The following is a 57,671-nucleotide window of genomic DNA, read 5'->3' as shown; positions in this document are numbered from 1 at the left end:
GAAATGCTTACCGAGAATTGTAAAAAACACGATGTTACCCTATACGGACTCGGACATCCATACCAAGGGATTGTGCACGTTATGGCTCCTGAATTGGGGATCACACAGCCGGGAATGACCATGGTTTGTGGAGATAGCCACACCTCTACCCACGGTGCTTTCGGTACGATAGCCTTCGGAATCGGAACCAGTCAGGTAGCACAGGTTTTTGCCAGTCAGTGTCTTTTGCTGTCCAAACCCAAAAGCATGCGTATTTCCGTCAACGGAAAGCTGAAGAAAGGTGTTTTGCCCAAAGACGTTATTTTGTACATCATCGCCAAACTGGGAACCAACTCCGGTACAGGTTATTTTGCAGAATATGCCGGTGATGTTTTTGAAAATATGAGTATGGAAGGTCGGATGACCGTCTGCAACATGAGCATTGAAATGGGTGCACGTGGCGGTATGATTGCTCCGGATGAAACTACTTTTGAATATGTTAAAGGAAGAGAATTTGCTCCAAAAGGAGCCGAATTTGAAAAGAAAATAGCCTATTGGAAAACCCTTCCAACGGATGCTGATGCTGTTTTTGACAAAGAATACAGCTTTGACGCAGAAGATATCGAACCTATGGTTACCTACGGAACCAACCCCGGAATGGGTATCAAAATATCGGAAAACATTCCTAGTAAAGATGACGTTTCCTTTGAAAAATCATTGGAATATATGGGATTCCAAAAAGGGGAAAAACTCCTTGGGAAAACCATCAACTATGTATTTATTGGTAGCTGTACCAACTCCCGTATTGAAGATTTCAGGATTGCAGCCGACTATATCAAAGGAAAACAAAAAGCAGCCAATGTAAATGCGCTAATCGTTCCGGGTTCGCAGCAAGTGGCAAAACAAATAAAAGAAGAAGGTATCCAAGATATATTTGAAGCTGCCGGTTTTGAGATCCGTCAAAGTGGATGTTCAGCTTGTCTTGGAATGAACGAAGATAAAATCCCTGCAGGGGAATATTGCGTTTCCACTTCCAATAGGAATTTTGAAGGAAGACAAGGACAAGGCGCCAGAACTATTTTGGCAAGTCCGTTAGTGGCCGCTGCAACCGCTATTTCTGGAAAAATAGTGGATGTAAGCGAAGAAATTGAAGAATTGGAGTTGGTTTAGTTGTTTGACAACAACTACGATTAACAAATATTAATGTCATCCTGGGCCTGTCGAAGGATTTAGGTCTATAACAAAAAACACTTCGACAAGCTCAGTGTGACAATTTACCAGAAAAAGTTGTGTAGGAATAGCATCCTAACAATAATAAAACAAAAAAGTTGCAACAGACATAAAATGGAAAAATTTGTAACATTAACATCAAGAGCAATCCCCTTGTCTATCGAAAATATAGACACCGACCAGATCATTCCGGCGCGTTTTTTAAAGGCGACCAGTAAAGCAGGTTTCGGTGAAAACCTTTTTAGGGACTGGCGTTTTAATAAAGACGGTAGTGAAAACAAGGATTTTGCATTGAATCAGGATATTTATGAAGGAAAAATTCTGGTGGCCGGTGATAATTTTGGTTGCGGAAGTAGTAGAGAACACGCCGCTTGGGCTTTGACCGACTACGGTTTTAAAGTGATTGTTTCCAGTTATTTTGCTGATATTTTTAAAGGTAATGCCCTTAACAATGGCCTACTACCTATTCAAGTGAGTCCCGAGACGCTGAAAAAATTGCTGAAGACTATCAAAAAAGACCCCGAAACTGAGCTTGTGATCAATTTGGAAAAACAATACCTCACCATTGAAGGAACAGATGTAAAGGAATCTTTCGAGATCGATGCTTACAAAAAAATGTGCATGATGAACGGATATGATGATATTGATTTTTTAGTCAGTAATAAAGACAAAATTGAAGCTTTTGAAGCTTCGAGAACATTTTAATACACAGAAAAAATGAACTTAAAAATAGCTGTATTAGCTGGAGACGGCATAGGTCCTGAAGTGACAGAACAAGCCATTAAAACCTTAAAGGCCGTAGAAGAAGCGTATAACCATAACTTTTCTTTTACTGAAGCTCCCGTGGGGGCTATTGCCATTGATAAAACCGGAGATCCCCTGCCCGACGATACACTGAAATTGTGTTTGGATTCAGATGCCGTGTTGTTTGGAGCCATCGGAGATCCAAAATATGACAACGATCCTTCAGCTAAGGTGCGTCCGGAACAAGGTTTATTAAAGTTGAGAAAATCCTTAGGATTATTCACCAATATAAGACCCATCAAGGCCTATCCTACCCTTATTGAAAGGTCTCCTTTGAGAGAAGATCGTATTCTGGGTACAGATATGGTAATTTATCGCGAACTTACAGGTGGGATTTATTTTGGGGAGAAAAAATTGAACAAAAAAGGCACGACAGCTTCTGATCTTTGTGAATATTCAGAATACGAAATAGAACGCATTGCCCATTTGGCATTCAAAGCGGCCAGAACCCGCAAGAAGAAACTTACTCTGGTCGACAAAGCCAATGTATTGGAAACTTCACGCTTGTGGCGTAAAATAGTGACCAACATCGGTAAAAGTTATGAAGATGTGGAGTTGGATTTCCTTTTTGTGGATAATGCAGCCATGCAAATGATCCTGAACCCGAGTCAGTTTGATGTGATTCTTACTGAAAACATGTTCGGGGATATTATTTCAGATGAAGGAAGTGTTATCGGTGGTTCTATCGGACTCTTGGCTTCAGCATCCGTAGGTGATGAAAATGCCATGTTTGAGCCTATCCACGGTTCGTTCCCACAAGGCGCCGGAAAAGACATTGCCAATCCGATTGCCTCTATCCTATCAGCTGCGATGTTGCTGGAACATTTCAATTTACACGAAGAAGCACAAGCCATCAACAAGGCTGTTGAAAAAGCCCTGGAGATGAAAGTGGTGACATCAGACTTGGAAGAAGACAGCAAATATGGTACTGAAAAAGTAGGGAGTTTTATTGCGGATTATATCGCCAATGCTGAAGAGATCATCAACTACAATCAGGAAAATATCGATTACGGACAATCGACGATTATATAAAATACGAAATTAGAAGTACGAAATTTTGAAATTTTATACAGACCTTCAAGGTTTTGAAAACCTTGAAGGTCTCATTATTTTAACTATCATGAACAAATCAACCACAACAGAAATCAGAGAGCGGTTTGACAAGGATGTGGAACGCTTTTCCAACCTTGACACCGGACAACAAACCACAATTGATGCAAAAATATCCTTGGAGTTGATCACTGAAGCTTCAAAAAGGATTATTCCCAATGCTGAAAACTTATTGGATGTAGGTTGTGGAGCGGGAAACTATTCCTTGATGATGCTCTCAAAACTTCAAAACCTGAATTGTACTTTGGTAGATTTGAGCAAGCCCATGCTCGACAAAGCACACGAAAGGGTGTCCAAAGCCACCAATGGCAGTGTTAAAGTCTTACAAGGTGACATCAGGGAAGTTGAACTACAGGAGCAACATTACGATATTATTTTAGCAGGAGCCGTTTTACACCATTTGCGGGACGACCAAGATTGGGAAACCACATTTGCTAAGCTTTATAAACTATTAAAACCCGGTGGCTGCTTAATGATTTCAGACTTAATCACCCAAGATACAGAACTCTTGAACGACTACATCTGGGAAAGATATGGTGACTATATCGAAGAATTAGGTGGAAAAGAATACCGTTCAAAAGTTTTGGCCTATGTTGAAAAAGAAGATTCGCCTAGGTCGATGAATTATCAGTTAGACCTCATGAAAAAAGTAGGGTTCAAAAAAGTTGAAATCCTACATAAGAATATGTGTTTTGGGGCGTTTGGGGGGATTAAGTAGTGGGGGTACAGAAGTTGGAAGTACGAAGTTTATATAACCCTTGAAGGGTTATATCAATACAATAGTTTTTTAAAATCAACTGCCTCGCGGGGCAAGCCTGTCCGACAAAAGCAGGCCTTGGTTAAAACACCAAACATTCTGTTTTTGCCAATGGTTTGGGATTTCAAAACCCTCCGTCTTCCTCCGCATAGCTCCGGAATCCACCTCCCTTCATCAGAAGAGAGGAGCCGTTCTTTGGTTTTATTATTATTTAGTACTTAAACAAAATCTTAAATTCCGCGATCAGCCTATATCAGGGACGTACAACGTACATACTTCGTATTTCTTATTTCGTACTTCAATCGTTATCCGCATAAAACCGTCCCAGATGTTCAACAATGGCTTTTTTAAGTACAGGCGGGTCAAAGGTGCCTTCTACTTTATAGAGTACTTCGCCTCCCGGAGCTATTAATGCCGTATACGGAAGTGACCCCTGCCAGTCTTTATCGACCACTTCAATGAGTTCGTAGATGTCTTTCCCACTAAAAATATAATTGATGTTTGATGCTTCTTTCTTTTGTAGCACTTCCAAAGCCTTTTCTTTTTTATTGATTTTATCTGTCGAAACAGAAACGAATTCAAAATCGCGGTCACGATACATTCTGTTGATATTGACCAATTCAGGAAATTCCATGATGCAGGGTCCACACCAGGTAGCCCAGAAATTAACCAAACGAAGTTTATCCGAATCATTTTTTATGAGACCCCCTACTTCACTCAAGCTTATTTCATTTAAAGCAACAGGCTCTTTTGCCCATTCTTCCCGTTGTTTTTTTGCCCATTCATCTTTCCATGACCATTTTATGGAACAGCCAAAAGTCTTTGTTTTAGCCATCGGGACTTCCTCTCCGCTTATCATCGCATCCAAAGCATTGATCAAATTGGTTGTTTTGGGCTCTACATACGGATTTTCGGTATCATCTATTCTTCCGCTGTATTTTAAGATTCTATCTTCATCAAAAACAAATACATGAGGCGTAGCCAAAGGTCCGTATGCCAATGAAGTTTCCTGGGTTTCTCCATCGTATAAATAAGGGAAATTATATCCTTTTTGTTCGGCTCGCAATTTCATCTCCTCCATACTGTCACTCATATCAGAATAACCTAACTCCGATAGACTAATCGCATCATCTGCATTTGGGGAAATGGCCACAAAACCGACTCCCTTGTCTTTGTAGTCATCAACTATTTTAATGAATTTGTCTTCATAGGCCTGTGCTGTCGGGCAATGATTACAGGTAAATAAAACCACTAAAGTTTCGTGATCTTTAAAATCTGCTAAAGAATAGTTTTTGCCATCTACACCCGGAAGATTGAAATCCGGTGCTTTGGTACCCGGTTCGATAGGTTTTGGAGTTTCTTTTTTGGTTTTAGCCTCAGAAGTTTGGGTTGTGACCTCAGTGGTGGTGATTTCTTTTTCGGTTTCTTTTTTCTTCTGATTGCAACTTAGCAATGATAACAAAAGAACAACTATGAATAATCGGTTTGGGTAATGGTTCATTTTTCTAATAGGTTGGTTTTCAATTATTCAATAAAGCTAAGAAAAAAATGTGAAGGGGGTCATGATCTTAAAATGTTTCCGTGTGTTTTCCTATTAATATTGCGCCCCTTCGCATAAAGCCCTTCAAGGGCTCGCTCAACTCAAAAGCTTTTGGAAGGGATCAATCCATTCCACCCTTCTCATAAAGCCCTTCAAGGTTTTCAAAACCTTGAAGGGCTCACTCAATTCAATGCCCGCGCGCCACCTGGCCCATTCGCTAAATTAGTCCACCGGACTAATTCTTAACGCTCTGTCCTCCTAAAAGATACAACCCCATTCTGATTTTCCAGTAGGGCATTTGTTCATCAAAATACTGGAAATAGGGTTTTAGGCCTTCAGCTTCATCGCCTAATTCGATTTTTGCCTTTTTAACTTTTGAAATTTCTTCTTCGGAAATAAATTGATGTAAGTCAACAGACTCCCCCTCTTGATGCATTTTTTGAAAATGTCCGTAGATGGTGTCCTTTTTCAGTCCGCGTTGTTCTGCAATTTCCGGGACTGTCAGTCCTTTTTCAAAAAGAGAAAACGAGAGTTCGTGTGTACTTTGTTTGGAGGCTACCCAAGCATTTATCACTTTTAGAAAGCGTGTAGCATACTTATCTTTTTTGGCTTCCCCTACTCCGCTTACTTCCATAAATTCAGCTTCAGTTTCGGGGAGTTTGGCTTCCATATCGCGCAGCGCGGCATCACTGAACACAATATAAGCAGGCACCTTTTCTTCCACAGCAATTTCTGTGCGAAGTGTTTTGAGCTTATCAAACAAACCTGCTTTAGTTTGTTCCGTTCGTTTGGTTTTTTTAGCTAATTTTTCTGCTTTTTGAAGGGTGGCAAGCTGCACTTTCCTGTCTTCAAACAAGATTTGCTTGGCCAAAGGAGTGAGCAATAAACGTCCGTTTTCATGAAAACGTATTTCCAGAATCCCTTGGTTGACCATCTGAATGATGTACTGCTGCATGTCCTGCCAAGACACATCTTTGACAGCACCGTAGGTTTTTATATGCTGATAGTCTTTATCAAAAACATTGGCATTCTGTGCACCGCGAAGTACATCGACCAACATAGTCAAAGCTTCCTGTTCTTTTAAACGATAAACCGCCGAGCAGACTTTCTGCGCCAAAATAGTACCGTCGAAAAATTGAGGAGGTGTTTTGCAGTTATCACAATTGCCACAACTTTCAGAAACGTGTTCGCCAAAATAGTTAAGCAAGGCAATCCGGCGACAGCTCAGGGCTTCAGCAAACTGTTGCATACGTTCCAGCTTTGCTAACTGCACTTCTTTTGTTTGTGATTCATCTATGAACTTGCGCAAAGTTATCACATCAGCAAAACTGTAAAACAACAAGGTATGTGCCGGTAATCTATCACGTCCGCTACGGCCTATTTCCTGATAATAACTCTCAATATTTTTGGGCATGTTGTAATGAATCACCCAACGAACATTACTCTTATCGATCCCCATTCCAAAGGCAATGGTCGCCACAATTATCGGGGTGCGATCATTAACGAAGTCCTCCTGTACCCGATTACGGGTTTCGGTATCTATTCCGGCATGATAGGCCTGTGCTGTGAATCCATTACTGTTTAATTTTTCAGCGAGTTTTTCAGTTCCTTTTCGGCTTAGGCAATAGATAATTCCGCTTTGATCGGTACGGGATTCCAAAAATTGAACGATTTGTGGAAAACGCTTGGTCCCAGGGCGTACTTCAAGAAATAGGTTCTTCCTGTCAAAGGAAGCAATATGTCTTTCAGCATCCTCAATATGCAATTGCTTTAGGATATCATCTTGTGTAGCGCTGTCGGCTGTTGCAGTAAAAGCCGCTATGGGAATGTTCGGAAACAAATCCTTTAACTGCCCCAACTGGGTGTATGCCGGACGGAAATCGTGTCCCCAAGCCGATATACAATGCGCCTCGTCCACTGCAAACAAGCTGACATTTTCTTCATTTAAAAAAGGCATTAAAAACGACAAGCTTTCAGGAGCCACATATAAAAGTTTCAGCTCTTGTGCTTGCAATTTTTTAAGGGTTTCGTTTTGTGTTTCCGTTGCTTGGCTACTGTTATAAAACGCTGCCGGAATTCCGTTGGCACTCAAGGCATCCACTTGATCTTTCATCAAGGCAATAAGTGGGGAAATTACAATGGCCGTACCGGAAAGCTGTAAGGCTGGTAACTGAAAACAGACCGATTTTCCGCCTCCGGTAGGCATAATCCCCAAAAGGTCCTTTCTGTCTAGAATACTGTTGATAATGGCTTCCTGATTAGGCAAAAAAGCATCGAAACCAAAATATTTTTTTAGGAGTATCAGGCTTTGTTCTTGGGATGAGATCATTAGTTGTTGGTTGTTCGTTGTTGGTTGATTGAGTTAATAGTCATTCAAAGTTCAAGGTTTAAGGTTTCGATCCCGATAGCTATCGGGATTGGAATTTGAGATTTGGGTTAATCACTTAATTCGGCAATGCCGCCCCAACAGGAATATCACAACGATGTCCGGGCTGACCGTGAGCCGGATTTAAAGTAGCATTTGCCTCCAACGGGGTATTATTGGTCGATGAACCCAAAGGAGCACCCACTGCTATATCACATCGGTGTCCCGGTTGCCCATGTGGTGGATTGACTCCTGCTTGTGCTTTTTGTTTGGGCACATCGGCATCTTTAAACGATTCTACCGGGGTTTCCTTGGCGGCAGCTTCGCTGTCATAACCATCAAGCACTTCTGTAGTAGCCCACTTCCCTCTTTGGGTAACGGTGATGGCCGTTATGATTCCTATGGCGATAACGATAATGACGCCGAAGGTAAGTTTTTTTGTTTTCTTCATTTTTACATCATGTTTAGTTTATAAAAATAAGAAAATCCGTGTTGCTTGCCATAATTCTTTTTAGAGGTATTTTTTTATATGCTCAATATTTTTTTAATCATGCACTTTTGTCTGTTTTATCAAATCCCTTCTAAATAAATTTTTATTTGTTCTTTTTTATTCACTACTTTTTTATTGTTTTTAATAGGTGTTCATGATGTGCTTCGCAATTGCATCGCCCAAAAGAGAATCAAAAAAGTCTAGGCGGACGATAAAAACATAAGAAAATTCAGTAATAATCAAAAATTGACCTAAAGCACTCCCCTTTTTGGGAATTTCTTTAACAGTTCATGGACTATCCGTGGCTTATCCTAGGCTTACCCCAGAAGTATCTATGGGGGTGTTTGCCTTTTGACCCGTCCTTGAAAAAGGCCATTTACTGCTTATTTATACCAAAACTATTGTTTTATGGACAAAACAGGTCTTTTTGTAGCTTGACGGACAGCTGACTTTTGTATATGGAAAAAATATTGGAAGTTTGTATTGGGCTAGTTGTTCATTGATACTTGTTCGTGGTGGTGTTAAGGGTAAAAACGGGGTCTGGAAAGGGAGGATCATTTTAGGTATTCGATACACATGTTAGCGAAAACAGGCTTCAAAACATAAAAAATCCGTTTGACAGTTTATGAGTTTTTGACTATGTTTACATAACCTATGTTTCTTTACTTCTGAAAAATCAATTGTAATGTGCAATATAAAAACAACAAAACCTGTGCATAGCCAACCAAATTTTCGGGATAAGCAGTAAAAATATGGGGATATAAACAAGTTGGCAAAAATTAAAAGTCATAAACAATAAAAATTCTTAAAATGGAAAAAATTTGGGTACTTCTAATAGCGATAGCAACATTTTTAATAATCAATCTGATTTACTATAAAAGTATGAGGGGTTATGTGGGAAACGCATTTGGTAAAAAGTGGTTAAAGATTTGGGGAAACAAAGTTTATTTCTGGCAAAGTTCAATATTTGTTAGCACAGGAGGTGCATTTTTAATAATGTATATTCTAAAATGGTCTGACGTTTTGAACTTTTAGAATAACCCAAATTCGCGACTGATTTTACGACCGCCAGGGAAAAGATATCGGACTGATAGAATTTCGGGTTCCGACTTCCGAGATTTATCCTTTTGATTTTTAAAGAACTTGAATAAATTTGATTCTGACGAGAGCGCCTTGATGTAAAGAAAGAACTTTTGCCAACAGCGTATAAAAACAATGCTAAAACCTGTCTCTTATCGAAACTCTGTGCTCGCTTGCTTAGCGGATTGTCCGGCGGACAATCAAGCTCACCGGCTCGCACTGTTTTTATATGGGACGTTACCCACAAGCTAGACAAAAAACTGAACTTAATGACAAAACCAACTATTTACATTTTACTATTAATTTTAATTGCTGCGTGCGGACAAAAAAAGGAGCAAAAAAATAATGTAAGAGACAATTTAGCAACAACAGATTCTTTAACTGCGCAAATCGAAGAAATTAACGACCAAGAAAAAATTGTAGGATTTTCGGTCGTGATGGTCGATACAACGAGAACCTTGTACAACAAAGGTTTTGGATTTTCAGACAAGGCATCGAAAAAAGAATACTCCAAAAATACAATTCAATATGTTGCTTCAATTTCAAAAACTTTGATTGGTATTTCACTTTTCAAAGCACAAGAACTTGGTAAATTAAATCTTGACGAACCGATAAACAAGTATCTGCCTTTTGAGGTGGTAAATCCAAACTTCCCTGAATCGCAGATTTCAATTAGGCAGCTAGCAATCCATACTTCTTCCATAATAGATTCTGACAAATTTTGGGAAAACGATTATCTACTCCTTAATAAAGACCATACGAAGGGTGCTGCCATCCCAAAGTATTTTAACGAGTCTATGGATAAAATACCCATTTCCGAGTTTATGGAAAAACTACTTTCCAAAGATGGCAAATTGAACAATGGTGAGAGTTATTCCACAAATGAGCCGAACCAAAAATTCGACTATTCAAATATTGGTTCAACCCTTTGTGCTTTAATAATTGAAAATGCTATGGGAATACCATATCAAATATTTACAAAAAAATATATTCTAGAACCCCTAAAAATGGATTCGTCTGGTTGGACAATAGAAGATGTGAATTCACAAAATCGTTCGACTTTATATGCAACAAATGAACTAGTAATGGCAGATTACACAACAGTTGATTTTCCTTCGAGCGGACTGATAACATCAAGTACCGACTTGGGCAAGTTCTTGACAGAGATTATCAAGGGCTATTCGGGTAAAGGATTTGACCAAAGCAAGCTATAAAGAACTGTTTAAGAAACAATTAAACAAAGCTCAACTTCCAGAAGGTGTGGATGCGAACGTTGGAATTTTTATGGACTACTCAAAAAGAGGAATCGGTTACAATGGCTATGATGCGGGACTTATGGCTTATATGTATTTCAACCCCAAAAACTTAATAGGCAAAGTAATCATCATAAATACCGACACGGATTTTGACAAAGAAGTACGACCGACCCTTGACAAAATTTGGGAGGTTTTAGGAGAATACGAGACAAAGTTAAACTAATGAGAAAAGCCTGTGGGCAACAATGTATAACCGCAATTACGGCGGATTCGACTACGTCCGAATCCACTCGGAATTGCTAACGTCCGTGCCAAACCGAAAATTAACGCATACTAGACCGTAACTGACGGTTATACTACCGTTAGCCTTTATTAGAAAACTCAATAAATGATTAGATACTTACCAAAACCAATAGTACGCAACCAGGAAGAACAAGTCAAATTTCGTTGGAAAACCTTTTGGTGGTTATTAATAATGTTTGTTTCCGCAGCTGTAGCTAATATTCCACATGCAAGGGCTGTTAAAGAATTGACTTCCAAAGCTCGTGATTTTGAACATCAATCCATTCTCCAATCTATTATTGGTAATGCCGGTGCCGCATTGATTTTAGGTTTTGTATTTATTTGGATTGGGTTATGGGTATCTGCCAGAGCAAATTTAGGTGCACCACTTATAGTGAAAAAACTTACAGGTAAAACATTTTCAAACACCTTCGACAGAAAGACAATTCTTACAACTGTCTTAATTGGTTCTTTTGTAGGGTTTTTATTGCTACTCCTCCTAAAGGTTCAAGAATATATTCTCCCCATGGAAACAGCTAACTTTCGCCACCCTTCAGCAATACCGAACCTTTTTGCTTCATTTTCCGCTGGAATTACTGAAGAAATAATATTTCGTTTAGGTATTATGTCGTTGATTATAACTGCAATCCTGTATTTGACTAAGGCAAAAATACCCTCCAATAAAACCACATGGATTGGGATTTTATTAACGGCATTGATTTTTGGACTAATCCACATTCCAATGTCGGGAAAGTATTATGAACTTACACCAATCGTAATCGGAACCACTGTATTGGGAAATGTAATAACAGGAACAACCTTTGGTTGGATATTTTGGAGATATGGTCTGATAATGGCTATGCTGGCACATTTTATTTTTGATGTTGTTTTTCACGTTATAGGTACACCTTTTGGTTGAAAAACAACAAAGGCTAACAAAAAATATAGTGCATTTGGCAGATAGTGCTAATAATGAAGATGAAAGTAATAAATAAGTATTATGATAAACTGAACAATTTGAGCGTTGAAATGCCAAACGCACCATATTTAAACCGTTATGTGCAAGCAGAAAAAATGTCACATTGCAATTAAACAATTGTCCTTAACAAAAACAACCGAATGAAATTAATACTGAATTTATTTATACTCCTTCTAATTGGATTTAATTCATCAAGTCAAAACAAGGAAACAGGTCACTTAACAGACTTAAATAGAGATTACAATATTCAAGATGTTCTAATCGAAACAAGAGATGGAGCGAAAATTTCCGCAATCATAGTGCGGAAAAAAGAAACCATTGAACCAAAAGCTGCAATATTACAAAGTACTATCTATGTAAGAGATAAAGGCCGTGACCTGGATGCATTAAAAGAATCTGCTGACAAAGGTTATATAGGTGTAATTGCTTATACAAGAGGAAAACGTTTTAGTCCAAACGAGATATGGCCATACGAAAATGATGCCAATGACCTTTTCGATATAATTGATTGGATAAGTAAACAAAAATGGTGCGATGGGCGTGTAGGAATGTTTGGAGGTAGTTACAACGGTTTTACACAATGGGCGGCTGCCAAAAAACTACACCCTGCACTTAAAACTATTGCTCCTTATGTTGCCAATAGACCCGGAATGGGCTTGCCAATGGAAAACAACATCTTCATTAATCCAAACTATGAGTGGGCGTTTTATGTAGGCAACAACAAATATTTAGATACGATCGCAGGAAATGACAGACAGCGATTTAGAAATATGATGTTCAAGTGGTGGGAAACTGGTGTAGCTTATAACAAAATGGACAGTATTGACGGTACGGCAAATAAGTGGTTTCAACGATGGCTAAGCCATCCTTCATTTGATGACTATTGGCAGAAAATGGCACCTTATAAAAAGGACTTTTCACAAATTGATATTCCAGTGCTTTCTATCGATGGTTATTATAATGACTCACAAAATTCAGGTTTGTATTACTTGAGGGAACATTATAAATACAATCCAAATGCAAAGCATTATTTAATTATTGGACCTTATAGTCATTTCGGAGCGCAACGCAATGGTTCAGAAGAAATCAACGGTTACAAAGTTGATGCTGATGCCTTAATAAATACAAACGAAATAACCTATAAGTGGTTTGATTTCATATTCAACAATGCTGAAAAACCAAAAATACTAAAAGACAAAATTAATTATCAAGTAATGGGCGCAAATGAATGGAGAGGCGCTCCATCCATTGAGGCGATGAGTAATGACCACTTAAAATTGTATTTTACAACCGAAAAATTTGAGGGCATTTATTCCTTAAAAGGAGAAAAACCTGTAAAAAATGATTTTCTAACCCAAAAAGTGGATTTTGCAGATAGGGAAATCAGCAACAACGATTATTATCCAGACCCAATAATCCGTGAGGAATTGGATATGAGTAACGGCTATAATTTTATCAGCGAACCTTTAAAAGAAGACATTTTGGTAAACGGCTCTTTCATTGGAGAACTAAAGGTAAGCATCAATAAAAAGGATTTTGACTATGGTGTTACACTTTACGAAGTAATGCCTAATGGAAAATATTTCCATTTGTCATACATTATCGGTCGAGCAAGTTATGCAAAAGACATAACGAAAAGAAAATTACTCAATCCAAATGAAATAGAAACAATTCCTTTTTCAAATACACATTTGGTAAGCAAGAAATTAAGTAAAGGCAGTCGTTTACTTGTGTACATTAATATCAACAAAAACCCATTTTCTGAAATAAATTATGGAACTGGAAAAGAAGTGAGCAAAGAAACAATTAATGATGCGAACGAACCATTGGAAGTGAAGTGGTATAATGATAGTTTTGTGGAAATTCCAATTTGGATAGATAAAAATAAGTAATGTCAGCACATAACAATGTATATAAAAAATAGGCGAAATAGCAGTAAACTCAAGAGTTTTGGCTCGTATCATACTTGTGCTTACCCGAAAGTTTGGTGCTTCGAAATCGCCTACTTTTCATATACTAACCGTTGGCAACAAGCTAAAAAATTATTTGAACATTTAGATGTATATATTTATAGACAAACATGATGAAGGAAATTGAGGACTTTTTTATTGCGTATAAAAATGCAGTCTGGCAAAAAAATGCAGCCGCTTTACTGAAGCTTTACGATATTGAGGTTGTTCAATTTGATATGTGGGACAAGGGTTACTATACAACCCTACAGGAATGGACACCTGAAATTGAAAACTGGTTAGACTCTTTGGGGGAGGAAAAAGTGAAAGTTGACTTTGAAATGATAAAAATCCTTAAGTCAGATACAATTGGATTTGCAAGTGGATTGATAAAATTTCAAGCTATTTCCTCTCAAGGAACAGTACTAAGGAGTATGAAAAATAGAATTACAATCGGATTCTCAAGATTTAAAGATGGGTGGAAAGTGGTTCATCAACATATATCGGCTCCCGTGACTTCTGAGAACCTTACTGCTGTTCTGGATTTATAAGAAAGTGTTGAAAAAGAAGTGCAAAATTGATATTTTAAGATAATGTGAAGAGAAAACAAAAAGCCGGTTGCCAACATTGTATAAGCGTAGTACGGGCTAAAGTGTAAAATTTAAACGAATTTAATATTAATAAACATAAGGTAAAACCGAAAGTGAAGTGTTTCTAATCCCGCACTAAGCTTATACTTGGCCGTTACCAGCAAGTAAATGACTAGACAACTCATAAATAGAATTTTAGCCTGGACAATAGACTTTGGCATTATTGTTTTGTATGCCGTCTTACTTTTCACGTTGACAAGTTTGTTCTTTGAGTTTAAACAAGCAAGCTTAAACCCATACTTTGGACAACTAATCGGTTTTTTGACATTGACATTGCCAGTAATAGCATATTCGTATTTGACAGAGAAAAGCAAATGGAAAGCAACCATTGGAAAAAGAATATTAAATTTAATGGTTTTGAATCGTGAAAATAAGACGTTTAAAAGCGTTTTGCTAAGAAATTTGTTGAAATATTTACCTTGGGAACTTGCTCATACAGGAGTTCATTGGATGATTTATTTCGAATCAGTTGGAAGAGAAACACCAATATGGACTTGGGTTATTCTAATTGTACCACAAATTATGGTGTTTATATACTTTGTTAGCATAGTTATTAGTAAGGGTCAAGGTGGTATTTATGACAGAATTTCAGGAACAAGACTGCAACTAAAAACTACATAAATAAAACAAAAACCTGCTGGTAACAATGGTAACCGTTGCACAAGCCACTAGTTTTTAAAAGTAAAGCCACTTACAAAAAAATAAAAACACTAATTGATTGAAAATAAATATTTTAGATTTTATAACATGATTGCTTTTTACTATAAATAACCGATTTTTTGGTTGTGCAACAGGCACATTGTATAAGCGTAATGCCTGCCTTTGTCGGCAGACAGGCGGGTCAGACGACTCTGACGAGTGTCAGACTCCGTCAGAGCTGAACGGCTAAAATTGAGTATTTTGGCATCTAATAAAGTTTAGCGCAAACGGGCAGTGAATCGCTCAGAATCCCGCACTACGCTTATACTTGACCGCCGTTGCAAGCTGAAAAACAACAATGAATAACTAACATTTAAAACTTACAGAACATTAAATATGAATATGAAAAACGCAATCTTCGCAATTATGATTTTAACTACAATCATATCTTGTAAAAATGAAACCAGAAAAGTAGAAGTAACTCAAGAGGAAAAAAGTATACCTAAAAAAATTGTCTCTTTATCAGGAAAAATACTTGAATACAATTATGGTGATTATGTTTATAAAGTAAATTTCAAATCAGAAAATAAACTGCATTGGAAATGTATAAAAGGAGATGAAAAAGGAAAAGAAGCTGACGAAACCTATTCCACACAGCGACTGAATAATTATACCTTTTTTATTTCGTGGGTTGAACAAGATGGATTGGGTGTAAGTGAAGTTATTAACTTAAAAGATAATACTGTGAATTGCTTTTTGAAAATCGACAAAGAAATAATACCTCTGATAGGTAAAATTCGTGAATTATAGAAATTGATTGAATAAAAGCCAGCAGGTAACATGTATAAAACATAGTTGATAAGTGATAAAAACAAAATATAAAAAATTCGGCTCTGTGTTAATCCAAATAATCAGTGTCTTTTAAACACACTACATTTCATATACAAACTGTTGTGTGACATTTAAGGAGACGGTGACATGATGAAAGTAGTTTGATAATATTGGTGATTCTTTGTTTGACAGGCTACCTAAATAACGATAAGAAGAGTAAAGCTATGACTGAAAATAAATTCTTTGACAAAAAACTGATTGTTCCTAAAGGGGGACAAATAGGTGCCATGGTTTTTGAAAATCCACATGTAAACATCCCAAGAACAATTTTATATAATATGGAGATTGAATTGGAAGACTTCGTGATTGAAGAAGGTATAGTGCAGACAATGATTGTCTTAGATTATATTAAGCTTCAAATAAAAAGTATTCGGGAACTACAAAATAAAACTTATGACTTTCCTGTAAATTCCACTGATGGATATATTGATGGCTCAATTTATTTGTTTCATGTATATAATCCCTTGGATGTTACAAGGATTGAATTTGGAGAAATCTCAAATAACCAAATACAAGCAACTATTCATTATTCAATAGATTTTGAGTTTGAAGGCACTAAGTATGCAAAAACTGACAACAGACAATTAAGTACAAAACTCCGTTTTAATGAATTATTCATTTTCCCTGATATTTTAAAAGCAGATACGGAGAATATTGAAAAATCAAAAAAACTGATTTCTAAATACTACAATGTTGAAGACTTAAGCGAACCAGCGATTAATGGAGACAAGATTGTATTTGACATGAAAATAGAATAAACACAATGGTCAAGAAAATGCGTATTCGAACAGTTTTAGCCCGCTTAAAAATTGTAACGATTTGAATCAACACTGTATGCAATTTACCACATCGCTGCAAACAGAAATTACTTCTGTCGCTAACGTAAAATTTGAAGCTTTTTTTCAAGTTTTTGAGCAGATTGATAGTTTTGAGAGTATTATGAATAAAGAGATACAGAATATAGTTGTTTAAATTTACCGTTAGTCGGAATTGAAAACTGAATAACCAAAATGAGAATTAAAGAAAAAACAGTTGGGATTTTTGGACTTTTATCTGTCTTGATTTTGGTTATTGCCTTATTGATTTTTGGCTATTTGAACAGCGAATTTAGTTTTCTTAATGATTTTATAAGTAAACTTGGAGCGAGTGGAGAGCCGAACGCTTTGTTGTTCAACTTAATTGGATTTATAACTGTGGGATTATTATTATTTATATTTGGTCTGACTTATGGAAAATTACAGAATGATAAATTATTGTCAATTCTGTTATCTCTATTCGGATTAGGATTTGCTTTCACTGCAATACCAATAGATATGCAAATATCAAACACACCCGTTTCAAAAGCCCATATTGTGTCAATTTGTCTTGGATTAGCATTTTGGTTCTTCGGACTTTCAAGACTTGGTTATAATCGACATTTAAAAAAGAAAATTAGAAACCGAGCAAATTTCACTGCTGTGATTCTCGTACTATCAATAATTGGATTTGTAATCGGACTGTGGTCTATGCCAATAACTCATCGACTAATATTTGGAATTGTTTTTGGATGGACAACCCTGACTTCGATTGAATTGATCTTAAAAAAATAGAAACTAATAATAAAACTGCATACAACATGCGATCATAAAAACATTTGGGGTGAAGTGGTTATTTGAGCATTCTGCCATGCATCAACTTTTTGCAACGGTGGGATACGAATATAACCCGCTCTCCCAAAGATTTCATACCTCAAAACCGTTGTATGTAATCAATCTCTCTAGATTGTAACCTCAAGGTGAATTTTTGCGTCATAGTTAATATAAATTTTACAAATGAAGCGAATAAAGAAAATATTTAAGTGGACAGGAATATTACTAGGGGCAGTTTTGTTGATTTTCTCCATTTTGGTGATCATACCTGAAAGTGAAACTATCCCACCGATTGAGCCAAGAGAAAATACAAAGTATTGGGAAATGAGTGAAGGTTTCAACATCGCCTACACCCATTTAAATGGAATAGATAGCCTGAATAAAGCTCCGGTAATATTCTTACATGGTGGACCTGGTGGTTATGTACATTCAAGCATTATTGAAACATTGGGAAGCTTAACTGAAACAGGACACGATGTTTACCTCTATGACCAGAGAGGCTCAGGATTATCTGATAGGCTTGACAAGTATTCCGATGTAAGCTTTAAGAAGCATTTACATGACCTACATGAAATAATAACCCAAAAAATTGGAGCTTCGAAAGTAATTTTGATTGGTCAATCCTTTGGGAGTGTTATAATAGCGCATTATTCTGCCCAACACAATGATAGAATAAAAAAAATCATTTTTAGTTCCCCAGGCACATTCAGACCTTATAGGAAAATAGCAGGAAGTTATGCTGATATAGACTCAATTTACTCAACTCCTGACTCCCTGAATTTTATAGAGCCGTATAACTTCATTAAAGATGTAGACAACATGGCAATGAAACCAAAAGCTATGGTGGCTTCGACTGGAGCCCTATTATTTGATAAAAAACTTATTTCTGATAAACAAATGGATAGGATGTTAAATACTTTGGCATCACAGTTCACTAAAGGTATGGTCTGTGACCCCGAAAATGTACTTCCAGAAGAAGGTGGCGGTGGGCTGTATGCCTATATCGCCACAAATAGTGATGACTATCCTGAAATTAGAGATAAGGTTCAAAAGGTAGAAGTACCCGTATTGGTTATGCAAGGACAATGCGAATATCATTCTTTTGCGTCAGCTTACGAGTATGTTGACTTATACCCGAACAGTCAATATGAATTCATAGAAAATGCTGGTCATGAAATTTGGTGGGAGAATGAAGTAGAGTACATCAAAACAATAACTGAATTTATAGAAAAGTGAAGATTACACACAACATCGGACCCTATAACAAATTCGGAGTAAAGTGGCAATATAAAAGTAATTACATTAAATAAACTAATCGCTAATCGGAAAATCAAAGCAGCCTATTTCTTTATCCAAGAGCCAGGAAAAAATTTGGAAGATGATGGCAAAATCATTGCAGCTGGAACAGCTTTTTTACAAACCAACGCTCCCCTAATCTGAAAAATTTGTACATTGAAACCTGCAACGAGACCATAAATAAAATCGTTAGGGGCAATTTAAGACAACATCAAATTTAGAGTAAAATGAAAAACTCAAAAAGAAAAAATATTGACTTCAACAATTTTCACTCGAATAAGATTGTAGCACTCTTTTGCTTTTTTGTAATTCTATTTATCAACAATGGTTGCAAAACCGATACCGACTTAAAAAACCAAGAAGTAAAAACCGAATATAATAAAACATCAATAGTAAAGGAAAAATGGCATTGGGGTAATGAAAAAAAACAAAATGAAAATGCAGGTTATGCACAAGTCGTAAAAGTTGGAAGTACAATCTATATATCGGGTGTTCCTACAAACGACTTAAGTCCAAATGGTATAGCGGAAGTATACAAAGCATTAGAGGAATGTTTAAATGCCTTTGGAGCATCTTCGGAAAATGTGGTGAAAGAAACACTTTATACTACTGACATAGAAACAATGAAAAAACACAATGATGTGAGAAAAGAATTTTATCAAGGCGACTTTCCAGCAGCTAGTTGGGTGCAAGTAAGTAGATTGTATGAATCCAATGCCAAGTTAGAAGTAGATTTAATTGCACAAATTACAAATGGTGATTAATAAATCATTATACCTGTTTAGAACATTTAATTATTATGAGCTTTGAAAAAATTGCCAACAAAATCATAGACTTAAAAAAAAGAAGATATAAAACTTAGAAATGAACTCATTAGGAAAGGGACGCTTTCTAATGCTTACAATAAAGAAAATGGAAGCATCACAACACAACTACCAGACCAGCGACTTCAGTGGTAGTGTCTATTTTAGAGCTTTTTACTATCTTCGGTGATCCGGATGTTTTACCGCAACAAACTTTCAATGACAAAAATTGACCCGATAATAGCTGTAAAAGATGTTGAAGTCAGTTCTAAATGGTACCAACAAGTTTTTGGGTTCAGAAGAACTCATGGTGGAAAGGAATTTGCTGTTTTAGTTTCGGAAAATGATGAAATTTCACTCTGCCTTCACCAATGGGGAGAACACGAACATCCTACAATGAAAAATCCAAACATTACACCCGGAAACGGGCTCATCCTTTATTTCAGAACTGAAAACATGGAGAAAATACGGGAAAATGCAGGAAAACTGAGTTGCGCTATTGAGGAAGATATTCACTTAAATCCAAATTCAACAAAAAAGGAATTTTCACTTAGGGATCCGGATGGTTATTATTTAACCATCACTGAATTTCACAAGTATGAGGGGTAAAAAAACAGCCCATAACATCAGCATGGAAAACATTAGCACACCTGAGAGGAAAATTACTATTGGCGCTACTATACTCAATTGTGGAAGCGACACACTTTATGGCGGGGAAGCCAACCTTAAAGAGAATCAGAAGTTGAGGGAATTTCTCGCAAAACATTGGAACACCAACAAATGTGAAGAAGGAAAATATTATTAATCCGCGCCCTTTTGATTTATTCAAGGTCTACAAACTGAGAAAACAAAATGATATTCAACGAAATTAACGATCAAAGTGTGGAACTGAGGATAACCAATTATGAGTTTCCTGAAATAACTGATTGTAAATATGACGCCAATTGGCTACTCATCCAATTAAAGATTAAAAGCAATTGTGGGAACTGGGAAACGACCGACCCTTCGCTATTCACTTGGGAGGTAGAAAGGATAATCGATTGGTTCAATGACCTTTATGCCGACCAAACAACAGAAACAAACCTCTCTTTTCTCGAGCCAAATATTGCGTTTCAATTAATTAAAAATCAAGGCAACCTTAAGACCATCCGGTTAAAATTTGATCTGGAATTACAACAAAAGGATGTGGAGAACGAAAAAGAATGTTTTGTAGATTGTGAAATGAACAATGCAGAATTGAAAAGAGCTGCAAACGGACTAAAAAAAGAATTGGAAGCCTACCCCCAACGTACCGTTTGATGAAATGAAGGCGGAATTTTCTATCTTTAAACCATTAGTGGCATACCAAAACTGAACGAAATAAAACTTGGAACAGATCCGGAAATATTATAAAGAACATTTTGATATCTCTGAACGGGATTGGAAACTCTTTTCTTCAAGATTTAAAAGAAAAGAAATTCCTAAAAAAACTAAAATCCTTGATCTTGGTGAAACTGAAAACCACCTCTCTTTTGTTGAAAAAGGAATTGTTCGCTTATACATTCCAAAAGAGGAAAACGACATCACTTTCGGCTTTGTTTTCCAAGGTGCTTTTGCCAGTGCCTATGATTCATTTTTAACCCAAAAACCTTCTCCCTATTGTGTGGAGACCATTACCAATTCGGTATTATGGCAACTCACCTACCAAAATCTTCAGCAGGTTTATACGGAAAGTGATATTGGAAATCTAATCGGCAGAAAAGCAAGCGAAGATCTATTTCTCATAAAATCATCAAGAGAACTCTCCTTGTTAAACGACACTCCTGAAGAACGTTACCTCAAGCTTTTTACAGACAGGCCAGAGCTCATTCAGCAAATTCCGTTAAAATATATCGCTTCCTATATCGGGATTACACCACAAGCCTTAAGCAGAATTCGGAAACGGATTGTAAAGCAAGTTCAATAATTATCGGAATCAAATCTCACTTAATGAGTTTCTTAACTCAGGTTCATTGTTTGATAGTCAATTTAGGTTCAACTTTGCATAAAACAAAAAAGAAACATAAAACGAACCATAAGAAATTTATTTATACAAACACACATGAGTAAAGATTGCTATGGTGAGTTCCATAGGTCAATTAATTTATTGATTATTAAAAATTTACAAATTATATACATATGAAACCACTCATTGTCTTATTAAGCGTATTTGTAATCTCCCTTGTCACCATCAAAATATTCCGCAGTAATTACAACTTTACTTTATCCGGCAGAATTGCCATGGCTGTTATGCTGTGCTTTACGGCAATGGGACATTTTATGTTTACTAAAGGAATGGCGGCTATGATCCCGGATTTTATGCCGTTAAAACAACAAATCGTTGTTCTAACAGGGGTTTTGGAGGTGATTTTTGCCATTGGATTGTTACTCCCAAATTACAGGCATCTAACTGCATGGGCATTAATCGTCTTCTTTATTCTCTTGCTTCCGGCAAACATAAAGGCTTCCATGGAAAACCTGAATTATCAAACTGGAGGGCATGATGGTCCGGGGTTGTCCTATTTGTGGTTTAGAATCCCCTTACAGCTCTTGTTTATCGTTTGGGTATATCTTTCTACTATTAAAAAATAACGTTTTTAACTCTCCCCCTCCTCTACTACTTACCTTTTAATTTTTTGTGTATCTTCGTTAACATACAAAATATAACCTCGTTTATCGACACCTATAAAACACATAAATCACCTCCCCAAGATGAAATGAAAACAATAATGATACACACCCTATTCAGCTTTCTAAGTATATTGGCAATCTCTTGTTCAGGAGGAAGCGATTTTGATCAGTTTTTTAATGGTGTGAATTTACTCAAGCACAAGTTCTCCAAAGAGTTGGGCTTCGATGTTTATTGGGCCAATTCAAAGGCGAAAGAAGTAACAGTAGAATTGGGGGAAGGATTCCGCTTATTACGCAAGGGCACTATATACGAAAGCAGAGTTTGATAGAGTAATGGAAAAATATGAATTTGTAAACCGGGTATTCCGTAATACCCCCTCATATAACCATTTGAATATAATTGATGAGATTGCGGTAATTAATAAGCCGGTTCTTGTTATACAAGGGGGAATATGATTATTCCATAGGTATTGAACAAGGAAATATGATTTACAATGGTCTAAAAGGGCTCTCCGAAGATAAAAAAGAACTAAAAATAATCCTAAACGCTTCACACAACTTAAATCTTGAAGCGAAAGAATTATATTTTGACTCTATAAAATTGTTTTTTGACAAAAAAAACAATTAATTAAAAGACTATGGTAATGCTTAAAAGTAGTGACCAACAAAGTTGATGAGTTAAAAGCAATGTCATAAATCTAAAAATAATATTATGACCCTAAAAAATCAAAAATTACCATTAAAATGGATGTATTTACCTTGGCTCAGTTTCATATTTACAATTGTGGTCTTTACTCTTTTGGGATTGGTTTCAAAGGGCAGTCCCAAAAGGTTTTTGACTGAACTAGGATTGGAAAGTGCCGTTGTGTCCTTTGGTCTAACTATAATCGGTTCTGTTTTTACTGTGCTTCTTCTTGGCCTTTTATTACACAAAAACAGTTTCAAATGGTCCGATGTTGGCATCAAAGGTAAATTGACCTTCAAGTCAGTCTTATTTGCACTATTGGGTTGGATTGTCGCGTTTTTATTGTTCTATGTTATCCAGCTCATAGTAGAAAATCTTGGGCTTGACATGTTTTGGGAAGAAAATCCTGATTTTATCAAACCTAATTCAACAATAAATGTTATTCTAATATTGCTCGGCCCAGTAATTCTTGCTTCCATAACAGAAGAGATAATTTTTAGAGGATATTTGCTAAATGCCCTGCGTTCAAAGTTTCAACTAAAGACCTCTGCTATTATAGCAGCTTTGGTATTTGCCAGTGTACATCTATTTTTAGGTCCAGGGTTTTTGATCTATATATTTTTTGGTGCCTTTATTCCAATCTTTCTGTACATAAAATTTGAAAGTCTCTATCCAGCTATGTTAATGCATTTTTTTAATAATTTAGTTTCGTATATAGCTATCCCAATTTTATTTGTGGATTAATATAAAACAGATTAAGTGATTTTAATATTATTGCCCTCAATATTGACAACAAGTAAAAAGGAGATTTTGTTAAAAAATTCAAGCTGTTTCAGTAAAACAAGTAAGATTGATTTGAGCACATTATTAAAAATACGACACGCCAATAACTCATCCTATGAAAAGCACCAGTTCAGTTCTTTAAAGTTACTATTCTTACTTTTTAGGTAGTTCATCTTCTTTCTTTTTAATGTATTGAATTAAGGATGAAGCTTTGGTCTTCTTTTCCAAAAATGGGAGATTTTGCTGGAACGGAAACACGATTTATAAAACACAAGGATGGAAAAATAACAGTAAAGGATTGGAAACAATTCTCTGGTAATACTAAAGTAAAAGCTAAACATATTTACGAGGATTAAAAACCAGGGAAATGAAAGGCAGAGGCAGAGGTGCTAACAAATTTGTTCCTGATATAATATATTTCTCCAAAGTGACAAATATATTTGACATTGAAAATAAATGGCGAATCAGAATAAAAGAAAATGGCCCTACCCCGAAAGTAGCTATTGCATAAATAGTCCCTCGCTCTAACCTGCATAACTATCAATGACATAAAACTTAAGTATACGTAGGAGAAAAAACACAAATTAAATTTGGATCTAATCCGAAAATATTACCAAGAACATTTTTACAAGCCTCTGAAAAAAATGCTTCTGAGATCAATATCGGTAAGGTGAAGACACTTAGAATACTGCATCGTGTTTTCCCCGCATTAGGTGGTGAGATCGATCCGGAATTCACAGGGTCAACTATGGAAATCAATTATGTAAGAATCTATCAATAATCATAAAATGAAAAACAAAAAGGATAAAATAACAGAGATGTCTGAAAAAGAACTGAAAGAACTGGCATCACAACTCGGAAAACCCGAGGGTGACAAAGGGATAAAGATCGCACAAATGATGAATGAATCTAATATTTCCATGACTAGGAAAACACTGGAACATTTATCGCTTGAGGATAACGACAAAATTTTGGAGCTTGGACATGGCAATGCAAATCATTTGACTGAAATTTTTAACAAAGCGAGTGATTTACAATATTTTGGATTGGATATTTCTGAATTGATGAAGCAAGAAGCTGAAAACTTCAGTATTGAACATCATTTTAACCAAAAATCTACCTTCCAGCTATACGACGGGACGAATATTCCTTTTTCAGACCATTCATTTGATAAAATATTTACCGTAAACACCCTTTATTTTTGGGAAAAACCCAACGATCTCCTCAACGAGTTAAAAAGGGTTTTAAAACCTAATGGAATTCTTTGTATAACATTTGTTGATAAAGAAACAATGAACCGATTGCCTTTTACAGATTACGGCTTTACAAAATACGATCAGAATACATTTAGCAAATTGATAGAAAAAAGTGAATTAAAGCTAACAGGCACAAAACTGTATACTGAAATCATAAAGAGCAAATCAGGCGAAGAAATGGAGCGAAAATATTGGGTGATGACGTTGTCGAAAAGTACAAAGAACTGAAAATAAGAGTTTAATTTCATTGGGATAAGGCAAAAGTACAAGACAAGAAGTTTCATCATTTTATATGATTTATAGAAAAGGCGTATCACTCGTTCGGGTGGTACGCTTTCTTTTATGGACTTACTTAATATTATTCCTCAATTAATATGAATAAGAACCAATCTAAAATCATGGGAAGATTCATGAAAGATAAAAACGCAACAATATTAGAGAAACACATCTTCGATGAAATAACAAAAGGGATCAAAGAAGTTTCCAAAACAGAAAAAGGTGAAGTCTATGCCTATTCCCTTTTAATTTATGATGTTCTTAACGATCCTATAAACTCCTCCTTAACACTGGGATACAACACCATAGAACATTTAGGCGAGGTTGATGACCCGGATATCAAATGGGAAATAGCGGGTTGGTTGAAAGAGGGAGTCGTAAAGATAGGAACAATAGATGATAGTATAGGCAGCGAATTAATTACAAACTGGATCAAAGAGATGGGTCTTTTTTATACCGAAGAAGAAGCTTGGGAACATGAAGAAGCCTGCTGGAATAAAGCTGAGGAAATATCTCTTCGTTTTATGCAAATGCTCATTCGAATAATTCAGAAAATCCATCAACAATATCGGTTGAATGTACCACTGGTCATGTATCAATTTGAAACTTTTGAGGGAGTAACAGCCTACAATATCCAAGCTAATGGGAAGGAACTGGTAAAAGAGTTTTTGGACACGCATAAAGAATATGAATTTGAATTGTACAGACATATGTCAGATGTATTAATGGAAGTGCAGGAAAACCTACCTAAAGAAGAAAGCAAGGACATTTATGCATATTCGCTGTTTATTCAAGATGACGACCCTCGATGGCCCACTGCCACCTTAGGGTATAACACATGGGGTCATTTCAATACTAAAAAAGAAAGCGCCAACACTCAACAGGAAGCAAAATGGAATTTTGATTTTTGGTTACAAAATAATCTTGTGGAACTCTGCACTAAAAACGATCGAAACGGCCGGGAAATCGTGGAAAAACACACAAAATACGATGACCTATACTATACAGATGAGGAATACAACAAAAATAAAGCAGTATGCCTTGAAAAGGGAGATAAGATAACCCAATTTTTTACACGTAAACTGATTGAAGCTGTACGATTGGTTCAAGATTTCAATTTCATTGACCACCCCATAATCATCCATAAAGCAAAATATGACAGACAAACAGCAGAACAAAACACCAAAGCTAATGGTGAGGGAAAAGTTAAAGAATTTGTGGAATGGGTTGAAGGAAAATACAGATAACATCCATTTAAAAAAGACGTACCACTCGTTCGGGTGGCACATTTTCTTTTACGGACTTGTTTAATATTGCTCGAAAATAGAGTGATCAAGAAATAATGATTACACTATTCATAATTACGATACGAAAACTTATAACAATCGCATTTTTTAATTTTTAATCCAATTACCATGGCACAAACACCAACATCATCAGGAGAAACCTCACAATTGGCTAACACAAGTCCGCAACTATCCGAATACGGATATTATATTATGGTAGACAGCACTTTTTATGCTATTGACCCATATCCCATTAAAATGGAGTTTGGTTTTAACAAACTAGGAGGCCTAAAGTACGTCCCGGCCGACAAAGATTTTAAGGTTGTAGTTTACAGACCAAAATGGCATTATGAACACACATCCTTTTTTGCCCAAGATCTGGATATTGTCAACCACGACTACACCAATCGGATCGAGCCTAAGATCGTACAGGTAGCTGAGCATGTTTTTGAGTTGGAATTCCCGGCTTTAAAAAAGGGACAGTTATTGATCATAAGGGATTATAATAATTTATACGGAATAGGGATTGGAAGCATTTCTGATACCTTAGTAGAACTTTTCAACACTACCGAAGCACCTGCCTATGCCGTTCTGGATAATATAAAGAAAGCCTTAAAGTCGTTCCCAAACAACATCATGATCGAGTCGTTGAAAGGGGTATGGGAAGAAAGAGCTTTAGAAGAAAAAACCGGAAAAGTATGGAAAACCGTACAAGAGAAACTGGCAGAATATGAAGCACGTGATGACCGAGAAGGGAAATTAGTGTTGGCAGACGACGTACTTCACGAAATTCAATACTATTTATCCTTGGATGAGAATCCGCCGAAAAAAGAGGAAGCCGAAAAAATCACAGCTGAAATAGAAGCTTTCAAAAATGACAAACCAGAGGTAGTTAAAGAACCTCTTCCGGATATGTCCTTGTTGGCAGAAAACGTTGTTACCTATTCAGGGGGTTCCGCAACATTGACGATGGTAGAAATCGGCGATGATGTATTAGTCCGTTTTAGAGGTATCCCAAATGAATATGACGGTGTGGTGTTACGCCATAAAAAAAGTATTCAAAACGAAGCCACCGGATCCTTTACTATACAAACCAATGAAATTAAGGGTCAAGAAAACTGGAACACATTCAGTTATGAAAACGATGGTTGGGGAGGTGGATCCTATTTTGCATATCCGCCATTAATTAACGATAAAGCGTATATGTATCCTAGTGCGGACAATGATAGTGACACTCCTATGAAACTATACAAGGACTATTCTAAACAAAACAATTAATAAAAGAATGTTGTGTTAATTAATTTGTGAATACCTACCTAAGGGTGCCCAGAAAGGCACCCTTAGTTGTATGTAAATTGAAAACTATAAACTTACCTTATTCTAAAAGAATATGGATGACATAAAAGAAGAGTTTTCCATTGGGGAATATGACTTTTCATTTGATAAGGAAAACTGTAGCATTCAGATAGAAGGAAATAAAATTGTCGATTTAGCAATTAAAGCGAATGAATTCGTTTTTGATAATTTGTGTGAATCAGATGAATTCGAATTTGGATATGCACTTTATCCCCCTGAATTTTATGTGGGAGAACTTGATTTAGGAAGTAAAGGACACATTGTAATCAACGACAACAATCAAGATCATTATGAAATAGCTTTATATTTTATGGAGCATAATAATGTTAATATTAATTTGAATCTTCACGGAAATTGGATTTTAATCGCTGGATGGACAAACATTAGCGGAAAAAGATACCCGATTGTAATAAAAATGAAAAAATAAGAATTATCAACAACAATGCTCCCATGAAAAGCATTAGTCCAAAAATACAATTGTCCTCATACACAAACCATCAACAGAAAATTTTATGAAAGACAAAAACACAAAAACCTTAGAAAAATATATCTTCGATGAAGTAACAAAAGAAATCGAAGAGATTATCAAAACTGAAAAAGGTGCCATTTACACCTATTCATTTTATATTTACGATGCCTTTGCCGATCCGCTAAACGCTTCCTTAACCTTGGGCTACAACACTATAGAACAATTAGGGGATAATGTCCATGATCCCCATGTGAAATGGGGGGAATATACCGACTGGGTAAATGATAATGTTATAGAGATTGGAACTTATGACGATAGTAAAGGTCATGAATTAATTGAAAATTGGGTAAAGGAAATAGGGCTTTACTATACTGAAGAGGAATACGCACAAGACTCTGATGCCTGTATGGACAAGGCAAGGGAAGTCACGCAACATTTTATCCAAATGCTTGTTCGTGTAATTCAGAAAATCCATCGGCAATACAAACTGGAAGTACCCATTATAATCCACCAACTTGAAGCTTATGAAGGGGAAACCGAATACAATATCCAAGCCAATGGCAAAGCGTTGGCAAAAGAGTTTACCGATGCAATTGGCGAATATTCACATGATCTGTACGGCTATATACTTTATGCATTATTAAAGCTGAAATATATGCCTGAAGATGAAAAAGAAGATATTTATGCCTATTCATTATTTGTTGATGATAATGACCCAAGATGGCCCAAGGCTACCCTGGGGTATAATACATTAAGCCATTTCGATTCGGTAAAAGAAAATGCCAAGACCGAACAGGAAGCCAAGTGGAACTTTGATTTTTGGTTGCAAAACAATATTAAGGAACTCTGCTCGGAAAACGAACCCGAAGGAAGGGAGATTATAGGCAATTATACAGCATACAAAGAATTGTATTATACAGATGAGGAATTTGAAAAAGATAAAGCAAAATGCCTTGAAAAAGGAAAGGAAATAACACAGTTTTTTATAGATAAACTGGTTAGCATTATTCCATTCATCCAAAGATCCTGTAAGACAGACAAGCCCATAATCATCCATAAATCGGGATACGACAAACAAATAGCGGCGCTAAACGAGAAAGCCAACGGTGAGGAAAAAGTAAAGGAATTTGTAGCGTGGATTGAAACCCTATAAACAAAACCTATCTGCAATAATTTCCTTTTTTAAATGAGTTCAATATGAAAGACCAAAACACTAAAGAGTTAGAGCGACATATCTTCGATAAAGTAACAAAAGAGATCGAAGGGATTATCAAGACTGAAAAAGATGAAATTTACGCCTATTCATTTTTTATTTACGATGCCTTTTCCGATCCCATAAACGCATCCTTAACCCTAGGATACAATACGATGGAGCATTACAGGTCGGTGCTGGAATCGGCAAATGACGGGAAAGAACCGGAAACGCTTTTCGATTACATAACAACGCCTGATGATGACATGGAAGCCAAGTGGAATTATGCTTTTTGGCTCCAAAATGAAATCGTGGAAATTGGAGCTGCAAACGATAGTAAAGGTCGAGAACTGATTAAAAATTGGATTGAAGGAATAGGATTGTACTACAATAAAGAAGAGTCGTGGAAAGACAGGGATACCTGTATGGGAAAGGCAAGGGAAATTACACAACGTTTTATCCAGATACTTGTTCGGGTAGTCCGGCAAATACATCAACAATATGAGCTGAATGTACCTATTATCATCCACGAGCTGACACCATATAAAGGAGAAACCGAATACAATATCCAAGCCAATGGTAAAGAACTGGTAAAAGAGTATACCGATGAAATTAATGAATATGGGGGCGATTTATATGCGCATATCTTTTATAAACTAACCCGTTTGTCATATATACCCGAAGCCGAAAAAGAGGACATTTATGCGTTTTCGCTTTTTGTTAACGATGATGATCCAAGACACCCCACTGCCACCTTGGGATATAATACTACAAGTCATTTTAATTCAGTAAAAGAAAATGCCAAGACTGAGCAGGAAGCCAAATGGAACCTTGAATTTTGGCTGCAAGACAATCAGTTGAAAATCTGCACAAAAAACGACATCAAAGCACGAGAACCACTAAATAAATACTCAAAATATAAAGAACTGTACTATACGAATGAGGAGTACGAAAAAAATAAAGCAGGTTGCCTTGAAAAAGGAAAGGAAATTACACGATTCTTTATAAACAAACTGGTTAGCATAATTCCGAACGTTCAAGAATTCTGTAACATAGACAAACCCATAATCATTCATAAATCGGGATATGACAAACAGGTAGTAGCGCTAAACGTGAAAGCCAATGGTGAGGAAAAAGTAAAAGAATTTGTAGTATGGATTGAAACCGTATAAACAAAAACCTACCATGAAAAAGATAGAAATACAAAAGCGTAATGAAATAACTCTAAAAACAGACGATATCATCAAGACCGCTACCCTATCAGCGCCTAATGAGTTGGTCATGTTAATGAGTTCGGGAGATGTGGTGCGTCATAAAATAAAAGAAGAGGAAACAGAAACCTTGTTTACCATAGCCAGTAAGCATGTTGTATACAGCGATGGCGGTTTTGATATAAATGCCCCTTCTACCCTATATACATTAGACGATATTGTGGTGGTGGTAAATGATTATAAGTGTCATGGTTATATTCACTATCCGGGAAAATACCACCTCATGCATATCTTCAGAAAAGATTATCATGCCAGGGCATCAAAGTTTCCCATTGCCTTATATAAAAATGAAAGCGGAATCCCCCATATGATCTATGCGGTAGGATGGAACCATCTTCAAATCATGAACCTGGACACCCGGATGCTTTTAACTGCCACAAAATCACTGATAGAAGTAGATGCAGAAGAAAAACATTGGGATGTTTATGGGGCAGAAAATTTCTCTGACATGAATCCCTGGCCGAGGACATATGATTATTTTTATGGCAGGCTGGAAATGTCACCAGACAAACAACACTTTTTAAGCGCCGGTTGGATTTGGGGTTCATTCGATCTGTACAATGTTTACAATGTACATAATTTCATAAACAACAACCGCATTTCTTATAAAGATGTATATGCGGGCGAACATTGTGACAGACCTGTTTGCTGGGTAAGCAACAATACCGTTGCTGTTGGGCATTTCGATTATGATGAAAACAAAAAAAAATGGCATGACGAAATACACTTTTACAAGATCGACGATAAGGAATCTGAATTTGTAAGAAAAATCAAGGTAGAAGGTTTTGAACTCTCTAAATCCGAAATCTATTTCTGTAAGGCATTAAATGCCATTGTCTTGGTTGGAGACGAAAAAGGCTTGGCTATATTTTCCCTTAATGGGGAAATTTGGTTTCACGATAAGGAAATAGAAATAGATACATACAATCCCGATCTGAACCTATGCCTTCAATGGGAAGATAAAACGGTTAAGGTTTATCAAATAGAAGCATTCACCTAAAAAAATGAAAACCATCAAATTACATAAAACCCACAGGCTAACATTTAATACGGACGAAACCATAAAGGCTGCAGCCCTGTCAGCCCCTAATGAATTAGTGATGCTCATGAGTTCCGGCCTTATGTTACGATATAAAATAGATGCGGATAAAACAACACCTTTATTTTCTGTAAAAAACGGCATTCAATATTCAGACGGGTGTTTTGATATAGACGACCCCGTTTCCATCTATACTATAAATGATATTGTAGTGGTTGTAAATGATTTTAAATGCCATGGCTATATACACCATCCGGGGAAATATGAAGCCCTCCACTTTGGAAGGACCGACTGTCATGCCAATATTACACAATATCCCATAGCATTATTTAAAAACAAAGAAGAAGTCCCTCATTTAATCTATTCCGAAGAATGGAACCATCTTCAAATCATAAATCTGGATACCTTACATATCTTAACCGCAGCAAAATCTTTGATAGAAGAAGGCGCAGAGCAAAGGCATTTAGAACTTCAGGAAAAGTACAAAATCAACAATACCATCAAATGGCCGAGAGCATACGATTATTTTTATGGCAGGCTGGAAATGTCGCCAGACCAACAACACTTTTTAAGTGCCGGTTGGATTTGGGGATCGAATGATTCGTATTGTGTTTATAATGTAGACGACTTTATTCATAACCACCGGATAACAGATAAACTTTTAGATATTTGGGAGCATTGCAACAGGCCAGCTTGTTGGGTTGATAATGAAACAGTAGCCGTAGTTTACAATGCATCTGAAGAAGGAGAAGAAGAAGTTAATAGTGAAACAAGGGTAAATGATGAAATACATTTTTATAAAATAAATAGTGATAAGCCAGAACTTAAAAGGAAAGTTAGCGTAGATAATTTTAATGCATTCTACGCTAAAATATATTTTAGCAAAGATTTGCATGCTTTTGTCCTTGTTCCAAACGAAAAAGGCCTGGCTGTACTTTCCCTTGATGGGGAGGTGTTGCTTCACGATAAGGAGGTGTTTATAAACACATATAATCCCGACCTGAATATGGGAATCTCATGGGAAGATCAAACCATTAATATTTATCAAATAATAAAATAATGAACAATAAAAGCTTAAAAAGAAAAGTCAATTTTCTCACATTTTATGTACTTGTAAGCAATCTTATACTGATTACATTCATTTTTATGGGGTTTAGGGACTCCGAGAAAAAAGAAAACCTTGATGAGTTAACTATAAAACGCTTAAATATTGTTGATGAAAGCGGTAAGAATTTACGGATGGTCATCAGTAATAAAACCCGGCAACACCCTGGAATGATGAACGGGAAAGAGTTTCAGGAAAGGGAGAGGCCATCGGGGATAATTTTTTTCAATTCATCCGGAGATGAGTGTGGCGGTTTGATATATGATGGCAACGAAAAAGATGCCGGAATGGTACTGTCTGTAGATAAGTTTAAAGACGACCAAATCATGCAGCTTCAGTATATGGAAAACACAAAAAACCACAAAAGAAAATACGGATTGCAAATTTGGGATTTTCCAAAAGAAAACACCTATACAGCAAGAATGAACCGATTTAAGGAAATCGAAAACCTCAAAACCGATTCAGAAAAGAAACAAGCCTATCACAAAATGGAACTGGACAGTCTGTTGATGGAAGACCGGTTGTTTATCGGGAAAAATTTCAATAAAAATGTAGGCCTCTTTATAAATGACAAAAAAGGCAGACCCAGAATTAAAATATATATTGATGAAAACGATACTCCCAAAATAGAACTTTTAAACAAAGAAGGAGAAATCATCAAATAGGTAATATTTCAAACATTCAAAAAAACAATTTAAAATGAAAATCTTTCAAAAAATATATGACTCTTTATCCGCAGATGGTAGAATACTCACCGCTTATGATAAAAACGGGGAAGAAATTTATCAAAATAATTACGGTATGGAAACCTGGTTTGTCCGTAAAAACGGCTTGCTCATCAAGGTAATAAACAGTGATGGCCTTGTGGTAAACCGTGAGCACAATGCTGAAGGAAACCCCCTTTTAGTAAAGGACAACAAAGGGTTTGAAAGGCAATGGGAATATAACCCTGAAGGAAAACCCATACATGCCAAAGACACCAAGGGTTATGAAGAATGGTGGGAATATGACCAAAATGAGCATCTAAAATCCTATAAAAACTCAAATGGGAAAGAGAAACATTATGAACATACTCCTGAAGGAAATCTTGTGTCCTTATCACTTTTAATGGATGGCGAAACCTTTGAAACATACCGCTACGACAATTGGGGAAACGAAGTCTATTGTAAATACCATACAATTGGCAAGGAAGAATGGTGGACTTATGGTCAAAAAGGGAAAAAGACATCTTACAAAAACAGCAACGGAGAACAATGGCTGTATAAATATGACGAAAAAGGACGCTTGGTGATTACTGAAAAAAATGATGGTTCTAAGGAAAACAGAAAATATGACAAAGCTGGTAGGATAATACAAATCATCACCTCTTCCGGTTCTGAAACAATATATAAATATGATGACCGGGGAAACAAAATCTATAAGAAGTCACATGTTCTCCCCGAATTTGCAGACTATTGGGAAGAGAATTTGCTCCCACCTGGTGATCCGTGGGAAATGTGGTGGGAATATAACGACCAAAACCTCTTGATCCACTCTAAGAACAATGACGGGAAAGAGGAATGGTTCACTTATGACGCTTATGGAAATGAAACCAACAAAAAATGGCTTGAAAACGGTAAAGTACAATGGACTGCAAAAACCCAATACCTCTATTACGAACAGCTTACCGAATACACCGAATGGCTTTTCCCTTTTGAACAAAAATGAATTCGTTAAAAAACAGGGTAAACGAACAGTAAAATGAAGATTTTTCAAAAAATACGTGAAGGAAAAAATGATAAAATACTTACTGCCTTTAATGAAAAGGGAGACAAAATTTATGAAAAGAGAAACGACATAGAAGAATGGTTTGTTTTTAAAAATGGCTTGTATGTCAAAACAATAAGAAGCGATGGTTATGAAAAAGCTTGTGCGTATAATTCGGAGAAAAAGCCCATACATACAATAGATACTGAAGACTATCGGCAATGGTGGGAATATGATGAAAATGGGCGCATAAAAATTTATAAAGAGTTACGAGGCTCATTTGGGTATGAAGAACATAATAAATACCATCCCAATGGGTTCCCCGCTTTGCATGTTGTAAAGGATTATGAAGGGGATACTCACACACATCATTTTGATGATCAGGGAAATCTAATCTATTACAAGAGTGAGTTTTTCGAGCTTGAAGAATGGTGGGAATACAACAGTGATGGAAAAGAGACATATCACAAGTTCAGCAGTGGAGAAAAACTATTTGAGTATGACGAAAAAGGACGATTGGTTTCCAGCAAAACAGGTGATGGCCATATAGAGACATGGGCGTATGACCAAGCTGATAGGTTAATACAGTTCAAAAACTCTTCAGGTTATGAAAAAATTTATAAATATGATGAGCGGGGAAACCAAGTTTACCTGAAAGATATTCTCCCTGATTATTTAAGTTCTGTTGAAACAAGTACAGGAGAAATCCCTACAAGTGCAATTGAAGAATGGCAAGAATTTAATGATGAAAATCTCTTGGTTCACTTTAAGGACAGCCGTGGACATGAAGAATGGTTCACCTATGACGCTTATGGAAATGAGACCTTTTATCAATATACTTTTAATGGGAAAACAAAAAAAATAACACAGACCCAAAACCTCTATTACGAACAGCTTACCGAAGACACCGAATGGCTTTTTCCTTTCAAGCAATTGTAATAATTGTACACGACGGGTTTTGGTGAAATTAATGCTATACCTAACCTGCGTTAATTAAGTAATTGAATTATTAAGTTGATTGTGAACCCTTCCAAAGTTTGAAATTTTGGAAGGGTTCTGGAGGAATTTGGCTTTTAGGATTCCCTTACCTAAAGTTGGGTACTTTCAATCCGTAGTTACTTATTTTTTCTTTTAAAGCATTACTGGCGGGTACCAACGGTAAACGCACATATGGTGAACACAAACCTTTGTTTTCAAAAACAGCTTTGATTCCAGCAGGATTTCCTTCTTCAAAAATGTATTCGATAATATCCATCATTTGAAAATGAATATGGTTGGCGTCATCCAAATTACCACGTAAAGCATGGCGCACCATTTGTGAGAATTCTTTCGGAAAACCTTGTCCGATAACCGAGATGACTCCTGCCCCACCGACAAGTACCATAGGTAAGGTGACCATATCGTCTCCGGAGATCACCAAAAAGTCTTTGGGCTTACCTTTGATCAGTTTCATGGCCTGGACAATATCACCGGCGGCTTCTTTTACCCCGATGATATTTTTATAGTCGTTTGCCAAACGGATCACGGTTTGCGGTAAAACATTAGATCCCGTTCTGCCCGGAACATTATACAATATGATCGGCAGCGGAGACGCTTCAGCTATAGCCTTAAAATGCTGATAAATTCCCTCTTGTGTGGGCTTGTTGTAGTATGGAGAAACCGATAAAATCGCATCAAAAGCAGAAAGATCGGATGTTTTTAATTCGTTCACCACCTGCTGCGTGTTGTTTCCGCCAACACCCACCACCATGGGAAGACGCCCATTATTGGCTGTAGCGACTGTTTGCTTGACCAATTCTTTTTCTTCTTTACTCAGTGTGGCCGATTCGGCAGTTGTTCCCAAAACCACCAAATACTCCACCCCACCATCAATAACATGGTTTACTATATTTTTAAGTGCGTCTACATCGACACTTAGATCTTCTTTAAACGGAGTTACCAAAGCTACTCCCGTACCTAAAAACTTAGACATTATCATATTTTTTTTAAAATGCTAAGGTATTTCACCAGTTCGTCACTGAATCGTGAAAAATCCCCTTCATTTACTTTCAACACTAAATTGTTAACTGCCTCATTTTCTTCAGAAATCCCCACCTTCATCGGGCTTTTTATCAATGCTGAAACCAAGTTCAAATAGATATTTGAGTCTGTATAATAATTGATCACAATATCGTATTCCCTATTTAAAAAGTTGTTAAGATCTTCACTTTTTACGGCCCCTCTCGTTCCAAAGGATTTCTTCGAAAAGACCGGAATCATATAATTCACATTCTTATACAACTTCTCCACATAGCCTGTTATAAACACATTTTCATTGCTGATGTTAATAGCTTTAGCAATATTCAAAAGCGGTTTATAATCAACAAGGTCATCATAATTGATAACAATAGCCAATGAACGTAAAACGCCTCCCGAACTCGGGAAAGAACTCTCCTTTGAAAGTTCTTTTTTTATCGTTTTTTCGATGGATTTTTCCTTTAGGGCTTTAAAAAACATTTACTTTTAACTTATTTTTACAAATGTAAAACTTTCAAAGCATCCTAAGATCAAAATTAACAATCTTATGCGTATTAAAATAAAACAGTTTGTTATATTCATAACAACTATTTGTTGCCTTTCATGCAACACCAATAGTTCTACATTGAAAGAAATTTCAGGAAAAGAACTTAACATTACCGATACTATTCAAGCTGTTGACAGCCTTGAAAGCTTTATAAAACCATATCGCGAACGGATTAAAGCTATTTTGGACGAACCTTTAGCCTACAACCCCAAGGGTATGGCCAAAAACGATGGTGGTCTGAATTCTGCCATCGGAAATTTTATGGCCGATATTGTTTATGAGGAATCCAATCCCGTATTTAAAAAACGTACCGGAAAAGACATCGATTTTGTTTTATTGAATCACGGTGGGATTCGCGCTGTTATGTCTAAAGGAATTGTAAATCAAAGGGTTATTTACCAAATCATGCCCTTTGAAAATACTGTAGTGGTTATAGAAATGACACACGAAAAATTGAATGACCTCATCGCTTACCTCGCCAAATATCAGGTGGCACACCCCATTAGTAAGCAACTCCAACTTGTCTTGAACCACGACAATAGTGTGAAAAGTGTGTTGATAAACGGGAAACCTATCGATAAAAACAAGACCTATTACGTAGCCACATCAAATTATCTCGCTGATGGCGGTGATCATATGGACTTTTTTGCCAATCCGGTAAGCAAAACAGAACTGGATTATTTGATTCGCAACCAAATGATCGATCATCTCGAAAAAATAGATACGATCAAAGCAACAACAGACAACCGATTCATAAAAAACCAATCTCTTTAACTTTTAATTCCATCCAAAATGAAAAGAAGACAGTTTTTAAACAATACCATAGCCAGTACCGCTTTTATCAGTGCCGGTGGACTTTCATTGGCTTCTTGTAGTACAGCAGGGAAAAAACACATTACCATTTTACACACCAACGATGTGCACAGCCATATTGATCCCTTTCCTGCCGATCATTCCAGGAATCCGAATCAGGGTGGTGTTGCCAGAAGGGCTGCACTTATAGAATCCATCAGAAATGAAAATCCGAACACATTGCTGCTCGATGCAGGCGATATTTTTCAGGGCACTCCTTACTTTAATTTCTACGGAGGGGAAATCGAGTTTAAACTGATGAGCATGTTAAAATATGATGCCGCCACTTTGGGAAATCACGATTTTGACAACGGGATCGACGGTCTCTTTGCTCAGCTCCCCAATGCCAAATTTGAAATCCTGAATGCCAACTACGATTTTACCAACACGGTTATGGATACACAGGTGAAACCTTATAAAGTCTTCAAAAAAGACGGACTTAAAATTGGTGTTTTCGGTTTGGGAATTGAATTGGATGGGCTGGTGACTCAAAAACTGTATAAGGAAACCCAATATTTAGATCCGATAGGAAAGGCACAAGATATAACCCAAAAGCTGAAAGAAGACGAGAAATGTGACCTCGTTATCTGCTTATCACATTTGGGATATCAATACAAGAGCAATAAGGTTTCTGATATTGTATTAGCAAGAAACACAGAAAACATCGACCTCATTATTGGTGGTCATACCCACACGTTTATGGACAAACCCGTTGTGGAGAAAAACAAAAAAGGCGAAAATGTATTAATCAATCAAGTGGGGTGTTACGGAATCTATTTAGGAAGAATCGATTTCTATTTTGATGCCACCAGTGACAAAACTAATACAAGCGTCCGTTTAGACGTTTAAAATCAAATGTGGTAACAAATCGCAATAAAAAATAATACCCAACCACCTTGGCGACAACCATAGTTGCACTAAAAAAGATCAAGTCGGTTATATAACTGTTGATCGCCATTATAATATCCCTTACCAAAAAGCAAAGTGCTATAATAATGGGATACAAGTTCACTTTTATTTCATTATTAAAGTAATTCACGAGGGAAAGAATCGTAAACGTACTTAAAACAACAGAATAGACAATAACAAACGAGTAAAGATCGCCCATCTGATCGCCAAAAATATCTTTGATGGAGTAATTGAAATAGACAAACCAAAGAATAATCACCGGAACCGCAGAAAAGATCAGTTTTTTAACCTTTAGGTCTTTTATAGAACGGAAACATATATAGGCAAAGATCAAATGGGAAATGGCAAAAAACACAAAGGAAATCTTAATCATATTATAGGGATATAAGGAAAATGCATCTCCCAAAAAGCAGCACCCCATAATGATAATCGGAATAAGTTCGCATTTTTTATTAAAAATATAATAGCTGAGAAACACCAAGGGCACCAACGACAATTTTGCGATATTGGTCAGAAGGCGTAAATCAAACAGCACTGCCAACAAATAGACAGCGCCAAAAACGAAGTATATTTTTAGCAGTTGTTCTTTATTCATGCAACATTTTCAAAAACTCATCTTCAGATATTATGGGGACATCCAGTTTTTCAGCTTTTGCTTTCTTACTGGGTCCCATTTTATCTCCTGCCACAACATAACTCGTTTTTGAAGATATGGACGAAGCTACTTTTCCGCTATTATCTTCTATCAGTTTTTTAAGTTCGTTTCTGGAAAATTTTTCAAAGACTCCGGACACGACAAAAGTAATTCCTTTAAATTTCTCAGTGATATTTTCAAGCTTATCTGCCAAAATTTCCAGTTGAACTCCATATTTCCGTAATCGATCGACAATTTCGATGTTCTTTTCGTTCTGGAAAAAGTCGACTACACTTTCTGCTATTTTCACTCCAATTTCATCTACGGAAACCAATTCTTCTACTGAGGCTTGCTTTAAAGCATCAATCGATTTGTATTCCTTGGCCAGTTTTTTAGCTACGGTTTCGCCCACAAAACGTATTCCGAGGGCATAAAGAACACGTTCAAACGGAATTTCCTTAGATTTTTCTACACCCTTCACCAGATTTTCAGCTGATTTTTCCGCCATGCGCTCCAAGGGGATAATATCTTCTTTTTTTAAAATGTATAGATCCGCATAATTCTCAATCAGTTTTTCTTTATGCAGTAATTCAACCGTTTCCCCGCCCAAACCTTCGATGTCCATCGCCTTTCGGGAAATAAAATGTTGAATACGTCCCGTGATTTGCGGCGGACAACCATATTGATTCGGACAATAATGTTGGGCTTCACCTTCTTTCCTTATTAATTCCGTTTCACATTCCGGACAATGTTCTAGATATTTTACAGGAGCTGCATTTACAGAGCGCTTGGTGAAATCCACCGCGATGATCTTCGGGATGATCTCCCCTCCTTTTTCAACAAAAACCGTATCCCCTACCCGGATATCCAGTTTTGCTATCTGATCGGCATTGTGTAAAGAGGCACGTTTTACTATTGTTCCGGCCAGCAACACCGGTTTTAGATTGGCTACAGGTGTAATGGCGCCCGTCCTTCCTACCTGATAAGAAATACGCTCCAAAGTGGTTGACGCCTGTTCGGACTTGAATTTATAGGCCATGGCCCAACGAGGTGCTTTGGCGGTATAGCCCAGTTCTTCTTGCTGACGGAAACTATTCACCTTGACCACCACTCCGTCTATCTCATACGGAAGGTCGTGTCGGTGCTCCTCCCAATAATTCACAAAATCCATCACCTCGGCAGTGGTTTTGCACAGTCGGGCAACTTCAGGGACCTTAAATCCCCATTCTTTGGCTTTCAACAAACCTTCGTGCTGACTTTCAATTGCCAAATTATTCCCGGTGATATTGTAAAGAAGACATTCCAAAGGACGTTTGGCCACCTCGGCGCTATCCTGCAATTTCAAACTCCCGCTGGCGGTGTTACGTGGATTCATATACGGATCCTCCCCGGCTTCTATCCGCTCTTGATTCATCTTGGCAAAACCTTCCAGAGATAAAACGATCTCGCCCCTGATATCAAACTTTTCGGGGAAATCCCCTTTCAGTTTTAAAGGTACACTGCGGATGGTTTTTACATTATTGGTCACATCATCCCCTTGAAAACCATCACCACGGGTGACCGCTCTTGCCAAAATCCCACTTTCATAGGTCAAACTCATGGAAGCCCCGTCGTATTTGAGTTCGCAAACATAATTCACCTCAACATCACCTAAAATACGCTGAAGCCGTTTTTCCCAATCTTCCAGATCTTCTATAGAGTAGGAATTGTCTAAAGAATACATGCGGTGTTCGTGTGTCACCGTCTCAAAATTCTTGGTCACCATCCCTCCCACACGTATTGTAGGCGAATTAGCATCGTAAAACTCCGGGTGTTTAGCCTCCAATTCCTGAAGTTCCTTGAGTTTTATATCAAACTCATAGTCGGAGATTTCCGGTTGATCCAATACGTAATAGTTATAATTGTGTTGTGTGAGTTCTTCGCGTAGCGATGTGATTTTTGATGCTATATCCATAAGGGTAAACTAAGGTTTTGAGAACACAAAACGATATAAAATTTTTCGTTGTAAATATAGAACTCATTTAAACTTTCTCCAATTGTCTACAAAATAATCTTTTTACCCTATTTAATTTGCCTACACGCCGGGTGGCTTTCAGGCGGGTTGACTGCAAAATGATCTTTTTATACAGGTTTCCGTCCGGATATTTTTTACATAAAAAAACACTGTTTTAGTATATGTATAGGCTTATCTAAGGCTTAACCTGGAAGTTGATAGGGGGAAATATGCTCTTAAACACAAGAATAAACAGGATTTACCCTTAGTTTTATATAAGAAAAATCTGTAAAAAATAAGCCTTGGATTTTTTACGGTGTTAAAAACCCTTATTTGTACTTAGGATATTGTGCTTGCTCCGAGACTTCGGGATGGAATTTTGCCCAAAACATACTTTCTCATTGTTTGATAAAAATCCTATATTTGAAAGGGAAATAAATGCTATAAAACTTATTTCACCCTATTTTTTGGATAAATGGTATTAATGGGGTTTATAAATTTAAGTTGGGGCACATGCAAAAAAAGACAACGGACAACATTGACAATGACGAACGTATAGAAATGCGTTAGCTGAATATGAACTCAATTGCATTCATTGATACCGAGATTGAGCCAAAGAGCCGAAAAATTCTTGACATTGGAAGTGTCAAGGGTGACGGAAGCTCATTCCACAAAACTTCGGTTGCTGAGTTCATTCACTTTCTGAACGGAACGCAATTCATTTGCGGGCACAACATTTTCAACCATGACATAAAATATATCGGCAAAGCAATTGCTGATTCAGGAGTTAATTCAGCAAACATAATTGACACCTTATTTCTCTCTCCGTTGCTGTTTCCGACCAAGCCTTATCATGCTTTACTAAAAGACGACAAGCTACAATCAGAAGACACAAACAATCCATTGAACGATTCAATCAAAGCGAGGGATTTATTCAATGATGAAATTGCTGCCTTCAAGCAAACTGACGAAACATTAAAACAGATTTTCTATTTGCTGCTGAACGACAAAAAAGAATTCCGCTCCTTTTTTCGTTTTATCGCTTTTACAAGTGCAAGTACGGAACTTGAAAAACTGATTCTCCAGAAGTTTGAAAATGAAATTTGCAAACAAGTTGACCTTACAAAAATAATATCGGAATATCCAATTGAACTTGCTTACTGTTTATCGCTCATCAACTCATTCATTCAGCACAAAAAAATACACTCCATCACACCACCTTGGATCCTGAAAAATTATCCCGAAGTTGAAAGGATTATGCTTCGCTTGCGAAACAAACCTTGCGTAAGCGGCTGTGTGTATTGCAACGCCGCTTTGGACATACACAAGGGATTGAAAAGGTTTTTCGGTTTTGATTCATTCAGAACGTACGGTGGAGAGCCGCTGCAAGAAAAAGCGGTTAAGGCGGCAGTTGACAGTAAACCAATTCTTGCGGTTTTTCCGACTGGTGGGGGAAAGTCAGTTACTTTTCAATTACCCGCATTAATGAGTGGCGAAAGTGTAAAAGGTTTGACTATAGTTATTTCTCCCTTACAATCGTTGATGAAAGACCAGGTGGATAATCTTGAAAAGATTGGAATCACAGAGGCCGTTACAATAAACGGCTTACTTGACCCAATTGAACGGGCAAAATCGTTTGAAAGAGTTGAGGACGGTTCAGCATCCATTCTTTACATCTCCCCTGAATCATTGCGTTCACGTACCATTGAACGATTGATTTTAGGAAGAAAGATTGTTCGCTTTGTTATTGACGAAGCACACTGTTTTTCTTCATGGGGACAGGATTTCAGAGTTGATTACTTATACATTGGTGATTTCATCAAGCTAATTCAGGAAAAGAAAAATCTTGAGGATGAAATTCCGGTTTCCTGCTTTACAGCAACCGCAAAGCAAAAAGTCATTGAAGATATTCGGGACTACTTCAAAGAAAAACTTTCACTTGAGCTTGAACTGTTCACTTCAAAAGCATCGAGAACAAACCTTCAATATAGGGTTTTTGAAAAGGGGGATGAAGAAGAAAAATATCAGGCAGTAAGAGATTTAATTGAAGAGAAAAATTGCCCGACAATCATTTATGTATCCAGAACGAGAAAAGCTTATCTGCTTGCTGAGCGATTAACCAATGATGGTTTTAATGCTAAACCATATCACGGAAAGATGGACAAGCAAGAAAAGTCCGAAAATCAAGATGCATTTATAAATGGTGAAACCCAAATCATGGTAGCTACTTCTGCCTTCGGAATGGGAGTTGACAAGAAAGATGTCGGCATGGTCATTCATTATGAGATTTCTGATTCATTGGAAAACTACATTCAGGAAGCAGGGAGAGCAGGACGGGATGAAAATATTGTTGCCGATTGCTTTGTCTTATTCAACGAGGAAGATCTTAGCAAACATTTTATCCTGCTGAATCAAACAAAGCTATCTATAAAAGAGATTCAACAAGTTTGGAAAGCAATAAAACAAATTACAAGGTTCCGTTCAAAGGTTTCAAACTCTGCTTTAGAGATTGCTCGAAAAGCTGGTTGGGATGATAATATTATTGAAATTGAAACAAGGGTAACGACAGCTATTGCAGCGTTAGAAGATGCCGGCTATTTGAAGCGAGGGCAAAACATGCCGAGAGTTTTTGCAAATAGTATTCTTTCAAAAAATGCACAGGAAGCTATTGACAAAATCAATGCTTCAGAAAGGTTTGAGGAAAAGCAAAAAGAAAAAGGTATCAGAATTATTAAAAAACTTTTTTCAAGCAAAAGCAGAAAACAATTAAATGAAGAGGTTGCCGAATCAAGAATAGATTATATCAGCGACCATTTGGGAATTGTAAAGGAGGAAGTGATAAACATAGTGAACCTCCTTCGTGAAGAAAAGATTTTGGCTGACGCAAAAGATTTAACAGCTTTCATCAAGAAAGGAGAAAACAAAAATCGTTCTCTCAATATAGTTGAAACATTCAGCAAAATTGAAAATTTTTTACTGTCAGAATTTGAAGAACAGGAAAAAACATATCACATCAAGGAACTGAACGAAGAAGCCGAAACTAAAGATTTAGAAGATGTAAGCACCAACAAGATTAAAACCATCATCAATTTTTGGGTAATCAAGAATTGGATTAAGCGGCAAAACATAGCATATTCTAAGAACCATGTTGCAGTGCTTTGCTTGCATCCGAAAGAAATGCTGATAGAAAAATTAGAGAAACGGCATGAGTTGGCTAGGTTTATTGTTGAGTTTCTCTATGAAAAAATCAACCTAAATTTTTCAGAGGACAATGCAGGAAAAGAAGAAGTATTGGTTGAGTTTTCTGTTCATGAATTGAAAACAGCTTACGAAAACAGCCAAAGTCTCTTTAAACTAAATATAAGCATTGATGATATTGAAGACTCTCTGTTTTACTTGTCAAGAATTGATGCAATCAAAATTGAAGGGGGCTTCCTTGTCGTGTATAACCGATTGACCATCGAACGAATTGAACAGGACAACAAAAAACGTTATACAAAAGATGATTATAAAAAACTGAATCAGTTTTACGAAAGCAAGGTTCAGCAAATACATATTGTCGGTGAGTATGCAAAGAAGATGATAGACGACTATAAGGATGCTTTGCAATTCGTGGAAGACTATTTTCAATTAAACTACGCTTCTTTTCTTAAAAAATATTTTCCGGGAAGTAAGGTTGACGACCTTAAACTCAAAATGACCCCGACCAAGTTCAGGCAACTTTTCGGGGAACTCTCACCAACGCAATTAAAAATCATTAACGACAATGAAACAAAATACATTGTTGTTGCCGCTGGACCCGGCAGCGGAAAAACAAGAGTGCTGGTACATAAACTTGCTTCGTTACTTTTGATGGAAGACATAAAGCATGAACAGTTGCTTATGGTTACTTTTTCAAGAGCAGCGGCCACAGAATTTAAAAAGCGGTTGTTAAAACTAATTGGTAATGCCTCCAATTACATCGAAATAAAAACTTTTCATTCCTACTGCTTTGACCTGTTGGGTAAGGTTGGGAATTTGGAAAAGTCAGATGCGATTTTAAAAAAGACAATTGAAAGAATCAAGAACAAAGAAGTTGAACCAAGCCGGATTACCAAAACCGTTTTGGTGATTGACGAAGCACAGGACATGGACGGAGATGAATTCAACCTGATAAATGTTTTGATGGAACAGAACGAGGAAATGCGGGTGATTGCTGTCGGTGATGACGACCAAAATATCTATGAATTCAGGGGAGCAAGCTCAAAATACCTGGAACGGTTTATTCAGGTGAACAAAGCCACCAAACATGAGCTGGTTGAGAATTACAGGAGTAAAAGCAATCTTGTTGATTTTACAAATCAATTTGTGAAACGAATTAGCCACCGATTGAAGGACATTCCAATAATTCCAATGCAAACCGACAACGGAAAGATTAAGTTGGTTCGTTATCAAAGCGGTAATCTCATCACTCCGCTTGTTCATGACATGCTCACGACCGGACTTGCAGGAACAACTTGTGTGCTTACAAAGACAAATGAAGAGGCATTGCAAATTACAGGCTTGCTTTTGAAAAATGGAATGCAGGCAAAGCTAATTCAGACAAATGACGGATTCAGTTTGTATAATCTTTCCGAAGTCAGGTTCTTTTTAAGCCAATTTAATTTGGCTGATGATGTTTTTATAATCAGCGATGATATATGGGAAAATGCAAAACGGAAGCTGCGAAACAAGTTTCAGAGCAGCAAAAAATTGGAAGTCTGCAACAACATCATCAAAGATTTTGAAGCGATCAATCCAAAAAGGAAGTACAAATCCGATTTGGAAGTTTTCATTCGTGAATCCAAGTTGGAAGATTTCTTTAACGAGAATGGAGAAACAATTTTCGTTTCAACCATTCATAAAGCAAAAGGGAAAGAATTTGACAATGTTTTTCTGATGCTTGAAAATTTCAACCCTACAACGGACGAAGCCAAGCGACAGTTATATGTTGCCATGACAAGAGCAAAACAGAACTTAACAGTTCATCTTAACGCTACCTTTCTGGACAACCTTTCAGCAGAGAATATAGAGCGGGTTAAGGACAACAAAATCTATTTACCGCCAAAAGAATTGGCAATACATCTTACCCACAAAGATGTACAACTTGGATATTTTGAATTTGTCCAACATCGAATCAGGAGTATGATGAGTGGATCTCCGCTCATCATAAAAGAAGATGGGTGTGCAAATTCAAATGGTGATTTAGTTCTAAAGTTTTCAAAAAAATTCCTAGAAATCATGGAAATGCAAAAAAGGAATAGATATGAATTGAAAAGTGCAAAAACGAACTTCATTGTTTACTGGCTAAACGAGGAAACAGAAGAAGAAGTAAAGATTATTTTGCCGGAACTTTACTTCGAGAAACAACAAAATGAAGATTAAAAAAGAATGAAGAACGCGTACTAGACCGTCAGACTGTCTCAAAACTCCCTTTTTTGAGTTTTGTATTCGGGAGGTATCTTTTGAGAATTTTCAAATAAGAGAATCTCAGGATGGCAAAATAGGTTATGAAATCGACTGACGTTGTCACACATGAAAAAAATCCTATCTTTAATATTACTTACTTTGATTCTTAATTCAATAAATGGACAAAATTTGAGCGGAAAATGGTTATTAAAAGATATTAATATCGGAACAGAAAGTGTAGAAGCCTATCCAGGTTTCCAACTGCTTATAATTGACAACATAAAAGCTGATTTGTACACGGATTTCTCTCTATCAGAAAAAACTTTAGGATTGAAGATTGTTGATAGTCAAATAATAACTGAATTAAATAAAAAGTATGGTGATTATAAACTCATTGACAATAACCATCTCAAACTTTTTATTAACGGAAAGTCTAATGGGAAAGACACTGTATTTGAATTTGATTTTTACCGTCTCTTACCCACTAAAACAGAGTTAAAAAAGAAAGAAATTGAAAAACTGACTTATATCTTTAAAGAGGACGAAAAAACTAATATAGAGTTCAAGTTTAATAAAGAACTTATGAAAGTCGAAACACTGAAGTTATTAAATAAAAAAGAAGGACATAAAATGATGATTGAACAAATAGATTCCACTTTCTTTGTTTCAAATTATTATTCTGGTAAAAGAGAAGCTTCTTTTCCAATAAAAGAAGTCACAGCGGAATTTATTAAACTATATGCTATCCCAACCGGACCAATGGAATTAATTGCATACCGAAAAAAATAAATGAGTACTACAAAGAGGGCTATAGTCCATTACAACCACACAAAACAACACCAAAAACAACAAATGAAATATACACCTAAAGACGGCTTTCCTTATTATTTTGACTTTGTAAAGGATACAGATTGTCAACAGCTTTTTTCTTCGCTTTCATCTTTTATATTTCTAAATTCAATCAATGAAGAAAAAGCGGCTTATCGCTATGCACCAGACAAATGGAGTATTAAGCAAATTGTTGGACACATTACGGATCATGAAAGAATAAAGATATTTCGAGCATTTCTAATGAGTAGAAATGAATTAGTGCAACTATGGGGTTATGACCAAAACTTTCTGGTCGACAATAGTCGTTTTGAAGAGTTAACTTTGCAACAACTGGTGACCGATTTTTTAAATGTAAGGAAGGCATCAATTAGTTTTGTTGAGTCATTGTCTGAAAATCAATTGAAAATAAAAGGTTGGGCTAACCAATATGAAGTTACGCTTGAAGATTTTCTTAAGTCTATTATTGGGCATGAAATACACCATATAAATATTATTAAAGAAAGGTATCTCTAATTAGCTAATAACAAGTAATTTATAACTGAACGGTAATGCTAAAAAGTAAAATCCAATAAACAAATATGAAAACTACACTATTCTTAATTTTATGTCTTACAAGCTGTCTGTGTTTCTCACAAACTGATTCCGACAATCATGAAAACATGAACAAATATCTATTACACGGAAAACTCACAGCAAAAGAGGGGCATGCAGAAGAACTTGCCAATATCCTGATAGAAGCCTCTCAACTGGTTTCTACGGCAAAAGGTTGCAAACTTTATGTGGTAAGTAAAGACGAGAACGAGCCCAACTCGGTTTATGTCACTGAAATTTGGGAACGGAAGGAAGATCATGACAATTCGTTGAAAGATGAAGAAATAAGAGCGCTCATCATGAAGGCAATGCCAGTTATTGACGGACAGCCCGAAAAAGGACAAGAACTCAAATTACTTGGTGGTACAGAACTATAAAAACTATTTCTGAGATGACTTATCTCTCGGAAGTACTTCTTCAGGGAACGGAAATAAAATGGTAGAATTTTTCTCTGCTGCTATATTGGACAATGTTTGATATAACCTCAATTTTATTGCTGATGGCGACTTATCTATCAATTTACCGGCCTCAAGTAATTTTCCCGCTGCTTGTTCTTCGGCCAGGGCCAAAATTACCCTGGAACGTCTGGAACGTTCGGCTTCTGCCTGACTGGCCATCATACGTTTCATATTCTCCGGCAATTGAATATCCTTGATCTTTACATCGATAATATCAATACCCCATCCTTTGGTTTCAATCTCCACAATTGCCTTAATATTCTTTCCCATTTCTTCACGTTTGGATAAAATTGTATCCAATTCCACTTTACCACAAACATCCCTTAAAGCGGCTTGAGACAATTGGGTAATGGCAAAACCATACTCTTCAACCTCCAACACTGCCTTTTCTGGATCATCAATTTTAAAAAACACCACACCATCGATGCTACAAGGCACGTTATCTTCAGTCATCACCTCTTGCGAAATAATATTGATGGTGATAACACGTATATCCACTATCTGAATAGTCTCTATGATTGGAATGATCCATCGAAATCCGGGATTCAAAATTTTTATATATTTTCCAAACCTGAATTTTAATGCCCTTTTATACTCAAAAATAATGCGTATTCCGGCAAGCAAAAAAGCACCTAACACAATAATAATAATACCCATAAAATTCATCGCGACAATATTTTGTAAGTTATAACTCCAAACACAAGCCATTACTTAAACTCAGGTTTAAGTAGAAATATCTTATTAAATATACGAATTAATTAACTGATTTACAGCATATAACTTATTTTTCACGATTAACTAGAACTAGAAAGACCTGTCAGGTTTCAAAACCTGACAGGTCTAGTCAATAGGGAGGTATATTACAGAAATCTAAACCTGCTCTTTATTGATCCATTTCGGGACGATGATCGGTTTGTAGTTTTCCATTTTTTGGACCAATCCTTCAATGGTTTCATCTACCAAAAGCAGATCACGGTTTTCTTGTTTGAGGAATCCTTTGGCTACCATACCGTCTAGCAGGTGGATAAGATCATCGTAAAATCCGTCGATATTTAAGATTCCTATCGGTTTTTGATGCAAACCCAACTGTGCCCAGGTGACCAACTCGAACAATTCTTCCATGGTGCCAAAACCCCCGGGAAGTGTGATCACAGCATCAGAAAGTTCATTCATCAATAATTTGCGCTCGTGCATGTTCGTTGTCGTGTGTATTTGTGATATTCCAGTATGAACGACCTCCTTGGTTTTTAAAAACTCAGGGATTACGCCAACTACCTCTCCTCCATGCGCCAAACTGCCTTCGGCTACTTTTCCCATTAATCCCAATTTGCTGGCTCCATAAATGATAGTTTTTCCTTCTTTTGCCAATTTTTCTCCCAAGGCGTAGGCGATTTCACCATAAATCGGTTTATAACCGCCACTGCTACCACAAAACACTACGATATTTTGCATATGTCTGATCTTTTTTGATTTGACTTTTAATTTTCAACTTCTGTTCAATTTAAAATCATTTGTTCTCGATACACCTCGTGGAATGGGTTGTTTTCACAACATTCCACAAGGCACTCCTTTAGACTTGCAATTGTATATTTATGTCAAGTTTAATTAAAAAAGAGAGCTGAACTTAAGTACACTAATGGCACTCAAAATTTAAAAATTCATAGTTCGATTTAGACTTAAGTTCATGCTTTCATCAACAATCTCTAATAGAAATTTGGGATTTAAAGCCCATTATTAAGGAGTTGAGTTATTGATGAACTACTCTCTTTTAACAAAGTTAGAAGCAAAGTTATGAAAAGTATTTATGTTGGAGTTGATATCAGTAAGGGCTCATTGGATTTTTGTGTCAGAAGTTCAGGGTCAGAAACCTTTCACAAAATCGGGAACGAAACAAAGAGTATCCGGAAGTTATTGAAGGCCATCTCAAAATCAGACCCCCAGGCCTTTATAGCTATGGAAAACACAGGCCATTACAACTTCAACCTTTACCAGGCACTGGAAGGCTTTGGTTTTAAAGCATACGTGATCGACCCAAAGCATATCAAGAGAAGTATCGGCCTTGTCCGCGGCAAGAACGATAAAGTGGACGCCAAAAGGATAGCAGTGTTCATTGAAAGGAACCATCATGATCTTGACTGCTGGCAGCCAATAAGCAAGACCGTAAAATCCCTTAAGATACTATTGGCACAACGCCGGTTCAAAGTAAAGCAAAGAAAGGCCTTGAAACAGCAAATAGCAGATCTAAAAGCTGTTGCGTTCAATAAATCGACTCAAAAACTGATCAAGATCAACCTGAAAAATATCAAGGAAATCAACAAGCATGTCACCGAGATAGAAGCTTTGATCAGAGAAGAGGTCAACAGTGACCCGAAATTGAAAAAAGATATTGTAAGGATCAAATCAATACCCGGTGTCGGGGACATAACCGCTTGGACCATCGCCATCAAAACAGAAGGCTTCCAACGGTTGATGAACCCAAGGAAACTAGCCTGCTTTTCCGGTGTGGCGCCTTTTGAACAACAAAGTGGTAGTAGCTTGAAAACAAGGCCAAGGGTCTCCAAAATGGCAGACTTGCAATTGAAGTCAACTTTGCAAATGGCAGCCATGAGAGCGGTAAGAATGAAAAATGACCTACAAAACTACTATCTTCGCAAAGTTGAAGAAGGCAAAAACAAAATGAGTGTTTTAAATGCTGTTAGAAACAAAATAATACATATTGCTATGGCACTTATTAAAAATAAAACTTATTACCAAAATCGTTTGGTTTTGTCATAGAAATCGAACTGACTTCGTGAGGCTTTCACTAAAAAAGCTTAGGATTTATACTGTCTTTTGTCTTCGGGATGATGAGATCTGTTCCGAGTTCCTTGTTCAGTTTTTTGATAAAATAGGCTGATAACAAAGGGGATGCCCTTTCCAGGTTTTGATGCACAAAAAAATGAATGTTCATCAGTCCCGTTTCATTCCACTTTTTTAAACGATCTACCCAATCGTCCAAACGGGTGTAATCGCTCTCGTGGTTTGCCCCTACATAACGGATAAAAGTCTCGTTATTCGTAAGTCTCATGTGTAGCAGGTCCCTTCGCGCAGCGGTATCTACCAAAACATTGACTACATTGTTCTCCTCCAAAAGATGGTACAACTCTTTTGCCACCGCCTCTTCATTAAACCAATCTGTATGCCTGAACTCCACCGCCAACTTCAATTCTTTAGGCCAGGCTTCAATAAAATGTACTACCCTATCGAAGTTTTTCGGAGCGAAATTATTGTGCATCTGTAAAAAGATAGTACCCAACTTTTCTTTAAAATGAACCACCCCATCCAGATACTCAGGTAGGTATTTCTCGAAATCGATCAATCGTTTCATATGACTCACCATCTGATTCACTTTCGGAAAAAATTTAAAATCTGCCGGCGCTTTTTCATACCACTTCTCAAATTGAGGTATCGGGAAATTCCTGTAAAAAGTAGAATTCATCTCAATGGAATTAAATTGAGTGGAATAATAGCTCAGTTCATCTTTTGTTCCCCGCGGATAAAAATTCTTCAAGTCCTGTTTGTTCCATTTGGCACAACCCACATATACCCGAGGGGTTTTAGACTTGTTTTTATGCTTTGATAATACAACACTTGTTTCAGGATGATCTTCCGGCAAAGTGAAATCTATCAATTCCGGAGTGTCAGTTTTTCCAAATTTCATCTGTTTCTTGTTTTTTTATTTCTGAATAAAAACTGTTTTTATATTTACAAATTCCCTGATCCCAAAGATACCTAATTCCCTTCCAAATCCAGATTTTTTGATCCCTCCAAAGGGTAATCTCGGGTCGGACTTCACCAATTCGTTGATAAAAACAGCGCCTTCATCAAATCTTGAAACCAATTCTTCTGCTTTCGCTATGTCTTTGGTGAAAAGGGATACACCCAAACCGAAAGAAGAATTATTGGATATTGCAATAGCCTCATCAACTGTTTTAAATGTTTTTACAGCCATAATCGGACCAAAGGTTTCTTCCTTAAAAACTGGCATTTCAGCTGTAACATCTGTTATCACCGTTGGGGGGAAATAAGCTTTGTCCCGTTTCCCTCCTGTTAAAACCTTAGCTCCCATTTTAACCGAAATCCCCACTTGCATTTCAAGTTCGACAGCATGACTTTCACTAGCCATGACACCTATGTATGTGCTTTCATCCAGTGGATCCCCGCTTTTTAATGCTTTAACACGCTCTAGGTATTTTTCCATAAACGCATCGGCTATACCTTCCTGAAGCAACAACCGTTTGGCCGCAATGCAACTTTGTCCCGCGTTTTGATAACGTGCGTTGATCCCCACATCAACTGCTGCATCCAGATCAGCATCATTCAAAACAATAAAAGCATTGTTTCCACCCAGTTCCAAAACCGATTTTTTGATTTCCCTGCCTGCTGCCGATGCCACTGCACTACCCGCAGGCTGACTTCCGGTTAATGTAACTGCTTTGATCTTTTTGTTTGTAATCACCTTTTCTACTTTACTGCTCCCGATGATTAAATTCTGAAATAGATTTTTAGGGAATCCAGCTTTTTCGAAGACTTCCTGAATATTATTGCCGCTTTTCATTACCGATGAAGCGTGTTTCAATACCGCTGCATTTCCGGCCATCAAAGCGGGCGCAGCAAAACGAAACACCTGCCAAAACGGATAATTCCACGGCATTACAGCCAAAATCACCCCCAAAGGTTCAAACTTGGCATAACTTTTATGGGCGTCTGTCACTATGGATTCATCGGCAAGGAAAGGTTCAGCATTTTCAGCATAATACTCGCAAACCCAAGCGCATTTTTCAATCTCGGCTACGGCTTGTTTTACAGGTTTTCCCATTTCCATGGAAATTGTTTTGGCATAATCGGTTTTATGTTCGCGCAATACCTTTGCCGCGTTGAACATCAGCTTTGCCCTTTCTTCTAAAGAAGTGTTTTTCCATGTTGAAAAAGCATCATCGGCCCTGTCGGTTTTCAAACTGACCTCTTCATCTGTCAATTCTGAAAAACTGTATATTTTTTTATCGGTATAGGGGTTTATGGAATGTATCATCTTCTTTTTTTATTAATTCAAAGTACACAAAATTCTTTACCTAATCAATTCCTTCGTCGTAACGCACAGACTTTTCTTGTGCAGTTGAATATGCGACCCCTAACGGGGTTCAAATGAACTTAATATTTATAGGGAATTATCTGTTGATATGTTTCAAACCCCATAAGGGTGGTATATATTGTTCCCCAATGTTCCTTAAATCTATCCTGTATAATTTGTTTCCCTATTCTGCGCCCACAAGTTTTAAATTTCATATAGTACCATTTTTCATAGCTATTTTTAAGGCTAAAATCAGCCTAATCCCTTATATGTGCCATGCTGCCCAATTGTTTATAACCCGTTGAAAAGTATCAATTAAGTGTCCGATATACAGCTTTATATATTCATACCTTTAAGAAAACTTCTCTATTATGGATACCAGAACAGCGGATTTACTCAGCGTACGTCCAGAAATTCCATCAGAAACAGTTTATGAAAATATGAGCAAAGATGAGCGTTTTCAGAACGTGACATTGAGGCCCATTATTAAACTTCAAAAAGATTTACTGCTTGAGGCATTTCGAAATTATGCCAACAAGCACAAAGGGGTTTTCTTTGAGCTGGAGCTTGAAAAAAAGTTTCAGTATATCGAAAACGCCATTCAAAAAGACATCAAATTCAGGAACTCACTAAAAGGCATGGTGATAGGCCAGTTTACCGTTGACGAGTACTTAACGTATATTGAAAACTCTTCAGCATTAAACAAACGGATGATGAGTATAGTGATCGAAAAGCTAAAAGACCGGGTTCAATTGCTGGAGAGCGAAATATTTGCTTGATTTTCCTCGCTGAATAAGCCCTTGAACAGGCATACGAAGCTATTATTTTAATCGATTAATGAAACTCCATTAAGGTCGGTCGTCAAGACGTCGCTCATATAATCAAAATACGGTCGAACAGCTTTAAAAGCATTGTCCACTTGATCGATAAAATCCGGTGAAAGGACTTCAGCATCAGAAAAAGTTTTGGTAAATACAAATTGCTTTTTTCTGATCAGGTCGATAGCAGGGTGCTCTTTATCAAAACCCCTCGGTGCAGTTTTTAATTCATCGCCTTTCATCTCCCCGAATGTGGCTTTAAGCTTCTTGTCCTTCAAAATGGCCCTTATTTCGCTATCATCAACCTCAAATTCCTTGCGTATCCTTTTCAGATCATCTTTTTCAGGTGCCCAAAATCCGCATCCCACAAAGGATTTTTCCGGTTCCAAATGCAAATAATAACCACCACGCAACCGGGGTTTTACCCTTCTGAAAGAACCGGCTAAATGCTCTTTATACGGTTTCTTATTGGCTGAAAACCTTACATCCCGATAAATCCTGAACATTTTAACTTCTTCAATTTCATCATGGGTTCTTAACTTTTCCAACAACGTATTAAAAAACGCTTTTACCTGCTTTTCTTCCTTCTTAAACTGCTTTTTATGTTCGTTAAACCAGTTTCTTTCATTGTTTTTTTTCAATTTTTTTAAAAATTCAAAGGTAGAAGGTGAAATGTGTGTTTTGTTCATTCGACTTAAAAGTTTGTTATAGTTTCATAAAGTTATATAATTTGAAGCTGCTTTGGTAGTAATTATTATTAATTTTGATATAAAAGAAATTGCCATGGGAAATTCAATAGTTGAAAGTATCAAGCAACACAAGCAACAGCCCAATTTAAAATTCAGGTTGAAGAAAACTGCTGAAAGGTTTACCAAACATCTTTTCCGTACACTTTTTGATGCCGAAACCCCGGTAGAAGAAAACATGGAGGCTTTGAAAGATGAGTTTGAAGAATTGGTTGATCTTGCCTGCTGGAATGTCGATAAACCGTGTTCCAAGGTGTGGGATAACTATATCGCCAAGCTTCCGCATATTCTCGAAATGATAAATGATGATGCCAAAGCCATTGCCAAAAACGACCCGGCATCCCTTTCCATAGAAGAGGTTTATTTGTGCTATCCCGGGTTTTATGCTATCGCTATCTACAGGCTTGCCCATGAATTGTATGTAAGCGGATTTCCATTGGTGCCAAGGTTGATGACGGAATATGCCCATCGACTCACCGGTGTTGATATTAACCCCGGGGCAAAAATCGGGAAATCCTTTTTTATAGATCACGCTACCGGTGTGGTTATAGGAGAGACCACTGTGATAAAAGATAATGTAAAAATATATCAGGGAGTTACTTTAGGGGCTTTGTATGTAGCCAAAGATATGGAAAACGTAAAAAGACACCCCACCATCGAAAACAACGTAACCATATATGCCAATGCCACTATTTTGGGAGGCGAGACTGTCATTGGTGAGAATAGCATCATTGGGGGTAATGTCTGGTTGACAAAATCGGTTCCTGCCAATTCTGTAGTTTCCCACAAACCTGATATTAAAATTAAGACCGTAACCAATGAATAGACCCTCTGTTTTAGACCAGATAGGAAATACCCCTTTGGTAGAATCCAAAGTTTTGATCAACAACCCCGACATTCAATTACTGTTTAAACTCGAAGGCAACAATCCGGGAGGAAGCGTTAAAGACCGACCGGCCTACAATATGATAAAAAGTGCTTTGGAGCGGGGTGATATTTCTGAAAATACCAAACTCATCGAAGCTACCAGTGGGAATACGGGTATTGCCCTAGCGATGATCGCTTCTTTATTCGGATTGGATATCGAACTCGTGATGCCGGAAAATTCCACCAAAGAACGGGTGCAGACCATGCGTGCCTATGGAGCAAAGGTGACTTTGACTTCTGTTGATGTGGGTATTGAAGGTTCGAGGGATTATGCCGAAAACAAGGTGAAAAACGAAGGTTATGTCTCGTTGAATCAATTTGGAAACGACGACAACTGGAAAGCGCATTATAAAACCACAGGTCCTGAGATATGGAGGGATACTGAAGGTGAAATCACTCATTTTGTTTCTTCCATGGGAACAACGGGCACTATCATGGGTACTTCTACATTTTTAAAGGAAAAGAACCATCAGATTCAGATTGTTGGGGTACAGCCTACGGATGAATCAAGAATTCCGGGAATACGGAAGTGGCCCGAGGAATATCTTCCAAAGATCTTTAATCCGAAAAAGGTAGATCAGGTGATTGAGGTGAGCGAACAAGAAGCCCGGGAAATGGCCAAAGAACTCGCCAAGAGAGAAGGTATATTTGCCGGAATGAGCAGCGGCGGTGCCGTTGCAGCAGCTCTAAAACTCGCTAAAACTATCAAAAAAGGGGTGATTGTCGTGGTTATCTGCGACCGTGGCGATCGTTATCTGTCATCTGATTTGTTTGATGAGTAAAGTTTGGTTGCTACTGGTTACTTTATATCTCCATCAAAGTGAAAATTAATTGTCCCCTTGAGGACAAACAGAGTGGTAAAATATATTTTGCCGGTAGTATCTCACCAAGTGTGTAAAGTTTAAAAAAATCGAGGGTTGCAACCCTCGATTTTTTTTGATTAATTTTAAATTTTATACACTTATGAAGAA

Annotated in this window: 59 protein-coding genes (1 of these 59 running past the window's edge); 47 read left to right on the top strand and 12 right to left on the bottom strand. The window is 37.0% G+C overall.

What is annotated here, in order from left to right:
• The 4 genes from leuC to OOZ15_RS09045 form a co-directional block, all read left to right on the top strand.
• On the top strand, positions 1 to 1,149 hold the 3' portion of the coding sequence (gene leuC / locus OOZ15_RS09060) for a 3-isopropylmalate dehydratase large subunit (protein ID WP_265956000.1). The gene continues 249 nt to the left of window position 1, outside the view; only the last 1,149 of its 1,398 coding nucleotides appear in the window; its start codon lies off the left edge, out of view; the stop codon is at positions 1,147 to 1,149.
• A 174-nt stretch (positions 1,150 to 1,323) separates the two neighbouring features.
• Positions 1,324 to 1,914 (top strand): 3-isopropylmalate dehydratase small subunit, encoded by a 591-nt coding sequence (leuD, locus tag OOZ15_RS09055; protein ID WP_265955998.1) that lies wholly within the window; start codon positions 1,324 to 1,326, stop codon positions 1,912 to 1,914.
• Positions 1,915 to 1,926: 12 nt separating this feature from the next.
• The gene (leuB, locus tag OOZ15_RS09050; protein ID WP_265955997.1) at positions 1,927 to 3,045 is read left to right on the top strand and encodes a 3-isopropylmalate dehydrogenase; all 1,119 of its coding nucleotides are present in this window, start codon (positions 1,927 to 1,929) and stop codon (positions 3,043 to 3,045) included.
• A 25-nt stretch (positions 3,046 to 3,070) separates the two neighbouring features.
• A complete protein-coding gene (locus OOZ15_RS09045) occupies positions 3,071 to 3,841 on the top strand; it encodes a class I SAM-dependent methyltransferase (RefSeq protein ID WP_265955995.1) in 771 nt (256 codons plus the stop codon).
• Between the two features lie 337 nt (positions 3,842 to 4,178).
• Here the strand turns inward: OOZ15_RS09045 and OOZ15_RS09040 are convergent, their stop codons facing one another.
• From OOZ15_RS09040 to OOZ15_RS09030, 3 genes are all read right to left on the bottom strand, one after another.
• Positions 4,179 to 5,381 carry a redoxin family protein gene (locus tag OOZ15_RS09040; protein ID WP_265955993.1) on the bottom strand — a complete coding sequence of 401 codons (1,203 nt, stop codon included), beginning with the start codon at positions 5,379 to 5,381 and terminating at the stop codon, positions 4,179 to 4,181.
• A gap of 274 nt (positions 5,382 to 5,655) precedes the next feature.
• Positions 5,656 to 7,749, bottom strand: a complete 2,094-nt coding sequence (gene recQ / locus OOZ15_RS09035; RefSeq protein WP_265955991.1) for a DNA helicase RecQ — start codon at positions 7,747 to 7,749, stop codon at positions 5,656 to 5,658.
• Positions 7,750 to 7,864: 115 nt separating this feature from the next.
• Complete coding sequence (locus OOZ15_RS09030; RefSeq protein ID WP_265956193.1) at positions 7,865 to 8,236, bottom strand: hypothetical protein; 372 nt, start codon at positions 8,234 to 8,236, stop codon at positions 7,865 to 7,867.
• Positions 8,237 to 9,085: 849 nt separating this feature from the next.
• On the opposite strand from OOZ15_RS09030, the gene OOZ15_RS09025 reads away from it, so the two are divergent.
• The 33 genes from OOZ15_RS09025 (at position 9,086) to OOZ15_RS08865 (ending at position 35,780) form a co-directional block, all read left to right on the top strand.
• Positions 9,086 to 9,310, top strand: a complete 225-nt coding sequence (locus tag OOZ15_RS09025) for a hypothetical protein (RefSeq protein ID WP_265955988.1) — start codon at positions 9,086 to 9,088, stop codon at positions 9,308 to 9,310.
• Between the two features lie 314 nt (positions 9,311 to 9,624).
• Positions 9,625 to 10,569 (top strand): serine hydrolase domain-containing protein, encoded by a 945-nt coding sequence (locus OOZ15_RS09020; RefSeq protein ID WP_265955986.1) that lies wholly within the window; start codon positions 9,625 to 9,627, stop codon positions 10,567 to 10,569.
• Positions 10,550 to 10,834, top strand: coding sequence for a hypothetical protein (locus tag OOZ15_RS09015; RefSeq protein WP_265955984.1), 285 nt, complete (start codon positions 10,550 to 10,552; stop codon positions 10,832 to 10,834). The genes OOZ15_RS09020 and OOZ15_RS09015 overlap by 20 nt, the downstream gene beginning before the upstream one ends.
• Positions 10,835 to 10,999: 165 nt before the next feature.
• Positions 11,000 to 11,812 (top strand): CPBP family intramembrane glutamic endopeptidase, encoded by an 813-nt coding sequence (locus OOZ15_RS09010; RefSeq protein ID WP_265955982.1) that lies wholly within the window; start codon positions 11,000 to 11,002, stop codon positions 11,810 to 11,812.
• A gap of 200 nt (positions 11,813 to 12,012) precedes the next feature.
• Entirely contained in the window at positions 12,013 to 13,764 is a 1,752-nt protein-coding gene (locus tag OOZ15_RS09005; RefSeq protein ID WP_265955980.1) for a CocE/NonD family hydrolase, read from the top strand.
• 188 nt (positions 13,765 to 13,952) lie between these two features.
• Positions 13,953 to 14,372 carry a YybH family protein gene (locus OOZ15_RS09000; RefSeq protein WP_265955978.1) on the top strand — a complete coding sequence of 140 codons (420 nt, stop codon included), beginning with the start codon at positions 13,953 to 13,955 and terminating at the stop codon, positions 14,370 to 14,372.
• Positions 14,373 to 14,579: 207 nt separating this feature from the next.
• Positions 14,580 to 15,092 carry an RDD family protein gene (locus tag OOZ15_RS08995; RefSeq protein ID WP_265955977.1) on the top strand — a complete coding sequence of 171 codons (513 nt, stop codon included), beginning with the start codon at positions 14,580 to 14,582 and terminating at the stop codon, positions 15,090 to 15,092.
• A gap of 420 nt (positions 15,093 to 15,512) precedes the next feature.
• Positions 15,513 to 15,920: a MoaF-related domain-containing protein gene (locus tag OOZ15_RS08990; protein WP_265955975.1), complete on the top strand. Its 408-nt coding sequence runs from the start codon at positions 15,513 to 15,515 to the stop codon at positions 15,918 to 15,920.
• 245 nt (positions 15,921 to 16,165) lie between these two features.
• Positions 16,166 to 16,759: a hypothetical protein gene (locus OOZ15_RS08985; RefSeq protein ID WP_265955974.1), complete on the top strand. Its 594-nt coding sequence runs from the start codon at positions 16,166 to 16,168 to the stop codon at positions 16,757 to 16,759.
• 252 nt (positions 16,760 to 17,011) lie between these two features.
• Entirely contained in the window at positions 17,012 to 17,590 is a 579-nt protein-coding gene (locus OOZ15_RS08980; protein ID WP_265955973.1) for a DUF998 domain-containing protein, read from the top strand.
• Between the two features lie 222 nt (positions 17,591 to 17,812).
• Positions 17,813 to 18,865: an alpha/beta hydrolase gene (locus OOZ15_RS08975; protein ID WP_265955971.1), complete on the top strand. Its 1,053-nt coding sequence runs from the start codon at positions 17,813 to 17,815 to the stop codon at positions 18,863 to 18,865.
• A gap of 287 nt (positions 18,866 to 19,152) precedes the next feature.
• A complete protein-coding gene (locus OOZ15_RS08970; RefSeq protein ID WP_265955969.1) occupies positions 19,153 to 19,689 on the top strand; it encodes a RidA family protein in 537 nt (178 codons plus the stop codon).
• A gap of 100 nt (positions 19,690 to 19,789) precedes the next feature.
• Positions 19,790 to 19,918, top strand: a complete 129-nt coding sequence (locus OOZ15_RS08965; RefSeq protein WP_265955967.1) for a hypothetical protein — start codon at positions 19,790 to 19,792, stop codon at positions 19,916 to 19,918.
• Positions 19,919 to 19,947: 29 nt separating this feature from the next.
• Positions 19,948 to 20,337, top strand: a complete 390-nt coding sequence (locus tag OOZ15_RS08960) for a VOC family protein (RefSeq protein ID WP_265955966.1) — start codon at positions 19,948 to 19,950, stop codon at positions 20,335 to 20,337.
• Entirely contained in the window at positions 20,327 to 20,533 is a 207-nt protein-coding gene (locus OOZ15_RS08955; protein ID WP_265955964.1) for a hypothetical protein, read from the top strand. The genes OOZ15_RS08960 and OOZ15_RS08955 overlap by 11 nt, the downstream gene beginning before the upstream one ends.
• A 47-nt stretch (positions 20,534 to 20,580) precedes the next feature.
• A complete protein-coding gene (locus OOZ15_RS08950; RefSeq protein WP_265955962.1) occupies positions 20,581 to 21,027 on the top strand; it encodes a WapI family immunity protein in 447 nt (148 codons plus the stop codon).
• Between the two features lie 67 nt (positions 21,028 to 21,094).
• Positions 21,095 to 21,673, top strand: coding sequence for a Crp/Fnr family transcriptional regulator (locus tag OOZ15_RS08945; protein ID WP_265955960.1), 579 nt, complete (start codon positions 21,095 to 21,097; stop codon positions 21,671 to 21,673).
• A 212-nt stretch (positions 21,674 to 21,885) separates the two neighbouring features.
• Positions 21,886 to 22,338: a DoxX family protein gene (locus tag OOZ15_RS08940; protein ID WP_265955959.1), complete on the top strand. Its 453-nt coding sequence runs from the start codon at positions 21,886 to 21,888 to the stop codon at positions 22,336 to 22,338.
• 137 nt (positions 22,339 to 22,475) lie between these two features.
• Entirely contained in the window at positions 22,476 to 22,703 is a 228-nt protein-coding gene (locus tag OOZ15_RS08935; protein ID WP_265955958.1) for a hypothetical protein, read from the top strand.
• A 386-nt stretch (positions 22,704 to 23,089) separates the two neighbouring features.
• Positions 23,090 to 23,806 carry a CPBP family intramembrane glutamic endopeptidase gene (locus tag OOZ15_RS08930; protein WP_265955957.1) on the top strand — a complete coding sequence of 239 codons (717 nt, stop codon included), beginning with the start codon at positions 23,090 to 23,092 and terminating at the stop codon, positions 23,804 to 23,806.
• Between the two features lie 269 nt (positions 23,807 to 24,075).
• A complete protein-coding gene (locus OOZ15_RS08925; protein WP_265955956.1) occupies positions 24,076 to 24,201 on the top strand; it encodes a hypothetical protein in 126 nt (41 codons plus the stop codon).
• Between the two features lie 11 nt (positions 24,202 to 24,212).
• Positions 24,213 to 24,356: a hypothetical protein gene (locus OOZ15_RS08920; protein ID WP_265955954.1), complete on the top strand. Its 144-nt coding sequence runs from the start codon at positions 24,213 to 24,215 to the stop codon at positions 24,354 to 24,356.
• Between the two features lie 277 nt (positions 24,357 to 24,633).
• On the top strand, positions 24,634 to 25,329 hold the full coding sequence (locus tag OOZ15_RS08915) for a class I SAM-dependent methyltransferase (RefSeq protein ID WP_265955953.1): 696 nt from the start codon (positions 24,634 to 24,636) through the stop codon (positions 25,327 to 25,329).
• 182 nt (positions 25,330 to 25,511) lie between these two features.
• Positions 25,512 to 26,624 carry a hypothetical protein gene (locus OOZ15_RS08910; RefSeq protein WP_265955951.1) on the top strand — a complete coding sequence of 371 codons (1,113 nt, stop codon included), beginning with the start codon at positions 25,512 to 25,514 and terminating at the stop codon, positions 26,622 to 26,624.
• A gap of 168 nt (positions 26,625 to 26,792) precedes the next feature.
• Positions 26,793 to 27,941, top strand: coding sequence for a hypothetical protein (locus OOZ15_RS08905; protein ID WP_265955948.1), 1,149 nt, complete (start codon positions 26,793 to 26,795; stop codon positions 27,939 to 27,941).
• Between the two features lie 112 nt (positions 27,942 to 28,053).
• The gene (locus OOZ15_RS08900) at positions 28,054 to 28,446 is read left to right on the top strand and encodes a hypothetical protein (protein ID WP_265955946.1); all 393 of its coding nucleotides are present in this window, start codon (positions 28,054 to 28,056) and stop codon (positions 28,444 to 28,446) included.
• An 85-nt stretch (positions 28,447 to 28,531) separates the two neighbouring features.
• On the top strand, positions 28,532 to 29,641 hold the full coding sequence (locus tag OOZ15_RS08895) for a hypothetical protein (RefSeq protein ID WP_265955943.1): 1,110 nt from the start codon (positions 28,532 to 28,534) through the stop codon (positions 29,639 to 29,641).
• A 44-nt stretch (positions 29,642 to 29,685) separates the two neighbouring features.
• On the top strand, positions 29,686 to 30,852 hold the full coding sequence (locus OOZ15_RS08890; protein ID WP_265955941.1) for a hypothetical protein: 1,167 nt from the start codon (positions 29,686 to 29,688) through the stop codon (positions 30,850 to 30,852).
• Between the two features lie 13 nt (positions 30,853 to 30,865).
• A complete protein-coding gene (locus tag OOZ15_RS08885) occupies positions 30,866 to 31,951 on the top strand; it encodes a hypothetical protein (protein ID WP_265955939.1) in 1,086 nt (361 codons plus the stop codon).
• A gap of 4 nt (positions 31,952 to 31,955) precedes the next feature.
• Positions 31,956 to 33,050, top strand: a complete 1,095-nt coding sequence (locus tag OOZ15_RS08880) for a hypothetical protein (protein ID WP_265955938.1) — start codon at positions 31,956 to 31,958, stop codon at positions 33,048 to 33,050.
• Positions 33,050 to 33,760 (top strand): hypothetical protein, encoded by a 711-nt coding sequence (locus OOZ15_RS08875; RefSeq protein ID WP_265955936.1) that lies wholly within the window; start codon positions 33,050 to 33,052, stop codon positions 33,758 to 33,760. The genes OOZ15_RS08880 and OOZ15_RS08875 overlap by 1 nt, the downstream gene beginning before the upstream one ends.
• Positions 33,761 to 33,794: 34 nt before the next feature.
• A complete protein-coding gene (locus tag OOZ15_RS08870) occupies positions 33,795 to 34,802 on the top strand; it encodes an RHS repeat domain-containing protein (protein WP_265955934.1) in 1,008 nt (335 codons plus the stop codon).
• Between the two features lie 33 nt (positions 34,803 to 34,835).
• The gene (locus OOZ15_RS08865) at positions 34,836 to 35,780 is read left to right on the top strand and encodes an RHS repeat domain-containing protein (protein WP_265955933.1); all 945 of its coding nucleotides are present in this window, start codon (positions 34,836 to 34,838) and stop codon (positions 35,778 to 35,780) included.
• Between the two features lie 145 nt (positions 35,781 to 35,925).
• On the opposite strand, the gene dapA is transcribed toward OOZ15_RS08865, so the two are convergent.
• Both dapA and OOZ15_RS08855 read right to left on the bottom strand, forming a co-directional pair.
• The gene (gene dapA / locus OOZ15_RS08860) at positions 35,926 to 36,813 is read right to left on the bottom strand and encodes a 4-hydroxy-tetrahydrodipicolinate synthase (RefSeq protein ID WP_265955932.1); all 888 of its coding nucleotides are present in this window, start codon (positions 36,811 to 36,813) and stop codon (positions 35,926 to 35,928) included.
• 2 nt (positions 36,814 to 36,815) lie between these two features.
• Positions 36,816 to 37,337: a DUF6913 domain-containing protein gene (locus OOZ15_RS08855; RefSeq protein ID WP_265955930.1), complete on the bottom strand. Its 522-nt coding sequence runs from the start codon at positions 37,335 to 37,337 to the stop codon at positions 36,816 to 36,818.
• 67 nt (positions 37,338 to 37,404) lie between these two features.
• Between OOZ15_RS08855 and OOZ15_RS08850 the strand changes: the two genes are divergently transcribed.
• Positions 37,405 to 38,178 (top strand): 5'-nucleotidase C-terminal domain-containing protein, encoded by a 774-nt coding sequence (locus OOZ15_RS08850; protein WP_265955927.1) that lies wholly within the window; start codon positions 37,405 to 37,407, stop codon positions 38,176 to 38,178.
• An 18-nt stretch (positions 38,179 to 38,196) separates the two neighbouring features.
• A complete protein-coding gene (locus tag OOZ15_RS08845) occupies positions 38,197 to 39,105 on the top strand; it encodes a bifunctional metallophosphatase/5'-nucleotidase (RefSeq protein ID WP_265955925.1) in 909 nt (302 codons plus the stop codon).
• On the opposite strand, the gene OOZ15_RS08840 is transcribed toward OOZ15_RS08845, so the two are convergent.
• Together OOZ15_RS08840 and ligA are read right to left on the bottom strand one after the other, a co-directional pair.
• Positions 39,077 to 39,760: a lysoplasmalogenase family protein gene (locus tag OOZ15_RS08840; RefSeq protein ID WP_265955924.1), complete on the bottom strand. Its 684-nt coding sequence runs from the start codon at positions 39,758 to 39,760 to the stop codon at positions 39,077 to 39,079. The genes OOZ15_RS08845 and OOZ15_RS08840 overlap by 29 nt on opposite strands.
• Positions 39,753 to 41,753, bottom strand: a complete 2,001-nt coding sequence (gene ligA, locus OOZ15_RS08835; RefSeq protein WP_265955923.1) for an NAD-dependent DNA ligase LigA — start codon at positions 41,751 to 41,753, stop codon at positions 39,753 to 39,755. Before ligA ends, OOZ15_RS08840 begins: the two co-directional genes overlap by 8 nt.
• Before the next feature lie 615 nt (positions 41,754 to 42,368).
• Between ligA and OOZ15_RS08830 the strand changes: the two genes are divergently transcribed.
• From OOZ15_RS08830 to OOZ15_RS08815, 4 genes are all read left to right on the top strand, one after another.
• Positions 42,369 to 47,195 carry a RecQ family ATP-dependent DNA helicase gene (locus OOZ15_RS08830; RefSeq protein WP_265955921.1) on the top strand — a complete coding sequence of 1,609 codons (4,827 nt, stop codon included), beginning with the start codon at positions 42,369 to 42,371 and terminating at the stop codon, positions 47,193 to 47,195.
• A 150-nt stretch (positions 47,196 to 47,345) separates the two neighbouring features.
• Positions 47,346 to 48,008, top strand: a complete 663-nt coding sequence (locus tag OOZ15_RS08825; RefSeq protein WP_265955920.1) for a hypothetical protein — start codon at positions 47,346 to 47,348, stop codon at positions 48,006 to 48,008.
• A complete protein-coding gene (locus OOZ15_RS08820) occupies positions 48,009 to 48,563 on the top strand; it encodes a DinB family protein (RefSeq protein WP_265955918.1) in 555 nt (184 codons plus the stop codon).
• 146 nt (positions 48,564 to 48,709) lie between these two features.
• A complete protein-coding gene (locus OOZ15_RS08815) occupies positions 48,710 to 49,018 on the top strand; it encodes a putative quinol monooxygenase (protein ID WP_265955916.1) in 309 nt (102 codons plus the stop codon).
• Positions 49,019 to 49,021: 3 nt separating this feature from the next.
• Here OOZ15_RS08815 and OOZ15_RS08810 read toward each other — a convergent pair whose 3' ends face one another.
• Both OOZ15_RS08810 and OOZ15_RS08805 read right to left on the bottom strand, forming a co-directional pair.
• The gene (locus OOZ15_RS08810) at positions 49,022 to 49,807 is read right to left on the bottom strand and encodes a slipin family protein (RefSeq protein WP_265955914.1); all 786 of its coding nucleotides are present in this window, start codon (positions 49,805 to 49,807) and stop codon (positions 49,022 to 49,024) included.
• Between the two features lie 162 nt (positions 49,808 to 49,969).
• Positions 49,970 to 50,551: an LOG family protein gene (locus OOZ15_RS08805; protein WP_265955912.1), complete on the bottom strand. Its 582-nt coding sequence runs from the start codon at positions 50,549 to 50,551 to the stop codon at positions 49,970 to 49,972.
• A 339-nt stretch (positions 50,552 to 50,890) separates the two neighbouring features.
• On the opposite strand from OOZ15_RS08805, the gene OOZ15_RS08800 reads away from it, so the two are divergent.
• Positions 50,891 to 51,874, top strand: coding sequence for an IS110 family RNA-guided transposase (locus OOZ15_RS08800; protein ID WP_265955910.1), 984 nt, complete (start codon positions 50,891 to 50,893; stop codon positions 51,872 to 51,874).
• A gap of 28 nt (positions 51,875 to 51,902) precedes the next feature.
• Here the strand turns inward: OOZ15_RS08800 and OOZ15_RS08795 are convergent, their stop codons facing one another.
• Together OOZ15_RS08795 and OOZ15_RS08790 are read right to left on the bottom strand one after the other, a co-directional pair.
• Positions 51,903 to 52,799, bottom strand: coding sequence for a DUF72 domain-containing protein (locus tag OOZ15_RS08795; RefSeq protein ID WP_265955908.1), 897 nt, complete (start codon positions 52,797 to 52,799; stop codon positions 51,903 to 51,905).
• A 15-nt stretch (positions 52,800 to 52,814) separates the two neighbouring features.
• On the bottom strand, positions 52,815 to 54,170 hold the full coding sequence (locus tag OOZ15_RS08790) for an NAD-dependent succinate-semialdehyde dehydrogenase (protein WP_265955906.1): 1,356 nt from the start codon (positions 54,168 to 54,170) through the stop codon (positions 52,815 to 52,817).
• A 410-nt stretch (positions 54,171 to 54,580) separates the two neighbouring features.
• Here OOZ15_RS08790 and OOZ15_RS08785 point away from each other — a divergent pair, with 410 nt between their 5' ends.
• Entirely contained in the window at positions 54,581 to 54,988 is a 408-nt protein-coding gene (locus OOZ15_RS08785; RefSeq protein WP_265955905.1) for a glyoxalase, read from the top strand.
• A 47-nt stretch (positions 54,989 to 55,035) separates the two neighbouring features.
• Here OOZ15_RS08785 and OOZ15_RS08780 read toward each other — a convergent pair whose 3' ends face one another.
• Complete coding sequence (locus tag OOZ15_RS08780; protein ID WP_265955904.1) at positions 55,036 to 55,716, bottom strand: DUF2461 domain-containing protein; 681 nt, start codon at positions 55,714 to 55,716, stop codon at positions 55,036 to 55,038.
• A gap of 94 nt (positions 55,717 to 55,810) precedes the next feature.
• On the opposite strand from OOZ15_RS08780, the gene epsC reads away from it, so the two are divergent.
• Together epsC and cysM are read left to right on the top strand one after the other, a co-directional pair.
• Positions 55,811 to 56,599 (top strand): serine O-acetyltransferase EpsC, encoded by a 789-nt coding sequence (gene epsC, locus OOZ15_RS08775; RefSeq protein ID WP_265955903.1) that lies wholly within the window; start codon positions 55,811 to 55,813, stop codon positions 56,597 to 56,599.
• Complete coding sequence (gene cysM / locus OOZ15_RS08770; protein WP_265955901.1) at positions 56,592 to 57,482, top strand: cysteine synthase CysM; 891 nt, start codon at positions 56,592 to 56,594, stop codon at positions 57,480 to 57,482. Before epsC ends, cysM begins: the two co-directional genes overlap by 8 nt.
• Positions 57,483 to 57,671: the final 189 nt, after the last annotated feature.

Origin of the sequence: Galbibacter kalidii (assembly GCF_026241135.1) — a bacterium.
Taxonomy (GTDB): domain Bacteria; phylum Bacteroidota; class Bacteroidia; order Flavobacteriales; family Flavobacteriaceae; genus Galbibacter.
This window is presented reverse-complemented; position numbering and strand designations above follow the sequence as displayed.

Excerpts from the sequence above, each read along its gene's own strand:
- OOZ15_RS08890 (WP_265955941.1), top strand. The coding sequence starts at position 29,686 with ATGAAAGACCAAAACACTAAAGAGTTAGAGCGACATATCTTCGATAAA.
- recQ (WP_265955991.1), bottom strand. The coding sequence starts at position 7,749 with ATGATCTCATCCCAAGAACAAAGCCTGATACTCCTAAAAAAATATTTT.
- OOZ15_RS08855 (WP_265955930.1), bottom strand. The coding sequence starts at position 37,337 with ATGTTTTTTAAAGCCCTAAAGGAAAAATCCATCGAAAAAACGATAAAA.
- dapA (WP_265955932.1), bottom strand. The coding sequence starts at position 36,813 with ATGTCTAAGTTTTTAGGTACGGGAGTAGCTTTGGTAACTCCGTTTAAA.
- OOZ15_RS08810 (WP_265955914.1), bottom strand. The coding sequence starts at position 49,807 with ATGGCTTGTGTTTGGAGTTATAACTTACAAAATATTGTCGCGATGAAT.
- OOZ15_RS09020 (WP_265955986.1), top strand. The coding sequence starts at position 9,625 with ATGACAAAACCAACTATTTACATTTTACTATTAATTTTAATTGCTGCG.
- OOZ15_RS09040 (WP_265955993.1), bottom strand. The coding sequence starts at position 5,381 with ATGAACCATTACCCAAACCGATTATTCATAGTTGTTCTTTTGTTATCA.
- OOZ15_RS08845 (WP_265955925.1), top strand. The coding sequence starts at position 38,197 with ATGAAAAGAAGACAGTTTTTAAACAATACCATAGCCAGTACCGCTTTT.
- OOZ15_RS08805 (WP_265955912.1), bottom strand. The coding sequence starts at position 50,551 with ATGCAAAATATCGTAGTGTTTTGTGGTAGCAGTGGCGGTTATAAACCG.
- OOZ15_RS08815 (WP_265955916.1), top strand. The coding sequence starts at position 48,710 with ATGAACAAATATCTATTACACGGAAAACTCACAGCAAAAGAGGGGCAT.
- OOZ15_RS08940 (WP_265955959.1), top strand. The coding sequence starts at position 21,886 with ATGAAACCACTCATTGTCTTATTAAGCGTATTTGTAATCTCCCTTGTC.
- OOZ15_RS08790 (WP_265955906.1), bottom strand. The coding sequence starts at position 54,170 with ATGATACATTCCATAAACCCCTATACCGATAAAAAAATATACAGTTTT.
- OOZ15_RS08980 (WP_265955973.1), top strand. The coding sequence starts at position 17,012 with ATGAGAATTAAAGAAAAAACAGTTGGGATTTTTGGACTTTTATCTGTC.
- OOZ15_RS08995 (WP_265955977.1), top strand. The coding sequence starts at position 14,580 with ATGACTAGACAACTCATAAATAGAATTTTAGCCTGGACAATAGACTTT.
- leuB (WP_265955997.1), top strand. The coding sequence starts at position 1,927 with ATGAACTTAAAAATAGCTGTATTAGCTGGAGACGGCATAGGTCCTGAA.
- OOZ15_RS09010 (WP_265955982.1), top strand. The coding sequence starts at position 11,000 with ATGATTAGATACTTACCAAAACCAATAGTACGCAACCAGGAAGAACAA.
- OOZ15_RS08990 (WP_265955975.1), top strand. The coding sequence starts at position 15,513 with ATGAAAAACGCAATCTTCGCAATTATGATTTTAACTACAATCATATCT.
- OOZ15_RS08895 (WP_265955943.1), top strand. The coding sequence starts at position 28,532 with ATGAAAGACAAAAACACAAAAACCTTAGAAAAATATATCTTCGATGAA.
- OOZ15_RS08920 (WP_265955954.1), top strand. The coding sequence starts at position 24,213 with ATGAAAGGCAGAGGCAGAGGTGCTAACAAATTTGTTCCTGATATAATA.
- OOZ15_RS08830 (WP_265955921.1), top strand. The coding sequence starts at position 42,369 with ATGAACTCAATTGCATTCATTGATACCGAGATTGAGCCAAAGAGCCGA.
- OOZ15_RS08955 (WP_265955964.1), top strand. The coding sequence starts at position 20,327 with ATGAGGGGTAAAAAAACAGCCCATAACATCAGCATGGAAAACATTAGC.
- OOZ15_RS08870 (WP_265955934.1), top strand. The coding sequence starts at position 33,795 with ATGAAAATCTTTCAAAAAATATATGACTCTTTATCCGCAGATGGTAGA.
- OOZ15_RS08930 (WP_265955957.1), top strand. The coding sequence starts at position 23,090 with ATGACCCTAAAAAATCAAAAATTACCATTAAAATGGATGTATTTACCT.
- OOZ15_RS08840 (WP_265955924.1), bottom strand. The coding sequence starts at position 39,760 with ATGAATAAAGAACAACTGCTAAAAATATACTTCGTTTTTGGCGCTGTC.
- OOZ15_RS09005 (WP_265955980.1), top strand. The coding sequence starts at position 12,013 with ATGAAATTAATACTGAATTTATTTATACTCCTTCTAATTGGATTTAAT.
- OOZ15_RS08885 (WP_265955939.1), top strand. The coding sequence starts at position 30,866 with ATGAAAAAGATAGAAATACAAAAGCGTAATGAAATAACTCTAAAAACA.
- OOZ15_RS08795 (WP_265955908.1), bottom strand. The coding sequence starts at position 52,799 with ATGAAATTTGGAAAAACTGACACTCCGGAATTGATAGATTTCACTTTG.
- OOZ15_RS08850 (WP_265955927.1), top strand. The coding sequence starts at position 37,405 with ATGCGTATTAAAATAAAACAGTTTGTTATATTCATAACAACTATTTGT.
- OOZ15_RS09000 (WP_265955978.1), top strand. The coding sequence starts at position 13,953 with ATGATGAAGGAAATTGAGGACTTTTTTATTGCGTATAAAAATGCAGTC.
- OOZ15_RS08900 (WP_265955946.1), top strand. The coding sequence starts at position 28,054 with ATGGATGACATAAAAGAAGAGTTTTCCATTGGGGAATATGACTTTTCA.
- OOZ15_RS08880 (WP_265955938.1), top strand. The coding sequence starts at position 31,956 with ATGAAAACCATCAAATTACATAAAACCCACAGGCTAACATTTAATACG.
- OOZ15_RS08905 (WP_265955948.1), top strand. The coding sequence starts at position 26,793 with ATGGCACAAACACCAACATCATCAGGAGAAACCTCACAATTGGCTAAC.
- cysM (WP_265955901.1), top strand. The coding sequence starts at position 56,592 with ATGAATAGACCCTCTGTTTTAGACCAGATAGGAAATACCCCTTTGGTA.
- epsC (WP_265955903.1), top strand. The coding sequence starts at position 55,811 with ATGGGAAATTCAATAGTTGAAAGTATCAAGCAACACAAGCAACAGCCC.
- OOZ15_RS08985 (WP_265955974.1), top strand. The coding sequence starts at position 16,166 with ATGACTGAAAATAAATTCTTTGACAAAAAACTGATTGTTCCTAAAGGG.
- OOZ15_RS09030 (WP_265956193.1), bottom strand. The coding sequence starts at position 8,236 with ATGAAGAAAACAAAAAAACTTACCTTCGGCGTCATTATCGTTATCGCC.
- OOZ15_RS08950 (WP_265955962.1), top strand. The coding sequence starts at position 20,581 with ATGATATTCAACGAAATTAACGATCAAAGTGTGGAACTGAGGATAACC.
- OOZ15_RS08970 (WP_265955969.1), top strand. The coding sequence starts at position 19,153 with ATGAAAAACTCAAAAAGAAAAAATATTGACTTCAACAATTTTCACTCG.
- ligA (WP_265955923.1), bottom strand. The coding sequence starts at position 41,753 with ATGGATATAGCATCAAAAATCACATCGCTACGCGAAGAACTCACACAA.
- OOZ15_RS08865 (WP_265955933.1), top strand. The coding sequence starts at position 34,836 with ATGAAGATTTTTCAAAAAATACGTGAAGGAAAAAATGATAAAATACTT.
- OOZ15_RS08875 (WP_265955936.1), top strand. The coding sequence starts at position 33,050 with ATGAACAATAAAAGCTTAAAAAGAAAAGTCAATTTTCTCACATTTTAT.
- leuD (WP_265955998.1), top strand. The coding sequence starts at position 1,324 with ATGGAAAAATTTGTAACATTAACATCAAGAGCAATCCCCTTGTCTATC.
- OOZ15_RS08965 (WP_265955967.1), top strand. The coding sequence starts at position 19,790 with ATGAACTCATTAGGAAAGGGACGCTTTCTAATGCTTACAATAAAGAAA.
- OOZ15_RS08800 (WP_265955910.1), top strand. The coding sequence starts at position 50,891 with ATGAAAAGTATTTATGTTGGAGTTGATATCAGTAAGGGCTCATTGGAT.
- OOZ15_RS08975 (WP_265955971.1), top strand. The coding sequence starts at position 17,813 with ATGAAGCGAATAAAGAAAATATTTAAGTGGACAGGAATATTACTAGGG.
- OOZ15_RS08960 (WP_265955966.1), top strand. The coding sequence starts at position 19,948 with ATGACAAAAATTGACCCGATAATAGCTGTAAAAGATGTTGAAGTCAGT.
- OOZ15_RS08915 (WP_265955953.1), top strand. The coding sequence starts at position 24,634 with ATGAAAAACAAAAAGGATAAAATAACAGAGATGTCTGAAAAAGAACTG.
- OOZ15_RS08925 (WP_265955956.1), top strand. The coding sequence starts at position 24,076 with ATGGGAGATTTTGCTGGAACGGAAACACGATTTATAAAACACAAGGAT.
- OOZ15_RS08785 (WP_265955905.1), top strand. The coding sequence starts at position 54,581 with ATGGATACCAGAACAGCGGATTTACTCAGCGTACGTCCAGAAATTCCA.
- OOZ15_RS08910 (WP_265955951.1), top strand. The coding sequence starts at position 25,512 with ATGAAAGATAAAAACGCAACAATATTAGAGAAACACATCTTCGATGAA.
- OOZ15_RS08820 (WP_265955918.1), top strand. The coding sequence starts at position 48,009 with ATGAGTACTACAAAGAGGGCTATAGTCCATTACAACCACACAAAACAA.
- OOZ15_RS08935 (WP_265955958.1), top strand. The coding sequence starts at position 22,476 with ATGATACACACCCTATTCAGCTTTCTAAGTATATTGGCAATCTCTTGT.
- OOZ15_RS09025 (WP_265955988.1), top strand. The coding sequence starts at position 9,086 with ATGGAAAAAATTTGGGTACTTCTAATAGCGATAGCAACATTTTTAATA.
- OOZ15_RS08825 (WP_265955920.1), top strand. The coding sequence starts at position 47,346 with ATGAAAAAAATCCTATCTTTAATATTACTTACTTTGATTCTTAATTCA.
- OOZ15_RS08780 (WP_265955904.1), bottom strand. The coding sequence starts at position 55,716 with ATGAACAAAACACACATTTCACCTTCTACCTTTGAATTTTTAAAAAAA.